The following is a 57,219-nucleotide window of genomic DNA, read 5'->3' on the forward strand; positions in this document are numbered from 1 at the left end:
TGGTCCGCAGCAATCCGAAAATTCTCCTTGGTGGCAATCATCAGCCGTCGCTGTTGCGCTATTTGGACGGTTGGCCGAAGCGCTGGGGAAAGCCGCGCGCTTTTCTCGTTCAATTCACCGGTGCCGATGAATCGCTGGCGCATTTCGCCACGAATAATTTCGATCTGGCAGTCATCCAGGCGCCGAGCGGCGAACGGCTTGAGGAGTGCGTGCGCGAGCTGACCCGTGTTGCGCGCCAGGGGCTGATCGTTCGGCGTTGATCGCTAGCCGTTTTTACCTAGCCACGCCAGCAGAGCCAGATTCAACAACAGCGAGAGCAGGGCGATGCCGCGCCAGACCTTCAACGGTTCGCGTTCGAGCAATGGCCGCGACGGCGTGCTGTTTGCCAGGCGCTCACCCTGTTCCAGTACCAATAGCCATTCTTCGGCTGTTTCGAAGCGCTGTGCGGGCTCTGCCGCGACGGCGCGCTTGAGCATGTCATCCAGCCATTGGGGCAGATCGGGTCGATAGCGACTGGCCGGCACAGCGTTGCCGAAACGGGGCCGTTGGAAGGCTTCCACCTCGCCGTAGGGGTAGTGACCGGTGAGCAGGTAGTAGAGCGTGACGCCAGCTGCGTAGATGTCCTGTTCCCGGCTTGGCGCCGCGCCGGCAAAGGCTTCAGGGGCGATATAGCTCGGCGTGCCCGGCAAGTTGTGCGGCTGGTCCTCGGACAGCCCCGGGCAATAGGCCAGGCCGAAATCCAGCAGGCGCAGCTCGCCGGCGTCATCCAGGTGCAGGTTTTCCGGTTTGATGTCGCGGTGCAGGATGTTGCGTCGGTGCAGCATACCCAGCGCGCGGATCAGGCGTGGCGCCATCTGCAACCAGTCGGGCAGCGACATCGGGCCTTGTTGAGTGAAGCGCTGTACGAGGGTCTGCCCACTGTATTCGCGCTGCACGTAATACAGGTGCTGGCGCCGGGGCAGGTCATGGAGCTCGGGGTAATGGCGGCCTGCGACCCGGCGCAGAAACCATTCCTCCTGCAGCAACGCTGGTCCGGCTTCGAGTTCGTCCGCCCGGCTCGGTGGCAAAGTCTTGAGCAGCCAGGGCTGACCCTGTTGATCGCGCACACGGTAGACCAGCGACTGGCGCGATTCGCCCAGCAACGCCTCGATGTACCAGCCTTCGAATGTCTGGCCGAGCCGCAATCGGGGTGGCAACGGCCAATCGGCCAGCTGAGCGAGCGAATCGGCAAGTACCGCTTCTGACAGTTCGTCGACCCGCAGCAGCAGGGCGCTGGCGTTGTCTTGGCTGCCGTTCTGGTGCGCGAGATCGACCAACGTTCTGGCTGCGCTGGTTAGATCAGTTTCGGAACCGAGAATGTTCCGGATATCGCGCTCGGCGATGCTGGCCCAGACGCCGTCGCTCAGCAGCACGAAGGTTTCGCCGAGGCGCAGCTCGCCGTCGAGGTAATCCATCACCAGGTGCTGATCCAGGCCCATGGCACGCTTGAGCACGTGCTGCATGTTCGGCTGGTCCCACACATGGTCTTCGCTCAACCGCTGTAGCTGGCCGTCATACCAGCGATAAGCCCGGCAGTCACCGACGTGGGCAAGGGTAAAGCGCCGCCCACGCAGCACCAGCGCGGTCAATGTGGTCAGCAGCGGCTGCCCGCCACCGTTGGCTTGCAGCCAGCGATTGTGGGCAACCAGTACTCGGTCGAGCGACTGCGCGACGGTCCAGGTTTCCGGTGTGGCGTAGTAATCAGTGGCCAGTGCCTGCAGCGTCGCCCGCGCCGCCAGGCCGCCGTCCGCGCACTGGCTGACACCGTCGGCGATAGCGAACAGCGCACCCTTGCTAGCCGCGAGGCCTAGCGTTGGCGTGACGATACGCAGCGCGTCCTGATTTTCTGCACGCGGACCGGTTGCGGTGGCTTCGCCGAAGGAAAGTTGAAGGGGCATAAGTCGATCCGATGCGATCAGGTTTAGCCTGAAGCTAGAAGCTAGAAGCTAGAAGCTAAATGCACCTCTTCCAGCTTCCAGCTTTTAGCTGCTCCCTCTATACCCTTGCCACTGTCATTGCCGCCGAACCCCAGGTGGTTCTCCAGCGACGCTTCACGCCATAGAGGCCGAACCAGGCCAACGCACCCAGGCTGGCGAACAGCCAGAGACCCAGCTGGTAGTCGCCGGTGGCCTGCTTGACGGCGCCCAAACCTGCGGTGAGCAAGAAGCCACCGATGCCGCCGGCCATGCCGACTAGCCCGGTCATCACGCCGATTTCCTTGTTGAAGCGCTGCGGCACCAACTGGAACACCGCGCCGTTGCCGGCCCCAAGGCTGAGCATGGCAACGACGAACAACGCCAGCGCAGCCGTCGAGCTTGGCAGATTGAACCCGACGATAAACAAGCAGATAGCCGTCACGGTATACATCACCAGCAGCGAGCGGATGCCGCCGATACGGTCGGCCAGCGCGCCGCCCAGCGGCCGCAACAAGCTGCCGGCGAATACGCAGGCGGCGGTGTAGTAGCCGGCCTTGACCGGGTCGAACGCGTACTGGTCGTGAAAATAGCCGGGCAGGGTGCTGGCCAGTCCGAGGAAGCCGCCGAACGTCACGCTGTAGAAGAACATGAACCACCAGCTGTCGCGGTCACCCAGTGCCTTCATGTAGTCGGCGAAGGACTTCGGCGCGGGACGGTTCGGCGCATTCTTGGCCACACTGGCGAAGATAAACAGCGTCAGCACCAGCGGGATCAGTGCCAGGCCGAATACGTTGCTCCAGCCGAACATCGTAGCCAGCACTGGCGCGAACAGCGCCGCGAGCACGGTCCCGGAGTTGCCGGCACCGGCAATGCCCATCGCCTTGCCCTGATGCTGCGGCGGATACCACTGTGACGCCAACGGCAGCGCCACGGCGAAGGAGGCACCGGCCATGCCGAGGAACAGGCCGAGCAGCAGCGCCTGCTCATAGTTGTGGATGCCGTGGAGCCAGGCTACGAACAGCGCGGCGATCACCACGATCTGGCCGAACAGCCCGGCTGCCTTCGGTGAGGTGCGGTCGGCCAGCATACCCAGCACCAGGCGCAGAACGGCGCCGGAGAGGATCGGCGTAGCCACCATAAAGGCGCGCTGCTGCGTGGTCAGCCCGAGATCGGCAGCGATCTGCACGCCCATCGGGCCGAGTACGTACCAGACCATGAAACTCAAATCGAAGTAGAGAAAGGCAGAGAACAGCGTCGGCGTATGGCCGGCTTTCCAGAAACTCGTATTCATCGAACACCTCACTAGACGCTAGACAAGTGCAGCCGACGCGCCGAAATGGGCGGCGGATATGCGATGACCGCCCAGCCGATCCGGCTGCGGCAGTGCTCGAAGCAGTTGCGAGTGGCGGGGTCGTTGCCATTCGCGCCCCGATCCCTGGGGCAAACGAAAAAGCGCCGCGAAACCGCCGTCAGTCTCAACGGGGCAACGCGACGCCTTTGTCATGTCTGTGAGTAACCGCCTTTGGCTACCTGATGTGTACTAAGCATTAGCTGTGCCAAAGAGCCGAAGCCTGACATTTCAAGGCTTCGCGCGCAGCCAGGGCTTCGCTGCCGAGCGAAATGGGCGCACCTCAGGTGCGTCGTGCTTCGAAGTGGAGCGTTTTTCAGCTGATGCGGTTGACCTTGGGGAACTTGGCGTCGAACTCGCTGGGCATCGGTACGACGCGCTTGTTCAGATAGTCGTAGAAAACGAAACCGGACTTGGCCATGGCGATCAAGGTGCCATCGGCGGGGCGGGTGATGCGGAAGGTGATGTCGCCACCATAGCGGTTGAAGTCCATCACGCCGACTTCGAACAGCAGCACATCGCGCGCATGGGCTTCGGCTTTGTAGGTAGTGGCGAGGTCGGTGACGATGATGCCGTTTCCGTCCTTTCTGGTCTCGGCGATGCCGTAGGCGAACAGAAAGCGCGCGCGGGCCTCGGAGATCATCGAGATCATCGAATCGTTGGCCAGATGATTACCGGCGTTGATGTCGGTGATGCGTACGGTCAGTTGCGTGGTGAAGCAGAATTGGTCTTCGGGAAACTGCAAAGTGAGGCGGGCCATGAAATGCTCGGCTGGTGATCGAAGGCGCGCATTCTAGCGTAGCCACTATGTCCGCCACAGCTAACGCCGGAGCACAGCGCGAGCGCCATCGGCTCGCCACAGCAGCGCTGCAAGTAACGTGCGAGAGCTCATGGTCTATTGTGCGGAGCGCCGAATCTCATACAGATGCTTTCCAGTCGCGCTTTGTTTTAGTGCGTAGCGCTTCGACTCGCTGATGATGCTGTGCGCTTGCAATCCGGTTCAGGTAATGGCCGAGCAATGCCAGCAGGCAGGCAATTACCAAGGTCGCGATCATGGCCATTCAGATATCCTTCTTTTTTGTTCGATCAGCGTTTGGAGCGAATCTCATTGAGGCTTGTGCTGTTCAGCACCCCTCTGTCAGCCGGCGTTGTGCGTGGTTAATGCTACGTGAAGGCAGGCAAGACTCTTGCCAATGAGCAGCATCAATGCCGCTTGACTCTGCGGCCAAGATAATGGGGTGCCTTTCAGCGAAGCATGGCCGCTCAGCTCGTCTTGCTGAGGCGAAACGCCCAGCGGTGGTGCAACGTTGAAGCTGCGCGCACCTTTGCCGGACAGTCGTTACCGATCGAGCAGTTCGTTCATGGCGATGATCTGCTCGGCTACCTGTATCAGCTTCTGCTGGCGGCTCATGGCCTGGCGGCGCATCAATGTATAGGCGTCTTCCTCGTTGCAGCTTTTCATTTTCATCAGCATGCCCTTGGCCAGCTCGATGCGCTTGCGCTCGACCAACTGTTGATCGCGCGCCTGCAGTTGCGCACGAATGGCCTGATCGCTTTCGAAGCGGGCCATCGCCACATCCAGGATCGGTTTGAGGCGTTGAGCCTGGATGCCTTCGACGATATAGGCGCTGACGCCGGCGCGAATCGCCTGGCGCATGGCGTCGGGGTTGTCGTCGTCGGTGAACATGACGATGGGCCGCGGCTGATCGCGGCTGACCATCACCACCTGCTCCATCACGTCTCGGCCAGGTGAGTCGGTGTCGATCAGCACTACGTCGGGGCGAATCGCTTCGACTCGTTCGGGCAGGTCGATGGTCAGGCCGGATTCCTCAATCACCTCGAAGCCGGCTTCCATCAGCGCGGCGCGCAGGCGACCAACCTTGCGAGGCGTATCGTCGATCAGCAGGACGCGAAGCATGGCTTTCTCCCTTAGCTCGGCTCGAGCAGCGCGGCGGTTTCGGTTAGGCCATCCAAGGCGAAACTGCGTGCATAGACGGCCGGATCGCTGCCGTCCCAGCGACTGCCATCCATCAGCACGGCGCTGCGCATGACCGAGTCCGGCACTGAAATGTTCAATGTCGTCGCCGCATCGCGGTAGAGGCTGGTTTGCTGCACCTTCTGCGCAATGGCGAGGTAGTCCGGATCTTCGCGCAACAGGCCCCAGCGGCGCAGTTGGGTCATGAACCAGAGGCCGTCGGAATGGTAGGGCATGTTCACCTCGCCATTGCCGAAGAAGCGTAGCGGGTGCTCGTCCTGCCAGGCGCGCCCCAGGCCGTCTTCATACTGGCCGAGAAAACGCGGCTCGATGGCGGCCACCGGTGCATCGACGTAGCCGCTGCCGGCGATCAACTGCGCGGTGCTGCGCCGATTCTCCTGGCTCTCGTCGATAAAGCGACTGGCTTCGAGGATCGCCATGACCAGTGCACGGGCAGTGTTGGGATATTGCTCGACGAAGGCGCGTGTGCAGCCCAGCACCTTTTCCGGATGGGCGGGCCAGATCGATTGGCTGGTGGCCAGAGTGAAGCCGATGTCTTCCCGTATCGCCTGTGCGCCCCAGGGCTCGCCGGCGCAGAAGCCATCGATGCGACCTGCCCGCAGGTGCGCCACCATTTGTGAAGGCGGCACCACCAGCGTACGTACGTCTTTCAGTGGATGGATGCCGTGGGCGGCCAGCCAGTAGTACAGCCAGAGGGCATGCGTGCCGGTGGGGAAGGTCTGCGCCAGGACGAGTTTTGCACCGCTCTGGCGCACGCTGCGGCTGAGCGCTTCGGGATCGGTCACGCCAGACGACTTGAGTGTGCTTGACAAGTTGATGCTCTGGCCGTTCTGAGCCAGACCCATGAGCACCGCCATGTCGACCGGCGCGCTGCCGCCGATACCCAGATGCACGGCATAGATCAGGCCGTACAAGCCATGCGCGGCGTCCAGTTCACCTTCGATCAACTTGTCGCGAATATTCGACCAGGACGTCTGCCGCTGCAGGTTGAGAGTCAAGCCGTAGGGTTGAGCAAAGCCTTGCGTGGCGGCAACGATCAGCGATGCGGCATCGGTCAGGGCCATGAAGCCGAGATTGACGACGTGCTTTTCCGGCGCATCGCTGCCTGCGACCCAGGCCAATGGGTTGGGCCGTGGCGGCGTGTTGGGATGAGTCATGCGAACGGGACCTTTGACATGCTAGACGAGCGGATCGTCGTCGGGAGGCGGCTGATGCGCTGAGAGATCATGTCCCTGACGAAGCAAGCCACATGCCAAAGGGAAGAGAAGAGCTGCCCGCTCGCGGTTGAGGCGGCGGGCCATACATCAACCGCTGCGCTTTTGAGCTTTTAGCGCGGATACAAGGGCGGCAAGGCGCCGGCTTCCGCCTCGGTGACGGCTGGTTGAGCAGTCGGCAGGTTCTGGATGGCCTGCCATAGCGCCTCGCCCTGCCAGCGCTGACCGGTCTCGCTGTAGAGCGCGCCGTTCAAGCCATCCAGAGCATCGGACAGCGGGACGAAGCGTGCGGCCATGTCCGCCAGCGTTTCGGGTTGCTGGCGTGCCCAGGCGTCGAGCGCGTGGCGGGTCGCTTGGGTGTCGTTGGCCAGACAGGCGCGCTTGAGGTCGTCGAGCAGGCTGCGCGGTGTCGGACCACTCTGCACCGTGCGGATGACCGCCGGCTGGCTGCGTGCCCGCAGCCACAGGCCGAAGCCGAGCAGGGTGGTCAGTGCAAGTACCGCGCTGCTCAGCTGCCACGGCCATAGCCGTGTTTCGGTCTGCGCCTGCGGCGTGTCTGGATGCGTAATCGGTGCTTGTTGAAACTCGGAATTTTCCGCCACCTGAAGCATTCGCTCGGGCAAGGTGCTGCGCTCCAGGCGATCTTCGACGGTGTTCCACCAGACCAGCTCCACGCTGGGCAGTACATACTCTCCGGCGCCTGTCGCAACGAGCGCCTCACGCTGCTCACGGCTGCCACTGACGCCTTTGTCGGTGACCTCGTCGTTCAGGCTTGGCTGGTCGGGATAACGCCGCAATCCAGCCACCGGCGGCGATTCGAGCGGTGGCAGCTGAGTGCTGGACAGACCTTCGGCTTTCAGCATCAGGCTGCGCGTCAGGGCCTCGCCCAGCTGGGCGTCCTGCGGTTGCGGGCTCCAGGCTTCGACCAGGGTCAGATCGGTCGCCGGAAGCCAGGGCGCATCGGCGGGATATTCGACCGGCTTGGCTTTGACCTCCAGCGGAATCTCGGGGGATTTGACCTGGGTGGATTTCCCGAAGCGAGAACCGTAAAAGGCACCGTTAGACGCCACGGTGGTCGCACTGAACAGCTGCGCGGGAATGCTCAACGTGCCGCTTTTCTGCGGGAACAGCGCATAGCGGATCTCGATGACGCCGTGACGTATTCCATTGATGTCCTTTTCGTAAGTGCGCGGTTCGCCGAGTCGCTCGACCAGCGCATCGCTCATCTGCAAGGGTGAGAGCGTGCTGTCATCGTAGAGCGACACGGAATGGTAGATGCGCAGGGTCAGCACCACCTGCGCCTGAACGTAAACGCTGTCCTGATCGAGGCTGGAGTCGATGAATATCGGCGCCAGCGTGTCGCTGCCTTCGTTCCCAGGCTCGCTGACATGCAGCGTGATGGGTTCGCTGCGCCAGTCGCCCAGCTGCAATGGCGGAATCACCACGTAGCCGGTCTGTAGCGGCTGAAGCGTGATCAACCATCGTGTGGTGGTACGCGCCTCGCCGTTCGCACCGGACAGCTGGTTGACCTGGCGGCTGTCGAACACCTTGAACAGGCCATCGAGCGGCTGCAGGTTCGGTCTGCCGAACGCCGTGATATCCCCGGTTTCGAGCGTCAACTCGACGGTTTCATCCAGGCTCAGCTGGGTGCGATCGACCCGCGCGACCAGCGCAGAGGCGCTCGCCTGGCAGCCGAGCATGAGCAGAAACACCAGTGTCATCAGCCGCGTCATCTAATCGTTTCCTGGCGCTTGCGTTGTTCGTAAAGGAATTTGCGGCGTAGCAACTCGCCGGGGTTGTCGGGAATCTTGCGCAGCCATTGATCCATCGCCTGATCCTGCTCGGGATCGAGTGAGCCCAGCTGGGAGTGGGCAAGTGATTCCTCCGTTTCGCCCTGTTCGATCGGATCTGGCGCCGCGGCGGGTGTGGCGTTTTCGCCGTTATCGCTGGCTTCATCCGCGTCGACCGGCTCGGTGGCTTCGGGTCGACTGGCCGCCGAACCGCTGGTCGAAGGCTTTTGCTCGGCATCGGGCGACGCATCCTGGGCAGTCTGGTCGTCGGGGGCTTGCTCCTGCTGTGTCTGTTGCTGGCGCTGGCGCAGGATTTCTTCGACGGTGGCCTTGTTACGTTGGGCGTGTTCCAGCGCCGGGTCGAGCGCCAATGCCTGATCGTAGGCTTCGATCGCCGCTTCCAGCTCGTCGTTGCGCGCCAGTGCGTTACCCCGGTTGTAATGGTCCGCGGCGGTATCACCCTTACCGAATTGCTCGGCGGCACCGGCAAAATCGCCGGCCTGGTAAAGAGCGTAGCCTCGCCATTGCGGGTTTTCGAAGCGCTCTGCGGCTTCGGCGGGACGTTCGGATTCGAGCAGGCGTATGCCTTGCTGATCCGGGCGCGACCACAGATCTTGCATGCCCGATGCGCTGGACGGTTGCGGCATGAAGACGATCAGCGGCAAACAGAACAACCAGCCGCGACGGCCGGCACAGGCGGCCAGCAACAGCAACGGCAGCAGCAGCCAATGCCCTTGATCCAGCCAGGCGCTGAGGCGAGTGGTGTCGTCTCGGGTCACGATCTCGCCGGTGCGTGCCAGTAATCCCAGCGCATGCAAGTCGCTTTCATCGAGCCGCGCCTGCTGATAGCGCCCGCCGATTTCGCTGGCGAAGCGGCGCAAACCACTGTCGTCGAGCCTTGGAATCAGAATGGCGCCGTTGTCATCCTTCAAAAAGCTGCCGTCTTCGCGGGCGATCGGCGCGCCTTGCTCGGTGCCGATGCCCAGTGTCAGCAGCTGCACGGAACTGTCCTCCAGCAGCGTGGCGATCGCGGAGCGCTCCCGTTCGTCCAGCTGGCTACCGATCAGCAACAACCGGCCACGTTCATGGCCACCCTGAGCGAGCAAGCCGATGCCATGGGCAACGGCCAGATCCGCCCGGTGACCCGACTCCGGCATCAGCTCGGGCTGGAGGGCGTCCAGCAGGTTCTGGGTCGTGGCGATATCGTTGGTCAGCGGCACCAGCGTGTGAGCACTGCCGGCGAACGCCACCACTGCGGTCTGTGCATCCGGGCGGGCCTGCAACAGATCGAGGATCTCGTGTTTGGCCTGTCCCAGGCGGGTGGGCCGGACGTCGGCGGCGAGCATGGCGGGCGTGGTGTCGAGCAGTACCACCAGCGGATCGGCGCGTGACAGGCTCGGCTGCTCGGCTTGTTGCCAACTCGGTCCGAGCAGCGCCAGACAGGCAAGCAGCCAGGCCGCGCCGAGCACCAGCCAGGGGCGTCGGCTGTTGCGCAACCTGCCGCGTGTCAGCAAGGCGGCGTGAAATGCTTCGGGCAACAGGCGCTGCCAGCGGCCGATCTGCCGCTGGCGATGCCAGAGCCGCCACAGCAGCCAGATTGGCAACGGCAGAATCAGTAACCAGAAGGGTCGAAGCAGCTGCGGCAAAAACTCTATCATGGCCGCTCTCCACGCCAGAACAGGCGTTGCAGCGATGAGTGCCAGAGGCTGTTTGCAACCAGCAGCAGGCTGATCAGCAAGGCGGCGGACAATGGCCAGACATAGAGCGCATCGGCGACTCGCGCCTGGGTCGGTTGTTGCGCGGCGGGTTCGAGCTGATCGAGTGCCGCGCCGACGGCGACCAATTCGCTGCTCGAACGCGCCCGGAAGTATTCGCCACCGGTTTGTTCAGCGATTGCCCGTAGCGTCGGCTCGTCCAGTTCGGCGCCGACATTGAAGCCGAAACGCTGGAGCACGCCGCCGCTTTCCGCGTCGGCGCCGATGCCGATGGTATGCACCTTGATGCCTTGCGTCGCAGCCAGGCGAGCGGCCAGTAGCGGCTCGATCTCGCCACCGTTGTTGGCGCCGTCGGTGACCAGTACCAGCACGCGGCTGTCTGCTGGGCGCTCACGCAGCCGTTTGACCGCCAGACCTATGGCATCGCCGATGGCGGTGTTACCGCCAGCGATGCCGATGGCGGCCTCGTCGAGCCAGGCGCGCACGGTTTGCCGATCGAAGGTCAGCGGAGCCTGCAAATAGGCCTGGCTACCGAACAGGATCAGGCCGACGCGGTCTCCGCGCCGCTCGATGATGAAGTCACCGAGCAAGTGCTTGACCAGTTCAAGCCGGCTGATTTCCTCGCCCTGCCATTGCATGTCGGGGTAGTCCATCGATCCGGAAACATCCACCGCTAGTAGCAGGTCGCGGCCACTGGTGGGCAGTGGTAGCGGCTCGCCGAGCCATTGCGGCCTGGCAGCGGCGAACAGCAGCAGCAACCAGACCAGCAGATACGGAAGTTGCTGGCGCCACGCCGGCAGCGTGACCATGGCGCGGCGACCGGCCAGTGTTTCCAGGTCGTCGAGAAAGCTGACCTTCAAGGCCGCATCGCCACTGTCGGCGGCCGGCAACAGCCAGCGCAGCATCCAGGGCAGCGGCAGCAGCAGAAAGACCCACGGCCATGCCAGATCAAACATGTTTGCGAATCCAGATCTGCACGGCCTGCTCCAACCCTTGGATGGCTTTGTCGTCCAGCCGGCATTCGGCGCGATAGACGCCTTCGACCAGCACCATCCAGCGCGTCAGTCCAGCCGCCGGGCAGCGATTGTCGAGAAACGCCAGCCAGGCACGCCCGCTGAGCGTATGCGGATGGGCGTCCGGATAACGGGTTCGACAGAGGCGCTTGAGCAGTGCATTAAGCTGCTGCAGCCACAGGTTGGCCGGCTGGCCGCCGTAGGGTTTGTTCAGCTGTGCGAGTTCGTCGAGGGCGATCTGTCGTTGAGGTTCGAGCGGCGACTCGGCTTCGGTCGTGTCCTCTCGCTTCCAACGCTGCCAGGGACGTAAACGTACGAGCAGAACGAGGCTGAGCAGCAACGCAGCGAGAAACCACCAGCCGGGCGCGGGTGGCCAGGCGCTTATCGGAGCAGGAGCCATAAGGGGTTCGAGTTGATCGAGCGAGCTCATCGGGGCGCCCCGGGATGCTGCACGCTGAGGTGTTCACGCAGCTGCTCGATTAGCTCGCGCTGGGTGTCGAGCGGCATCAACGGCAGTCGCAGGCGATCTGCCAGACGGCGCCACCTAGCGGTGCGGGCCTCGCCCTGGCTGCGGTAGGCCTGACGTATGGCGGCATCGTGGCTGTCCAGCTCCAGCCGTGCGCCGGACTGGGCGAAGCGCAGCAGGCCGGCAGCGGGCAGGGCGTGGTCGAGCGGATCGAACACCGGAATCAGCAACAGGTCGACGTGGCGGGCGAGTAGGGTCAGCTGCTGTTCGGCGGCATCGCTCAGGGTGCGCTCGTCGCAGACGATCACCGCCAGACTGCCGGGGCGCAGCACCTCGCGGGCGCGCCTCAATGCCATGCCGAAGGCATCGGCATCGCAGCGTTGATCTGCATGCAACTCGGCATTGGCGCGGGATAGACGATCGAGCAGCTGCAACAGGCTCTGCTTGCTGCGCCGGGGTTTGATCTCGTGTTGCTCTCCGCAGCCAAAGACCAGGCCGCCGACGCGATCGTTGTGACTCAGCGCGGCCCAGCCGACCAGGCTGGCAGCCCGAGCGGCCAGCACCGATTTGAAGGCCAGACCGCTGCCGAAGAACAAGCGGGGGCTCTGTTCCACAAGGATGTAAATGGGCCGTTCGCGCTCCTCGTGGAACAGTTTGGTATGGGGCTCCTGAGTGCGCGCTGTTACCCGCCAGTCGATGGTGCGCACGTCGTCGCCCGCCTGATAGATGCGCACCTGGTCGAAATCCACGCCGCGCCCGCGGAGCTTGGAGTGATGCAGACCGACCAGCGGACTGCGACGGTGCGGGCTGGAGAACAGCGGGACTTCCCTGACGCGGTGACGCATGTCGATCAGCTCGGCCAGGCTCAGGCGAATGCCCGCTTCAGGCGAGGGCGTCGCGTCGCTGCCAGGCGATGGCGAGGGTTGCATCAGGCCACCGCGACCACGTCGAGGATGCGTTGCAGCACTCGATCCTGATCGATGCCGGCGGCTTCCGCTTCGAACGAGAGAATCAGACGATGGCGCAGCACATCGAACAGCATGGCCTGGATGTCTTCCGGGCTGACGAAATCGCGGCCCGCCAGCCAAGCGTGGGCGCGGGCGCAGCGGTCCAGCGAGATCGAACCGCGCGGGCTGGCGCCATAAGCGATCCAGCCGGCCAGCTCGGCATCGAACTTGGCCGGCGTGCGGGTCGCCATCACCAATTGCACCAGGTATTCCTCCACCGCATCGGCCATGTACAGGCCGAGTATTTCCTTGCGCGCAGCGAAGATGGCTTGCTGCGAGACGCGGTGTTCCGGAGGAGTTTCGCCATTGATGGCCTCGCCACGGGCCTGCTGAAGGATGCGCCGCTCCACCGAGGCATCGGGAAAGCCCAACTTAACGTGCATCAGAAAGCGGTCGAGCTGCGCTTCCGGCAGTGGGTAGGTGCCCTCCTGCTCGATGGGGTTCTGCGTGGCCATTACCAGAAACAGCGGCGATAGATCGTAGGTGCTGCGACCGACGCTGACCTGTCGCTCGGCCATGGCTTCGAGCAGCGCCGACTGGACCTTTGCCGGGGCGCGATTGATTTCGTCGGCCAGTACCAGGTTGTGAAAGATCGGGCCCTGTTGGAACACGAAGCTACCGGTTTCCGGGCGGTAGATTTCCGTGCCGGTGATGTCGGCCGGAAGCAGGTCCGGGGTGAACTGAATACGATGGAATTCGGCCTCCAGGCCACCGGCCAGCTCCTTGATAGCGCGGGTCTTGGCCAAGCCCGGAGCGCCTTCGACGAGCAAATGCCCGTCGGCCAGCAAAGCGATCAGCAGCCGCTCGATCAGCCGTTCCTGGCCGAGGATCTGGGTTGAAAGGAACTGTCGCAAGGCGACTATTGCTTCACGGTGGACCATCGCTGAGCTCTTCTGCTGGGAATGTCGGGGCGGGGCGCTCGACGTCGCGACTTTAATTCATTTGCCGGGGAGCGAGCTATGCGCGGCTCGGCAACTTCGTCGCCTCAGGAGGTACCAACGCATTGGAAACAGCTTGGCAGCGCCTATGGCTCGCCGGGCCGGGCAGGCTCATATTGATGCAATCCTTGTCTGCTGAACTACCGTTGAACTTGAACGTTGCGCTGCCAGTCTGGTGCCGCGACTGCCCTAACAGAATCTCAAGCCAGAATGGAGCAAACCAATGGCGTTCTTTACCGCTGCCAGCAAAGCCGACTTTCAGCAACAACTGCAAGTGGCCCTGGCGCAGCATGTCGACGAGAGACTCCTGCCACAAGTGGGACTTTTCGCCGAGCAGTTCTTCGGAATTGTCGCCCTGCCCGAACTCACCCAGCGACGCATGACCGATCTCGTCGGTTCGACACTTGCCAGTTGGCGTCTGTTGGAGCGTTTTGATCCGGCCAGTCCGGAGGTGCATGTCTTCAATCCTGACTACGAGAAGCACGGTTGGCAGTCGACCCATAGTGTGGTCGAGGTGCTGCATCCGGATATGCCGTTCCTGGTGGACTCGGTACGGATGGAGCTGACCCGCCGCGGTTATGCGATTCATACACTACAGAACAGCGTGCTACAGGTTCGCCGGAACGCCGATGGCAGCCTGATCGAGCTGCTGCCTAAAGGGCGCTCCGCCGAGGACAGCAAGGCCGAGTCGTTGATTTTCGTCGAGATAGACCGCTGCGCCAGTGCCGCTGCCTTGCGCGAACTGGAGCAGTCGCTGCATGCCGTGCTCGCCGACGTGCGTATTGCCGTGAACGACTTCCCGCCCATGAAGGCCAAGGCCGAGGAGCATTGCGCCCGGCTGAGCGCATTGCCGCAGCAGGCCGGCGACGGGCAGCTGACGGAGATCATGGATTTCATGCGCTGGCTCGCCGATGACCACTTCACCTTCCTCGGTTATGAAGAATTCACCGTGGTGGATCAGGGTGACGGCGGGCGCATCGTGTATGACGAGTCGTCACTGCTGGGCTTGTCACGCACGCTGCGCACCGGGTTGGAGGAAAGCGATCAGCTGATCATGTCGCCGGCCCTGGCCTATCTACGCGAGCCGCTGCTGCTGTCGTTCGCCAAGGCAGCGACGCCGAGCCGGGTGCATCGCCCGGCCTATCCCGATTTCGTTTCCATCCGCGAGCTCGACGAACAGGGGCGGGTGGTCAAGGAATGTCGTTTCCTCGGGCTCTTCACCTCGTCGGTCTACACCCAGAGCGTGCGGCGGATTCCCTATATCCGCAGCAAGGTCGCGCAGGTGGTCGAGCGCTCTCACTTCGACGACTCGGCGCATCTGGCCAAGGAGCTGATCCAGGTACTCGAAGTGCTGCCGCGCGATGAGCTGTTCCAGATGACCCTGGATCAGTTGTTCGACACCGCGATCGCCATCGTGCAGATCCAGGAGCGGAACAAACTGCGGTTGTTCCTGCGCACCGACCCTTACCGCCGCTTCTTCTACTGCCTGGTCTATGTTCCGCGTGACAGTTATTCGACCGAAACGCGATTGCGCATTCAACAGGTGCTGATGGATCGGCTGGAAGCTAGCGGCTGCGAATTCTCCACTTACTTCTCCGAATCCGTGCTGATTCGCGTGCAATTCCTGCTGCGTGTGGATCCGGGCAAGCAAGTGCAGTTCGACGCGGCGCAACTGGAACGGGAAATCGTGCAGGCCTGCCGCACCTGGCAGGACGATTATTCCAGCGTAGTGATCGAGCGCTTCGGCGAGGGGCAGGGCACCGGCATCCTTGCCGATTTTGCCAAGGGTTTTCCGGCTGGCTACCGCGAACGCTTTGCGCCGCATTCGGCTGCGGTGGACATGCAGCATGTGCTGAGCCTGAGCGAAGAACGGCCGCTGGTAATGAGCTTCTACCAGCCGATCACCGCCGCCGAGAATCGCCTGCACTGCAAGCTGTACCACCTCGACACGCCTCTGCCTTTGTCGGACATGCTGCCCATCCTGGAAAATCTCGGCCTGCGGGTGCTCGGCGAGTTTCCCTTCCATCTGCGGCACAAAAATGGGCGCGAATACTGGATTCACGATTTCGCCTTTACCTACGCCGAAGGTCTGGAAATCGACCTGATGGAGATCAACGAGCCGCTACAGGATGCCTTCATTGCCATACACAACGGCCAAGCGGAAAACGATGCCTTCAACCGACTGGTGCTGACCGCCGGCCTGACCTGGCGTGAAGTGGCGCTGCTGCGCGCCTATGGACGCTATCTCAAGCAGATCCGCATGGGCTTCGATCTGGGATACATCGCCAGCGCACTGCTCAACCACACCGACATCGCCCGCGAACTGGTACGCCTATTCAAGATGCGTTTCTACCTGGCGCGCAAGCTCGGCGAAGAAGATCTGGCCGACAAGCAGGCACGCTTGGAGCAGGCCATCGTCACTGCTCTGGATGATGTCGCGGTACTGAACGAAGACCGCATCCTGCGGCGCTACCTGGCGCTGATCAAGGCGACGCTGCGGACCAACTTCTACCAGACCGATGCCAGCGGGAAATTGAAAAGCTATTTCAGCTTCAAGCTCGATCCCCGCTCGATTCCGGAGATGCCGCGACCGGCACCGAAATTCGAGATATTCGTCTATTCGCCCCGGGTCGAAGGCGTTCATCTGCGAGGTGGCAAGGTGGCGCGTGGTGGGCTGCGCTGGTCGGATCGTGAAGAGGATTACCGCACCGAGGTGTTGGGGCTGGTGAAGGCGCAGCAGGTAAAGAACGCGATCATCGTGCCGGGCGGTGCCAAGGGCGGCTTCGTTCCGCGCCGGCTGCCGACAAGCGGCTCGCGCGACGAGGTGTTGGCCGAAGGGATCGCCTGCTATCGGATTTTCATCAGTGGCTTGCTGGACATAACCGACAACCTCAAGGACGGCAACGTCGTCCCGCCGGCCAACGTGTTGCGTTATGACGAAGACGATCCCTATCTGGTAGTGGCGGCCGACAAGGGCACCGCGACCTTTTCCGATATCGCCAATGGAATTGCCGCCGAGTACGACTTCTGGCTCGGCGATGCCTTCGCCTCCGGTGGCTCGGCGGGTTACGACCACAAGAAGATGGGTATCACTGCCAGAGGGGCCTGGGTCTCGGTGCAGCGGCATTTCCGCGAACGTGGCATCGACGTTCAGCGCGATCCGGTCAGCGTGATCGGCATCGGCGATATGGCCGGTGATGTTTTCGGCAACGGCTTGCTGATGTCCGAAACCCTGCAGATGGTCGCGGCGTTCAACCACCTGCACATCTTCATCGACCCCGATCCGGATGCCGCGCGCAGCTTCATCGAGCGCAAGCGTCTGTTCGATCTGCCGCGTTCGTCCTGGGCCGATTACGATGTCTCGCTGATTTCGGCGGGCGGCGGCGTTTTTTCGCGGTCAGCCAAGCGCATCGCGATCACCCCGCAGATGAAAGCGCGTTTCGACATCGCCGCGGATCAGCTCACACCTGCCGAACTGATTCATGCATTGCTCAAGGCGCCGGTCGATCTGCTCTGGAACGGCGGTATCGGTACCTACATCAAGAGCAGCATGGAGAGCCACGCCGATGTAGGCGACAAGGCCAACGACGTGCTGCGCGTCAACGGTAACGAAGTGCGGGCCAAAGTGATCGGAGAGGGCGGCAACCTGGGCGTCACGCAACTGGGGCGGGTCGAATACGGCCTGCACGGTGGTGCCTCGAACACCGACTTCATCGATAACGCCGGTGGGGTCAACTGCTCCGACCATGAGGTCAACATCAAGATCCTGCTCAACGAGATCGTCAGCGCCGGCGACATGACTGGCAAGCAGCGTGATCAGTTGCTGTTCGAGATGACCGATGCGGTGGCCGAACTGGTGTTGCATGACAACTACAAGCAGACCCAGGCGCTGTCGCAAGCGCAGCACCGTGCCCGTGAAGGCGGCGGTGAGTACAAGCGGTTGATCAGCGGCCTTGAAGCCGATGGATTGCTGGATCGTGCGCTGGAATTCCTACCGAGCGACGAGGCGTTGGCTGAGCGCGCAAGCCAGGGCCAGGGGCTGACGCGCGCCGAGCTGTCGGTGCTCATTTCGTACAGCAAGATCGATCTGAAAGAGGCGCTGCTGCAGTCACGCGTGCCGGACGATGCCTATCTGGCGCGGGAGATGGAGAGCGCATTCCCGCAGCTGCTGAGCGAGCGTTATCGTCAGCCGATGCTGCAGCATCGCCTCAAGCGCGAGATCGTCAGCACGCAGATCGCCAACGACCTGATCAACAATATGGGCATCACCTTCGTGCAGCGCCTCAGAGAGGCCACCGGCCTGAGCGCCGCGAACGTCGCTGGCGCCTACGTGATCGTGCGGGACATCTTCCATCTGCCGCACTGGTTCCGCCAGATCGAAGCGCTGGATTACAAGGTGCCGGCCGAGCTGCAGCTCAATCTGATGAATGAGCTCATGCGACTGGGCCGCCGTGCGACTCGCTGGTTCCTGCGCAACCGTCGCAACGAACTGGACGCGGCACGTGACATCGCTCATTTCGGACCGCGTGTGGCGGCGCTAGGCCTTAAGCTCGACGCGCTGCTGCAAGGCGGTACGCGTGAGTTGTGGCAGGGCCGTTACGAGCGTTACACCGAGGCAGGCGTCCCCGAGTTGCTGGCGCGGATGGTGGCTGGCACCAACCACCTGTACACCTTGTTGCCAATCCTCGAAGCCGCCGACAAGACCGGCCAACCACCGACTGACGTCGCCGCGGCCTATTTTGCCGTCGGCGGCGCGCTGGAGTTGCCCTGGTATCTGCAGCAGATCACCGCGCTTCCGGTCGAGAACAACTGGCAGGCGCTGGCGCGGGAGAGCTTCCGCGATGATCTCGATGCTCAGCAGCGTGCGATCACGGTGTCGGTGCTGCAGATGAGTGACGCACCGGAAGATCTGGATGAGCGGGTTCAGCTCTGGCTGGCGCAGCGTGAGTATCAGGTCCAGCGCTGGCGGCGGATGCTGGTCGAGTTGCAGGGCGCCAGCAGTGTCGACTACGCAATGTACGCCGTCGCTGGTCGCGAGTTGCAGGACTTGGCGCTGAACAGCACGCAGCAGTAGGTAACGGCTGGCTGCCGGACTGCTCTGCAGTTGGTTGCGCTTACTGAAACGCCGGTGCATTTGCACCGGCGTTTTTGTGTGATCGAGCTGTGGTCACGCGTTGGGTTCGTCTCGTATCGCTGCTCCCGCGACAGGAACGGCGTCCAGTTCCCTTGTGCGGGTTAGTTGCCCAGCCGAAAACGGGTTATCTGAGGCAGCGTGTGTAGATAACGCACCATGTCCGGCGCTCCGGCCAGTTTCAGCCCTTCGCCAAGGGCATTGGCGGCCGGCTGTCGCTTGTCCAGCAGGAGCAATTCAGTGTTGTTGGCGTTTCGCAAAAGCGTCAAGCGGGCGTACGGGATCTTCGCTTCCAGCAGCAGCCCCATGAATTCACGATCGTTCCAGGCCTGCGCTGGCATGGTGATGGCGTGGTATTCATTATCCAGCGTATGCAGTCCGCCCGCGTCGAGCCGGTAGTCGGTCAGCTCGCAGGGCAGGCTCACCTCCAGACCACGCAGTCGCGCATAGGCGATGGCACAGGCGAAGGCTTCGGCATGGTATTCACCCGACCAGTAGATGCGCTCGCCCAGCCAACTGGCCTGACGAAGCTCAATCGGAGCCCGAGTTAGAAAATCGGGCAGGGCGGTGGTAATGGTCCGCACGAAATCCTTATAACTGATCACGCGGAGTTGACGGCAGGCTGGTGTGGTAGCCAGGGCTTCGAACGTTGGATAGGCCATTCCGTCGGCGCTTTGGCCACCGAGCCCGTCGATCTGTCGCAGGTCGATTGCCCGATGGCTGCTCTGCTCCTGACGCACGAGCCGCATCAGTGCCGTGCGAGCTCTCGCCTTGTCTTCCTGTACCGGGCCGGATAAAGCGCTTCTAGGGAGGTCGACGAATCGCTGCAGGCACGGTCCGTCGTTCCAGAAGATGCTCGGTGCCGGTTCGCAGAGAGGGGCGAACGGCAATCGGATCTGGCTGGCGTGCTCAAGAATCTGGCGCGGCGATTTGCCGGTCAGCCCAAGGCGCTGGGCAAATCTGGCGATTCGGGAAGTCACGAGTGGCATCGGCTCGGGCAAGCTCATCATTGTGGATGAACGCATGGGGCAACGGTCGAAGTGTGGCAGAGCGGACGAGACCGTGCACCGTGTTTGCCGAGCTTTTGCTCGAAGATGAGATATTCGGATACCGGAGATGTATCTTCCGCAGGGCGCCAGTATGGCAAAATCGCTGAGCTGATCAATGAGGAGCCTCCATGCCAAGCCTCGTGCTGGATATCGCGCTGCCTGCCGAAAAACTGTTGGCTGTCTATCAGGGCCGCGCCAATCGCATCCTAATCAAGAGCCGGGAAGGAAGAAATGTCAGCTTGCCGGCCCATCATCTGCGACCTTTTCTGACAAGTGCGGGCGTGTTTGGTTCATTCGAGATGGAATTCGCTCCGGAGGGCCAGCTGATTCGCTTGCGCCGCCTCGATTAACTCTTGCTCGAATAAGGGCGAGCGGTGCGGTCGAACTGCGTTTCGCCCAGCTGAGAAGACCTCCTGCCTGCTATACTCCCGCGCCACACTTTCCAGGATCTAGGCTGCGTATGTATAACCTGGCTCGCCAGCTGCTGTTCAAGTTCACTCCCGAGACGTCCCATGAGCTATCGCTCGATCTTATCGGTGCCGGCGGTCGTCTGGGGCTCAATGCGCTGCTGAACAAGACGCCGGCGGCGTTACCGGTGCGCGTGATGGGCCTGGATTTTCCCAATCCGGTGGGGCTGGCAGCCGGACTGGATAAAAATGGCGAAGCGATCTGCGGAATGTCCCAGCTGGGATTCGGTTTCGTCGAAGTGGGTACCGTGACGCCGAGGCCGCAGCCGGGCAACCCGAAGCCGCGTATCTTCCGCCTGCCTGAGGCCGAAGCCATCATCAATCGCATGGGGTTCAACAACCATGGGGTCGATGCGCTGCTGGACAGGGTCGATGCTGCGCGATTCAAAGGCATTTTGGGTATCAACATCGGCAAGAATTTCGATACGCCGGTCGAGCGTGCCCAGGACGACTACCTGCTGTGCCTGGACAAGGTTTATCACCAGGCAAGCTATGTCACCGTCAACGTCAGTTCCCCCAATACGCCGGGACTGCGCAGCCTGCAGTTCGGTGATTCGCTCAAGCAACTGCTCGACGCGCTTCGCCAGCGCCGTGAAGATCTGGAAATATTGCATGGCAAGCGCGTACCGCTGGCTATCAAAATCGCGCCGGACATGACCGACGAGGAAACCGTGCTAGTGGCCGAAGCGGTGTTTCAGGCCGGGATGGACGCAATCATCGCGACCAACACCACGCTGAGCCGCGAAGGCGTCGCGGGGCTTGCCCATGCCGACGAAGCCGGTGGGCTTTCCGGGGCTCCGGTGCGAGAGAAAAGCACCCATACCGTCAAGGTGTTGGCTGAAACCCTGGCTGGTCGTCTGCCAATCATTGCGGTCGGCGGGATCACGGAAGGCCGGCACGCGGCGGAAAAGATCGAAGCCGGAGCGAGCCTCGTTCAGCTGTATTCGGGCTTTATTTACAAGGGGCCGGCATTGATACGCGAGGCGGTGGATGCCATCGCTGCACTGCAATCAAGGAAGGAAGTGAATCGCTGATTGGTTGCCCGGTGGGGCTCCCTTAGGGAGCCCCGGGCTTCAAGCCCGCCGCCCGGGTGGGGCGTGCCAGTTGAGGTCGGCGATCGTGTCAGCCGACCGCGTGGAGTTCGTTCAGTCGATGAAGACCGGCGGCGCCGGTCAGACCATCCCAGTTGTCGCCGCGACCCTCCCGCCAGCCGTTAATCCAGGCTTGGCGTACTTCGGGATGGGAAAAAGGACAGAGGTCGCGAGATTTACCGTGTATGCCATGCTGATAACCGCGTAGAAATGCTCGTTCCATCGGATCACGCTTGAGTCTTCTCATTGGGTATTGCCCTCAGTGGTTGACTGGTGTTCCTGTTGACCTCATGGCGAGGTCGGCAGATAGACTGCCAGCGAAGTCCGCTGCCGGCGTGGCGGACCTCTGCCGGACATCGTTGCGATACCGGGCTGAGTCGAGTTCTAACCTAATGACTCCGAGGCGGGAATGATCGTTTTGTCATAAGCAGGTAACCAAACAGTAGCGCTGCCCATAAGGCAGGCAAGACGCAGCTTTCCGGCGCCCCATTGCGTCTGATTCACAGTAAGTCATATTGACTGCGCCACCTATCGAACGAGATCCGGAGCGGGAATCCCCAACCGGTCGCACATATTCTCTGGACCATGCCATGACCGATCGTCACGAACTCATCCTCACATGCCCGAAAGGGCTGGAAGGCCTGCTGCTTGAAGAAGCCACCGAGCTCGGACTTGAAGAGGCGCGCGAGCAGACCGCTGCGATCCGCGGGTTCGCCGGCATGGATGTGGCGTATCGGTTGTGTCTCTGGTCGCGCCTGGCCAACCGGGTGTTGTTGGTGATCGATCGTTTCGCCACAGAAAACGCCGAAACACTGTATGACGGCGTTCATCGGATCGATTGGTCGGAGCACCTCGAAGCGAGCGGCAGCCTGGCGGTCGAGTTCAGCGGTCACGGATCGGGGATCGACAACACTCACTTCGGCGCATTGAAGGTCAAGGATGCGATTGTCGACCGCCTTCGCACGGCCACTGGCGAGCGCCCGAACGTCGATAAGCTGAATCCTGACTTGCGTATCCATTTGCGCCTGGATCGTGGTCAGGCGGTTCTTTCGCTGGATCTTTCCGGGCACAGCCTTCACCAACGTGGTTATCGCCTGCAGCAGGGCGCCGCGCCGCTAAAAGAGAACTTGGCGGCTGCGGTACTGATTCGTGCTGGCTGGCCGCGCATCGCCGCAGCCGGCGGAGCCTTGACGGACCCCATGTGCGGCGTCGGCACCTTCCTTATCGAAGGCGCCATGATGGCGGCGGACATTGCGCCGAACCTACGTCGTGAGCGCTGGGGGTTCAGCGCCTGGCTCGGCCACGTTCCGGCCATCTGGAGCCGCCTGCATGCAGAAGCGCAGGCGCGGGCAGAGGCGGGTATGGCCCGGCAGCCGTTGTGGATACGCGGCTATGAAGCGGACCCGCGGCTGATACAGCCGGCCAAGAACAATATCGAGCGAGCGGGGCTAGCGAGCTGGATTCGTGTATATCAAGGGGATGTAGCCACATTCGAGCCTCGTCCAGACCAGAATCAGAAAGGCCTGGTGATCTCCAATCCGCCCTACGGCGAGCGTCTGGGTGATGAGGCGAGCCTTGTCTATCTCTACCAGAACCTCGGCGAGCGGCTGCGACAGGCCTGCCTCGGTTGGGAGGCTGCGGTCCTGACCTCGGCGCCCGATCTCGGCAAGCGCATGGGCATTCGCAGCCACAAGCAATACGCGTTCTGGAACGGTGCGTTGCCGTGCAAGCTATTGCTGATCAAGGTCGAGCTGGATCAGTTCGTCACTGGTCAGCGCAAAGCGTCCACTGAAAACAAGCCTGAGCAGGAGCCCGCCATGGAACTGGCGCGCCTCAGCGAGGGTGGCCAGATGTTCGCCAACCGCTTGCAGAAAAATCTGCGCCAGCTTGGCAAGTGGGCACGTAAGGAGGGCATCCAGTGCTATCGGCTATATGACGCCGACATGCCCGAATACGCCCTGGCCATCGATCTGTACGGTGACTGGGTGCATGTGCAGGAATATGCGCCGCCGCGCTCGATCGATCCGGAGAAAGCCCAGGCGCGCCTATACGATGCACTGAGTGCGATCCCGCAGGCACTGGGCGTTTCTCGCGAGCGCGTGGTGGTCAAGCGACGCGAGCGTCAGAGCGGGACGCGTCAGTATGAGCGTCAGGCCAGTCAGGGCGAGTTTCTGGAGGTCAGGGAAGGCGACGTCAAGCTGCTGGTGAATCTCACCGATTATCTCGATACCGGGCTGTTTCTGGATCATCGCCCGATGCGCCTGCGCATCGCTCGGGAAGCGGCCGGTAAGCGCTTCCTGAATCTTTATTGCTATACGGCGACTGCCACCGTGCACGCGGCCAAGGGCGGTGCGCGCAGCACGACCAGTGTCGATCTGTCGAAAACCTATCTGGACTGGGCACGGCGCAACCTTGCGCTGAACGGCCTGTCCGATCGGCAGCGTCTGGAGCAGGGCGATGTGATGGCCTGGCTGGAAGAGGATCGTGGCGAGTACGACCTGATCTTCATCGACCCGCCGACCTTCTCGAACTCCAAGCGTATGGAAGGCGTTTTTGACGTCCAGCGCGACCATATCGCTTTGCTCGACTTGGCCATGGCGCGGTTGGCAGCAGGCGGTACGCTGTATTTCTCCAACAACTTCCGCAAGTTCGTGCTCGACCCGGGTATCGCCGAGCGCTACGCCGTTGAAGAGATCACCAGTGCCACGCTGGACGAGGATTTCCGTCGCAACAGCAAGATTCACCGTGCCTGGAAGCTCCAGGCGCGCTGAAGCTTTCGCAGAAGATGATCGGCTCGCCGTTTCAGGCGAACCCGTGCCGGCGGCGCCAACCGCCGGCACGCCGGGTTAACGTTGCGCGGTGCTTTCGTTTCCTGGGCGGTTGTACAGACTGACCAGTAGCTGATCCAACACCGAAGACGCGCCCCAGGGCCGGGGGTGGTTGAGAATCGCGACGACTGCCCAGGTGTTGCCATCGTTGTCGCGGCTATAACCGGCGATTGCTCGTACGTTGTTCAACGTGCCGGTCTTGATATGTGCTTTGCCGGCGACGCCAGTGTTGCGCAGGCGCTTGCGCATGGTGCCGTCAATCGCGGCGAGTGGCATCGAGGAAATGAATTCTGCAGCGTAGGGGCTCTGCCATGCAGCCTGGAGCAAGCTCGCCAGTTCCCGTGCGCTAACGCGTTCGGCACGCGATAGGCCTGAGCCGTTCTCGATGACCAGATGCGGTGAAATCAGTCCCTTCTTCGCCAGCCACTGACGGATCACCCGCTGCGCAGCCATGGAATCATCCGCGTCCGTTTCGTTGCGAAATTCTGCACCCAGGCTTAGAAACAACTGCCGCGCCATAGTGTTGTTACTGTATTTGTTGATGTCGCGGATTATTTCGACCAGATCCGGCGAGTAAGCACGAGCGATCATCCGCGCGTCGTTGGGTACCGGGGCGACGCGATCCTCACCGAGGATGCTGCCACCGAGTTCCTTCCAGATCGCACGCACGGCGCCTGCGGCGTAGCGTTGATGATCGAGTAGCGCCAGATAGGTCTGGCCGCTGCAGCCGGCCGGAAGCTTGCCGGTGACGACGACCGTAACGCCTTCGGCATCTTCGATCGGGTTGTAACGAATATCAGGCCAGCCTGGACACTTGGCCTTCGGCAACGCCTGAATGCGATTGTCGATACGAACCGAGGCGATCGGTGGCTCGACGACGACGTTCACGTTGCCGGCATCGTTACGGGCGATGAAGCGAAGCGCCTTGAGGTTGACCAGCAGCGAGTCCGGTGCGACCAGGAAGGGCTTGTTCTTGTCATTGCCATCGTCATCGAAAATCGGAAGGGCTGGCTGAACGAAGTGGCTGCGATCCAATACCAAATTCCCGGTCACGGTCTGCACGCCGTTGACGCGTAGGTCTCGTAGCAAAAGCCAGAGTTTCTCCATGTTGAGCTTGGGATCGCCGCCACCCTTGAGATACAGATTGCCATTGAGCGTGCCGTTCTCAATCGGGCCGTCGGCGTAGAATTCCGTTTTCCATTGATGATTGGGCCCCAGCAGCTCCAGCGCGGCATAGGTCGTGACCAGTTTCATGGTCGAGGCGGGGTTTACCGATACGTCGGCATTCACGAACGTCGGGGTCGCGTTGGTGTTGAGCGGCAGCATGACGACGGACAGCGCGCTGCTCTCGATCTTGTTTGCCTTGAGTGCCTGCGCGACGCGTGAGGGCAGGGTCTGGTTGATGGCTTCGGCGTAAACCGAGAATGCCAGCGGTAGCGTCAGTGCGGCGGCGGCGACACGGCCTAGAAATCTTCCGATTGCGCTGCCCCGATTGGCTGGGGCAGTTCTTGCGAGAATCAATGACATGGAGGTTCCCTACTACGTTCAGGGAAAATGGCGGGCCATTATGCCCATGACCGAGAAGTGACGTACTTCTCATCCGACAAGCGTAGACGGCGATGTCGAGAGTCTGCAAAAAGACGATGAGCAGTGCGGCCTGATGCAATCGCACAAGCGCGGCGTTGCTGTTAGAGTGCGCGCCGTCATCTCGTTAGAAAAAGGACCGATTCAATGGCTACCAATCGCTCGCGTCGTTTGCGCAAGAAACTCTGTGTCGACGAATTCCAGGAACTGGGTTTTGAAGTGACTCTGACCTACGGTGAGGGTCTTGATGCCAAGGCGGTGGACGATTTCCTCGAAGCCTTTCTGACCGAGGCCATCGAAACCAACGGTCTGGGCTATATCGGTGGTGAGGATTACGGTTTCGTTTGCCTGGCCAGCCGTGGCTCGGTCAACGAAGAGCAGCGCGGTCAGGTCGAGGCGTGGCTCAAAGGGCGCAACGAGTTGTCTGAATTCAACGTAAGCCCGCTGATGGACGTCTGGTACCCGGAAAACGAGATCAACGCTAAGGCATGATCGAGTCGTTCTTGTCCTGATCGGTTGTGGCTGTTTGCCCGCGTTTGCGCAATGCAATCCGGGCAAACAGCCTACGCAGCATATACACCAGCAACGTAACGGCTAATGCTACGCCCACGCCAATCACAGCGTTGATCAGGCGCAGTTGTGGCAATTCCCAGTCTTGCGCCAGGGTTTCGGCCAGTAACAGGAAACTTAGGGTCGTCTGCAAGACGAAAAGCCCATAGTGATGTGCCTGGAACGCCCGGCTGAGCATGACCAGCGGCAGCATGATCATGACCATCATCGGCGGATCGGCCAGGCTGTGGCCCATGTAGATCAACACCGCCGCTGCACAAAGAATCCCGACCCCGGCCTGCAGAGCCCGAGTGAGGCTGCGTTGTAGATCCATCTGCAGCGTGGTGAAAACCGCCAGCGTCAGCCAATAGCCTCGTGGAAGATCGGCAATGTTGACGATCAGACCGCCTGCGGCAGCTGCGATCATGTAGGTGAGCGCATGCAGCCGCCACTGACGAATCGGTGTGCGCCGCGCTCGGCGGCGCAGCACTTTCATCAAACTGAGCAGGCGCGGCATGTACGGCCACATACGTAAGCCATGCATCCCGCGTAAGCCGAAGGCGAGCAGAGTGACCCAGAGACCACCCAGCGCGAACAGAGTGGCAATCGCCTGGGGGTTGTTGAAATCCCCGATGCCGTACTGGCCCTGGCCGAGGCAGAGACAGATGGCCAAGCCGATCCCGAGCTTGCCGGCTTCGCTGCCGTAACGTTGCAACCATGCCAACAACAGACCGTAAAAGGCGAACAGGCCAAGGCTGATCAATGGATGAGTCGCCGACCAGAACCCGAGACCGGCGCTGCCGGCGCCAAGGGCTATCAGCAACAGCATTCGCAACATTCCGAGACGGTGCAGCGGATTCGCCTTGGCTGCCTGGAAGGCCCCGACAGTGGCCCAGAGAAAACCCGGATGGCCGCTGAACAGGCCGAGCAGAAGCGGCAATGCGCAGCCCAGGCCCGCCACGGCCGCCGCACCCCAGGCGGGGCGGCCAGGCTGCCATCCGACGATCTTCCACAACGGTTTTTTCATCTGGCTCACGTCGGGCTCGAGCGTCCAGTCATTTCGCTGGCCATCTCGGTCGCGTAGCTGTCGGTCATACCGGCGATAAAGTCGATCATCCGCACGAAGGATTGATACAGCGGCCAGTCGGGGTCTGGAGCGTTGCTGCCAAGCAGATCCAAAATGCGGCGATTCTTGAATGACGGGGTGCGCCCGCCGTGTTGCTCCAGCGCCGCGCCACAGAAGGCGTTGAGCAGTATCTCGAGCGTCGTATAGGCGCCGATTTCATGCAGCGTCTTACGTTTGTCCTGAAAGATTTTCTGCCGCGCCAGGGCTTTGGCCTGCACCACGCAGCGCTTGGCGGGGCCGTGCATATGCTCGACCAGATCCCCGGTGAGTTGGCCTGCCAGTAGTGCCTGTTGCTGTTCGACAAAGGCGTGTGCCGCTGCGTTGGTAAGGTGTTCGATGGCCTTGCCTCTGAGAATCGCCAGCTTGCGTCTACGCGAGTCGCCAGGACCGAGCTGCCGGTAGGTTTCCGGCAAATCCTCGCCCACCAGATCCAGCAGCAGCGCCTCGACCTCGGGATAGTCGAGCAGGTCCATTTCGAGCCCGTCTTCTAGATCGATAAGGCCGTAGCAGATGTCATCTGCCGCTTCCATCAGATAGACCAATGGATGGCGCGCCCACCGTTGCTCGTCCAGCTTCGGTAGGCCGAGTTTCGACGCAATCTGCTCGAGCAGGGGCAGCTCGCTCTGATAGCAGCCGAATTTATGTTTCTTGTAGCCGAGCGCCTCGGCATGGCGCGATGTCCAGGGATACTTAAGGTAGGTGCCGAGCGTTGCGTAGGTCAGCCGGGTGCCACCGTCGAACTGATGGTATTCGAGTTGTGTAAGCACCCTGAAGCCTTGGGCGTTGCCCTCGAAGTTGAGAAAGTCGGCTCGCTCGGCGTCGCTCATGTCATCGAGCCAGCCACGCCCGGCGGCCTGCTGGAACCAGTGGCGAATGGCATCTTCGCCAGAATGACCGAACGGCGGGTTACCAATGTCATGCGCGAGACACGCCGACTGAATGACCATGCCGAGATCGGCCGGGCTGCACCATTCCGGCAGGTCTTCCCGCAGCACCTCACCCACGCGCATGCCGAGTGAGCGCCCAACGCAGCTAACCTCTAGCGAATGGGTTAGGCGGGTGTGGATGTGATCGTTACTTGAGACCGGATGCACCTGGGTCTTGCGACCAAGCCTGCGGAACGCGCCGGAGAAGATGATCCTGTCGTGATCCTTGTGGAATGGACTTCGACCAAGTTCTTCATTGCTGTGGACGGATTTCCCGAGCCGTTCACGATTGAGCAGGGTGTTCCAGTCCAAAGAGCAACTCCTTGTGATGCCGTCAGTGGGGACCGATAGGCCAAGCGGCGCCATTCCGTCAGCGAGAGCGCATCCTGCCGGGGAGTGTTCACGCCAGGCAGCAGCCTACCGTATTTCCTAACCGCTAGGCGCTGTCACACCACTAATGCCGCAGCTTGCGAACCACCGGATACAGAAGGAGACCCAGCCGCGCGAGTTTGCCAACTTTCCCCAAACGACGTCCGAAGAGCGTCATGGCCAAGGTTGCGGCAACCATCAGTGGTGCTTTTGTGTGCTGATCGGATCCGGTACCTCTATTCGCCACCATCCCCTTGATTCGCTGGAAGGGATGAGCCAAGGGCTGTGAGTGGTATAGGATTTGTTGCCGGTTCATTTCCATGCGCAACCGAATCAAATCCTTGCGCATGGTCAGATCGCTGGCATTACTAAGAGGCAGGCTCATGGCAGTAGACGCTCCCGATTGCGGGCTAATTCTTCGACCGTCGCCTGGAAGGGCGAAGCGCTCGCCTTGGCGAGGCGGATTGCACGGCTGACACATACCGCTAGTACAACCGCGTATGCCGCACAGAGAACAAGAATCGCCGCGATAGGGTTGCTATCCCAGAAAGCGATCACGATCGCCGCCGAAAGCCCTACCAGGATCAGCAAGCCTAGTATCAGGCTGATGCTGGCCAGCAGAAACAGTTTGAAGACCCGTACCCGTTCTTCCTGCAGCTCTATTCCGACAAGCTCTAGATGCCCCTGAATGAGGCCGGCAAGCGCGCTGCCCATCTTTTTGATGGAAGGGGCAGGGGCCTCATCGGAATATTTGGTTTCCATTGGATCGGTCCCCCACATCAGCGGCGGGTGATCAGGCCGAAGAGAAAGCCGACCCCAGCCGCGATGCCCAGCGACTGCCAGGGATGGGTGTGGACATATTCCTCGGTGCACTGAATAGCCGCCTGGCCTTGCTCACGCAGCGAGCCTTCCTGCTCCTTGAGCATCTGCCGAGCGCGCGTCAGGTTCGCGTTGATCTTGCCGCGCAACTCTTCGGTCTGGGTGCCTGCGGTGTCCTGCGTATGTTTCAGCAGACGCTCCGTATCGCCGATCAACGTATGAAACTCTTCGATGAGCGCAGCCTGAGCGGCCTGAAGGTTGCGGCGGTGTGCGGATTTGTCGAACAGGGGTGAGGACGTTCCCGTGGTTGCGTCGGGAATCGGGGTGTTGTCATTGGTGCCGAAAGTCGATTCGGTAGACATCTGCAGCTCCTCTTTAATCGCGCAGGGACGACAGGTCCCGGTGCCTAGAGTTTTCGAGCATGGGGTTGGCGCAAGGTTCCCGTTTCGGTTAGTCAATTCGCGTTGTGAACGAGTTAAGGCCGGCGTGCCAGTTTCAGATTGGCTTCGCAGTAGTGTGGAGTGTCAGAAAAAAGAAAACCCGCCGAAGCGGGTTTTCTATCTACTGCATTTGCATGCGGTAGCCGCTATTACATCAGCGGGATGGTGTAGCTGACGATCAGACGGTTCTGGTCGATATCCTTATCGCCGTTATTGCTGCTGCGATAGGTACCGTTACGCCATTTCACGCCGAGGTTCTTCAGGGTGCCTTCCTGGAAAACGTAGCCGATGTCGGTATTACGCTCCCACTCCTTGCCATTTCCGCCAACGCCAAAGTCGTCGCCAGTGACATAGCGAGTCATGAAGGTTAGGCCAGGAATACCCATGGCGGCGAAGTTGTAATCATAACGCGCTTGCCAGGACTTTTCGTCAGCGTTGGCAAAGTCCGCGCTAAGCATTACATAGTTGACCAGGAATGGATCGGTGCTGGTCCCAGCGTAGGCGAAGCCGGTATCGCCGCTCATTTTCTGATAGCCGAGTCCAAAGCTGTGGCCGCTTACAGAATACGTGACCATGGCTCCGAAAGCCTTGTTGTCAACAGTAGAGGAGCCATCATCAGTCGAACGCGCGTAGCGGAGGTCAGTCTTCAGGGACTGGTCTTCACCGAGCGGCAATACATGAACCAAGTTGAACGAATGCTGCTTATACACTTCCTCCAGGTTGCTGTAGTAATACGCACCTGTGAGGTTCTCCATCAGCGAGTAGGTCGCGCCAGCGAAAATGAAATCATCTGGCTCGCCGTCAGCACCGCCTTTGCCTGCGTAGGCGATGTCTTCGTAATTAGAGGAGTTGCGGTTGTTCTGCTCGGTCAGGTACCCCACGTCCAGGGTAAGCCCATCGACTTCCTTCGAAACCAGCTGTGCGCCCTGGAAGGTTTGCGGCAGAAGACGAGAGTCGCTACGGGCGATAGCCATGTTCTTAGGCTCTATCGCGCCGACCTTCAAAATTGTCTTGGAGACCTTCATCTTCGCGGTGGCGTGAAGAGAGGAATAGTCGTCCGGTGCTTCACTGCCAGTGGGGAAATCGCCTGGGAGAAGGCCGGTGCCTACGCGATCGCCACTCGAATCCAGCTTGACGCCCAACAAGCCTAGCGCATCAACACCAAATCCAACCGTGCCTTCAGTGAAGCCAGACTCAACGCGCAGAATGAACCCTTGCGCCCATTCTTCCGACTTCGACTGTGCAGTAGAGGCGTTGGTGCGGTTGTCGGAGTTGTAGTAGAAGTTACGTAGTTCCAGGTTAGCCTTGGTATCTTCGATAAAGGCAGCCTGAGCCATGGACGGGATTGCCAGTGTTGCTCCCAGAGTGGCGAGTGCCACGCCCCGGGCGATTGGGGTCTTGAGCATTTCTTATTTCTCCTCGTTGGATGATGCTCTGAAGTCGCTCTTTACGGCGCTGTGCAATAAAGCACTACATAGATATTTCAGCCCTTAGACCTTAGTCTTTAAGGCTCGAGTGCGAAAGTGTCGGTTCAGCTGGGCGGTAGTTGCATCGGATGATTTGATATCAGCATCAAGCGCTACCGTTAAGCACGAACACTTTCGGGCCCTACAGCTCTGTGGCCGCTTGGGTTCGCGCATCCTAGCCGTTTGCCGGCCTCGCGTCGATTACCTAAACCAAACCATCGTTTGAGTGGGGTCAAGATCACACTTTCTTGTTCGTTACGGCAAAGAATGAGGTTGGTTCGCGGCAGTCGGATCAGGGTGAGGCTGCTAGAATTGCGTACAGCCAGTTTCAATGAGCAGCGCTTTATGTATCTTCCTGAATGCCAACTGTTTGGAACGTTGGGCTGCCATCTATGTGAGCAGGCCGAGGCAGTCGTGTTGCCGTTGGTGGAGCATGGTCTGCTGGTGGAATTGATGGATATAGCGGACAGGCCTGAATGGGTCGACGACTATGGGCTGCGTATACCCGTGCTCCGGCGAGTCGATACGGGGGCTGAATTGGATTGGCCATTTGAAACCGAACAGGTCGTCTGGTTTCTGCGTCAATGAGCCGCTGCGTCTGAAGCGCTATTGAGTGAGAGAGGTACGAAAGTTAGTAGTCGCCGAGCTTCAGGGCGCTGTGTTGCCAGATCCTGGCTGCTCTAACCGAGAGAACGAAAAGCACAAAACTGAGAGACAAAAAAACCGGCCATTAGCCGGTTTTGTATATATCAGACTGTTTATCCAATATCGGGATTTTGGTCGGAGCGACTGGATTCGAACCAGCGACCTTCTCGTCCCGAACGAGACGCGCTACCAAGCTGCGCTACGCTCCGAAGATGGCGCGCATTTTACATAAAAACTTTTGCTTCACAAGAGGTTAGAACGAGCTATTTGGTGGTGCCCGGCAGGCCGCCTGGCACCAGAAGGGCGGTTTTTAAAGTTCCTTGACGGTACGAACCTGATCCTTGTTGACTCTGCCCGGCTTGCCATCGAGGCCTTCGTACTCGTAAAAGCCGGCTTCATCGTCATAATGGGGATGGTCCATTGTCTGGATTTCGCGGCCATCGTTTAGGGTGATGACGCTGGGGTTCGAGCAGCCCGCTAGCAGGGTCAGTCCGACCAACAATGCCAAGGCGGGTCCGGTTGCTGCGCGCATAGTGCTTCTCCTCTTGGTTAGTTGCGTCTGTGACGGCGTTCGAGGGCGCTAAGTTCAATCTGGAGGCGTTTGTTCCGATAGCAGTTCGGGTGAGTTCAGATTGGCAAGCCGAGGATCATGCTCATCAAGCTCGAGAGCGCGAGATCGTAGCGTCATCAGTATCTTGCGATTGCTTCGCTCGCCGGCCCGCCAGGCCTCCTCGACGGCAGAAGCAAGACTGACCGGGATGACGCAAAACAGCGGTTCCCATTGCTCACCTCGCCGAACCATTACGGGTACGTTTGATTCCGCTCGAGCCGCTGCATGCAGGGCTGCGGGCAGTGCGCCATCGATCAGCGGTGCGTCGCATGGCAGTACCAAGAGCCAGCGATGACGAGCCGCCGCGAGGCCTGCGCGTATGCCCGCAAGCGGTCCGGGAAAGTCCGGCTCGGCGTCGCTAACCACTCGATCCGCGAAGGCTGCGTATCGCTGATGGTTGCGGTTGCAGGAAATAAGCAGATCATCCGTTAATGGCCGTACGATCCGATGCGGCCAGGCTATGAGCGGCTTGCCATGCCACTCGACCAAACCTTTGTCCTGGCCTCCCATCCGCTGCCCGCGACCACCCGCCAGCAGCAGGATTGAGCAATCGGCAAGCATGCTTCGTTGCATCAAGGGCTCCATTAAAAGCTTGTGATATAACACCCGGCATTCAGACCAACAACCGGAATGCCCCTATGAGCCACCTCGCCGATCAATCATTCGTTCCGCTGAATATCGCTGTCCTGACGGTCAGTGACACTCGCTCGCTGGAAACCGATACCTCCGGGCAGTTACTCGTCGACCGTCTGCAGGCTGCCGGTCATCGACTCGCTTCGCGTGTGCTGCTCAAGGATGATATGTATCGGATCCGAGCGCAGGTCGCGAGCTGGATCGCCGAGGACATGGTGCAGGTCGTATTGATCACTGGAGGCACTGGTTTTACAGGTCGCGACAGTACGCCGGAGGCGGTTGGATGCCTATTGGACAAGCAGGTCGATGGCTTTGGCGAACTGTTTCGCCAGATATCGGTTAGCGATATCGGTAGTTCGACTGTTCAATCTCGCGCATTGGCCGGATTGTCGAACTCGACCCTTGTCTGCTGCTTGCCGGGGTCGACTAATGCGTGCAGAACCGCCTGGGATGGCATTCTCGCTGAGCAGCTCGATGCGCGTCATCGTCCGTGCAATTTCGTGCCGCATCTCAAGCAGGCCGAGCCATGCGAGAGCCGCTCATGACGTTGACCGACTCGCCAGCGCTGATGCCTGTGGAACAGGCGCTCAATGCTTTGCTCACGCAAGCAGAAAGCACTGCAATCAAAGACGTCGAGAGCGTTTCGATCGAGGATGCGGTTGGACGAATACTGGCCGAACCACTGGTTGCGCAACTGGATTTGCCACCCTGGCCGAACAGCGCAATGGATGGTTACGCCATCCGCGAAAGCGATCTTCGAGGCCAACCGCTTCGGGTCAGTCAGAAGATTTTCGCCGGTAGCCAGCCTGAGCCTTTGGAGCCCGGCAGCTGTGCGCGGATTTTCACCGGCGCGCCGATGCCGGACGGCGCCGATAGCGTGGAAATGCAGGAAAACGTCGAGGTGCTCGACGATGGCCGAGTGCGCTTCCTTGAGCCAGTGAGGCGAGGGCAACACGTTCGTCCCCAGGGTGGCGAGGCGCGAACGGGAGATGAGGTACTAGCAGCCGGCGCTCGGCTGGGGCCGATCGAGCTGGGGCTCGCTGCGTCATTAGGCGTATCGCGGCTGAGCGTGAGCCGAAAGCTCAAGGTTGCGCTGCTGTCCACGGGTGACGAGCTGGTCGAGCCGGGTGAAACGCTGCAGCCGGGACAGATCTACAACAGCAATCGCATGCTGTTGCGTCATTGGCTGCAACGCCTGGGATGCGAGGTTATAGACGCCGGGATCGTGCCGGATGATTTGGTAAGGGTTCGCCAGTGCCTGGCGGATCTGCATGAGGTCGATCTGATTCTCTCTACCGGAGGCGTTTCGGTTGGTGAGGCAGATTTTCTTGGGCAGGTGCTGCGAGAAGAGGGCGAACTGTCACTGTGGAAGCTGGCCATCAAGCCTGGCAAACCCTTGACTTGCGGAAGTTATCAAGGTGTTGCCGTCATTGGCTTGCCAGGCAATCCTGCTTCCACGCTGGTCACCTTTGGTCTGTTGGCGCGCCCTTACCTGTTGCGCCGAATGGGTGCGGTACAGGTTGAGCCGCTGAGCTTTCAGATTCCTGCGAGCTTCGATTGGCCCAGGCCTGGCAAGCGACGGGAATATCTGCGGGCGCGTCTCGAATCGGGCAAGGCAGTGCTGTATTCCAACCAGAGTTCGTCGATTCTACGTAGCGCCGCCTGGGCGGATGGGTTGGTCGAGGTGCGCGAGCACAGACAACTGAAAGATGGCGATTTGGTGCCCTTTATCTCATTCGCCGAATTGCTCGGCTGAGTTCAACGCTCGCGCTTGATCCAGGCGCCGAAGTTGTGTCGCATTCCGTCGGGAATAGCAGCGGCTCGGCGCCTATATCAAACGGATCGCTTTTTTCCTTGTCTACCCTTCCCATCTGCGCCAGGTCTGGCTGCGATGTGTCTGGTATTACCCATAACAAGGAGAATGTGATGCAGGAGAGAAATCCCTGGGTCGATTACGCCAAAGCCATTGGGATCATTCTGGTTGTCTACGGACATGTCGCGCGCGGGGTGTTCAATGCCGGGCTGCCGATGGATGAAGATAACTATCTTCTCGTCGATAGCATCATTTACAGCTTCCACATGCCGCTGTTTTTCTTTTTATCCGGTTTGTTTTTTTACGATTCGCTGATCAAGCGTGGAAGGGCGGGACTGATAGTCAACAAGGTGGACACCATCGTCTATCCCTTCATCGTATGGTCCTTACTGCAGGGCCTGCTTGAGGTAGTGCTGTCGAACTACACCAACGGAGAGGTCACGTTAGGACAGGTGTTCTCGCTGCTTTGGTCGCCTCGTGCGCAGTTCTGGTTCCTCTACGCGCTATTCCTGGTATTCGTGGTGTGTTCCTTTATCTACGCCAAGGTCGATCGCCGTTATTTCCTTCCTGTATTTCTGGCTTTCGGCGCGCTTTATGTCTTCAAGCAGGACATGGCAATGGGGAATATTGGCCGATTCATTTTCGGCAATGCGGTTTTCTTCGCGCTAGGCGTTTGGTTCAACGAAATCAAGGCGTTTTTCCTGGCCCGTTATGTTTCGCTCACCTTGTTGTTCGGCGCGTTATTCGTTGCTGGCCAATATTTGTTTCACATCACCTTCGGCTTGAATTGGGAAGTGGGCGGCCTGCCGGTACTGGTGTTGGCGACTGTTTCGATCTTCTTCATGATCGCGCTGTCGATGTGCCTGGGCCAGTTTCGTATGGACTGGCTGCTGTTCATCGGCGCTTCTTCGATGACTATTTATCTGGCGCATATTCTGGCCGGAAGTGGAGTTCGAGTCATCCTTGGCAGCTTTATGGGTATTGATTCGATCCCGGTGCATTTGGTAGTTGGCACTCTGGTCGGGCTACTTGGGCCGTTGCTGGCTCAGATCATCATCAAAAGATATGACCTTTATTTCCTGTTAACCCCGCCCAAACCTTTGTCAGCGACCGGCCTGCGGACACGCAGGGCAGTGGCTCAGTAGCGGTACGCTATCGCCAGCGCAGGTGCCATGCCGCTCAGGCACCTACGCAGCCATACACCGTGGCTATGGTCGGATCAGCCGCAGCTAACTCGCTGCACTGTCAGTGCCTCGTCTGTCGTGAGCGTTAAACGATGCGCGTTGTATTCCAGCGTGACGATGTCCCCGGGGCGAATGATGCGAGCGACCGTAGCCCCGCTTTCGCGACGGGCCCGATCGAGCAGTTCCGGACTCGCCTGTTCTCCAACAAGCTTCTCCACGACGGATGTATCGCATCGGTCGGCTGAGCCGTTGGGCGAATGTGCAGGTTCGGGGGACGATGATTGGCAACCGGCCAGAATGGTGCAGCACAGCGTCAGCGTTATCGAACAGGTAGTTTTCATGCGTTTTCCTTGTTTTGGGAACATCACGCCGTTTGACGCGATGTGTGTGAATCCGTGGCAGGTAAGTCGGACGTTTCTGTCTGCGAAACCATAACGCTCAAAGGGAACTGGCGGAACAGAGACGCCGTCTTATTGCTGACGGCCCGAGCACACTACGCTGGGCTAACGAATAAGGAGTTCCGCCATGTTCAACTCGTCCGTGATGAAGCGTGTCGCCACACTTTTGGCCGCGTTGCATTTCATGCTGTTTGCACAAATTCCGCTGGCCCAGGCAACCATGATCGGCACCCCGGAGGTTATCGCTGAGCATCAACAGCAGGTGGATCGCCAGCAATTGCTGACGATGCTCGAAGATGAAGACGTTCAGAAAAAGTTGGTGTCGATGGGCGTCGAGCGGGATCAGGTTGAGCAGCGAATCAACAGCCTGACACCGGCGGAACTCGCACAGTTCAATCAACAACTTGATCAGGCACCTGCCGGTGCCGGAGTGGTTGGGGTCATCGTTCTGTTTCTGGTGATTTTCATCATCACGGACATGCTGTGCGCCACCAACATTTTTAACTTCATCAACTGTATCAATCGTTGATCAGGCAGCTAATCCTGCTGTTAGCGATAGTCCTTCTCGGGGCGTGTGCGCGGGCGCCGATCATTCCGATCGGTTCCGTAGGGCTCCCCGAGCGGGTTGAATTGGATGAGGTTCCTTTCTTCCCGCAGGAAGACTATCAATGCGGACCTGCAGCGCTTGCCACAATGCTTACCCAACGTGGCGTTGCGACCGCGCCGGAAGATCTCGTTCCGAGGGTCTATCTTCCGCAGCGCAAGGGCAGCCTGCAGGTCGAAATGGTAGCCGCTGCCCGAGCGCATGATTTGCTGGTTTATCCGTTGGAGCCTCGGCTGGAGGCGGTGTTGGCCGAAGTGGCGGCGGGGAACCCTGTTCTGGTGCTGCAAAATCTTGCTTTCGATCGCTGGCCTCAGTGGCACTTTGCGGTCGTGGTGGGATATGACCTTGCGGCTCAGACTGTCGTACTGCGTTCCGGGACCACTCGACGCTGGACCGGCAGCTTTCATCAGTTCGAACGAAGCTGGGCCAAGGGAAAACGCTGGGCCGTAGTGACCGTGGCGCCTGATCAACTGCCTCGCACTGCCAGGGAGACGGTTTGGCTGAAGGCTGCGAACGATCTTGAGCAAACGGATCATGAGGATGCGGCAATGAGTGCTTACGAGACTGCAGCCGAGCATTGGGACAGCGGGTTGGCCTGGTTTGCGCTGGCCAATGCTCAATATGCGCAAGGTGACAAACATGCCGCCGAGCGAGCGCTGCGGACCAGTGTTCAGCGCGATGATACTTTTGCGGCTGGCTGGTTCAACCTCTCGCAGGTATTGGTGGAGCGGGGATGCCCTGCGCAGTCATCCGCCGCTCGTGCATGCGCCGCACGGCTCGTGCCAGACGACGAGCGATTCAAGGCGGAGCTGCCTCCAAGACACGGCGAAGCTATTGCGTGCCAGGAGCCTCCGCCGTGTCCGGTGTTGTGATCGGTCAGAACCCAATTCTGTCTCGCAGGCTGTAGTAGAGCGCGCCGAGCGCGCTGAGCGGTGCGCTGAAGGTTTGTCCTCCAGGGAATGGGTAATGAGGCAGGCTAGCAAAGGCATCGAAGCGTTCGGCCTGTCCCCGTAAAGCCTCGGCGATTACCTTTCCCGCCACATGGGTATAGGTGACGCCGTGGCCGCTGCACCCTTGGGAATAATAGAGGTTGTCATCTAGCCGGCCGACTTGAGGTAAGCGGGACAGCGTCAGCAGAAAGTTGCCAGTCCAGGCGTAGTCCGTCTTGATGTTTTGCAATTGAGGGAACGTCTTGAGCATCTTGGGTCGGATGACCGAATCGACATCGGCTGGATCACGCGCGCCGTAGACCACTCCGCCACCGTAGATCAGGCGTTTGTCAGCGGAGAGGCGGAAATAATCGAGCAAGTAATTGCAATCCTCGACACAGTAATCCTGTGGCAACAAGCTCGCCGCGAGCTCAGGGTCGAGGGGCTCGGTAGCGATGACTTGCGTACCGCAGGGCATGGATTTCGCCGCCAACTCGGGAACCAGCGCTCCAAGATAAGCATTTCCGGCAATCACTACGAACTTAGCCGTCACCTGCCCGTTTGGAGTATGCACACGCGGGTTGCTTCCTCGATCGATACGGATTGCCGGGCTCTGCTCATAGATAACGCCACCGAGCGATTCGATCGCCGCCGCTTCGCCCAGGGCGAGGTTGAGTGGGTGAATATGGCCGCCACCGTGATCGAGCATGCCGCCGATATAACGATCGCAGGACACGACATTTCGAATGCCGTCGTGATCGAGCATCTCCAGCTGATCGTAACCGTAGCGTTCCCAGAGCGATTTTTGAGCTTCCAGATGACGCATCTGCTTGGGATTGAACGCCGCGAACACGCCTCCGTTCTTCAGATCGCAATCAATGCCATAACGCGCGACTCGCTCGCGAATGATTCGTCCGCCTTCGAATGCCATCGCTCCGATCAGGCGTGCTTCGTCGCTCCCGGCGCTGCGTTCGACCGCGTCGATATCGCGACTGTAGCTATTGACGATCTGGCCGCCATTGCGCCCGGATGCGCCGAAGCCGACTTTCGCCGCCTCCAGAACGACGACCCGAAAGTCTTGCTCCAGCAGGAACAGTGCGCTTGACAGTCCTGTATAGCCTGCGCCGATGACGCAAACGTCAGTTTCGATACTACTGTCCAGGGCGCCGCGCGCGGGTGCTGGATTCGCCGAAGCTGCGTAATACGAAGACGGGTACGGTATGTTCGACATTCTGAGTGTCCTGTTCCAAATATTTGACGAGGATGCTAGCGCTGCCGGAACTGTGATGCCATATCAAAGAAGAAGGGCGCCCCTGATTCCAAAAATATCAGTGGTTTAGCTAAAAAGCGCTTGACTCCCTCCGGCGGATCTCTAGAATGCGCGTCCATCGGAGGCACATAGCTCAGTTGGTTAGAGCACCACCTTGACATGGTGGGGGTCGTTGGTTCGAATCCAATTGTGCCTACCAAATTCCGAGAAAGGGTCGCGCCAGCGACCCTTTTTTTATGCCTTGCTTGTCTGTGCGGCGGCTTTCTGAAAGCATCCGTGCTCCCGTACTTCCAGTGACTTCGGTCCGCCTCGATCAGCCTTAGGGCTCCTGCCACCGTGCGGCAGGTTATCCGGCAGGCCGCTTTCCTGGCTCATCCCAACCCATGTGGCCTTTGGTAGGGGTCACCACTAGGAGAGGAGGCGCCATGCCCATCGTTACTCTTCCTGACGGCAGTCAGCGTTCATTCGATCATCCGGTTTCTATTGCTGAAGTAGCGCAGTCCATCGGTGCGGGCCTGGCCAAGGCAACCGTAGCCGGCAAGATTGACGGCAGGCTCGTCGATGCTTGTGATCTGATCGAGCAGGACGCTTCTCTGCAGATCATTACGCCAAAGGACGAGGAGGGGCTGGAGATCATTCGCCACTCCTGTGCGCACTTGGTCGGGCACGCGGTCAAGCAGCTCTATCCGACCGCTAAGATGGTCATCGGGCCGGTAATTGCGGAAGGTTTCTATTACGACATCGCCTACGAGCGCCCCTTTACCCCGGACGATATGGCTGCAATCGAGCAGCGCATGAAGCAGCTGATCGATACCGAGTACGACGTGATCAAGAAGGTCACGCCCCGCGCGGAAGTCATCGAGGTGTTCCAGGCGCGCGGTGAAGATTACAAGCTGCGTCTGGTTGAAGACATGCCAGACGAGCAGGCCATGGGGCTGTACTACCACGAAGAATACGTCGACATGTGCCGCGGGCCGCACGTGCCTAACACGCGCTTCCTCAAGTCCTTCAAGCTGACCAAGCTGTCGGGTGCTTATTGGCGCGGTGATGCGAAGAACGAGCAGCTGCAGCGCGTGTATGGCACCGCCTGGGCTGACAAGAAGCAGCTGGCGGCATACATCCAGCGTATCGAGGAAGCCGAGAAGCGCGATCACCGCAAGATAGGCAAGCGTCTGGACCTGTTCCATACCCAGGAAGAAGCGCCGGGCATGGTGTTCTGGCACCCGAATGGCTGGACCCTGTATCAAGTGCTTGAGCAATACATGCGTGTCGTGCAGCGTGAAAACGGCTATCAGGAGATTCGCACGCCTCAGGTCGTTGATCGCAGTTTGTGGGAGAAGTCCGGGCACTGGGCCAACTACGCCGAGAATATGTTCACCACCGAATCGGAGAGTCGCGACTACGCGATCAAGCCGATGAACTGCCCGTGCCACGTGCAGGTGTACAACCAGGGCTTGAAGAGCTACCGCGAACTGCCGCTGCGCCTGGCTGAATTCGGGGCCTGTCACCGTAACGAGCCGTCGGGTGCGCTGCATGGCATCATGCGGGTGCGCGGCTTCACTCAGGACGATGCGCATATCTTCTGTACCGAAGAGCAGATGCAATCCGAGTCGGCGGCCTTCATCAAGCTGACTCAGTCGGTTTATTCGGACTTCGGCTTTCAGGACATCGAGCTGAAGCTCTCCACGCGTCCAGAGAAGCGTGTCGGTTCCGATGAGCTGTGGGATCGCGCCGAAGCGGCATTGGCGGCGGCGCTCGACAGTGCTGGTCTGCCGTACGATCTGCAGCCGGGCGAGGGCGCCTTTTATGGGCCGAAGATTGAGTTTTCGCTGAAGGATTGTCTGGGGCGTGTTTGGCAGTGCGGCACTCTGCAGTTGGACTTCAATTTGCCGATCCGCCTGGGCGCCGAATACGTCAGCGAGAACAACGATCGCCAGCATCCGGTCATGCTGCACCGTGCCATTCTCGGCTCGTTCGAGCGGTTTATCGGTATTCTCATCGAACACTACGAGGGCGCTTTCCCCGCTTGGCTGGCTCCGACGCAAGCTGTGGTGATGAATATCACTGACAAGCAGGCTGATTTCGCTCTGGAAGTGGAGAAAACACTCAATCAAAGCGGCTTCCGTGCCAAGTCCGACTTGAGAAACGAAAAGATCGGCTTTAAAATCCGCGAGCATACCTTGCTCAAGGTTCCCTATCTCTTGGTTATCGGAGACAGGGAAGTCGAGACACGAGCCGTTGCTGTGCGCACCCGTGAAGGCGTCGATTTGGGCTCCATGCCCCTGGATGACTTTACCCAGTTGCTGGCACAAGCGGTTTCCCGGCGTGGTCGCCAAGAATTGGAGTAATGACTATTAAGCGTGAAATGAGACAGGATAAACGAGCTGCACCCAAGGCCCCGATCAACGAGAATATCTCGGCTCGTGAGGTCCGTTTGATTGGTGCTGATGGCGAGCAGGTTGGCATCGTCTCTATTGATGAAGCGCTTCGTATAGCTGAAGAAGCCAAATTGGATCTGGTGGAAATTTCCGCCGATGCGGTTCCTCCCGTTTGCCGGATCATGGATTACGGCAAGCACCTGTTCGAGAAGAAGAAGCAGGTCGCTGCGGCGAAGAAGAACCAGAAGCAGATCCAGGTTAAAGAAGTAAAGTTTCGTCCAGGGACGGAAGAAGGCGACTACCAGGTCAAGCTACGCAACCTGGTACGTTTCCTGAGTGACGGGGACAGGGCCAAGGTTTCGTTGAGATTCCGCGGTCGTGAGATGGCCCATCAGGAGCTGGGGATGGAACTGTTGAAGCGGGTCGAAGGTGACCTGGCTGAATACGGTTCGGTCGAACAGCATCCTAAGATGGAAGGACGCCAGCTGATCATGGTCATCGCTCCCAAGAAGAAAAAGTAACCACCAGGGCACTGGCAGGCCTTGCGGTTATTTGAAATCACCCACACTGTGGAGTACCGAACATGCCAAAGATGAAGACTAAAAGTGGCGCTGCGAAGCGCTTCAAGAAGACGGCGAATGGCTACAAGCACAAACACGCTTTCAAGAGCCACATCCTGACCAAAATGTCTACCAAGCGTAAGCGTCAGCTGCGTGGTACATCTCTGATGCACCCGTCTGACAACGCAAAAGTAGAGCGCATGCTGCGCGTTCGTTAATTCGGTCAAGACTCAGAGGAATAACTCATGGCTCGTGTTAAGCGTGGCGTCGTCGCTCGTCGCCGTCACAAGAAAATTCTGAAACTCGCCAAAGGCTACTACGGCGCTCGTTCGCGTGTGTTCCGTGTTGCCAAGCAGGCGGTGATCAAGGCTGGCCAATATGCCTACCGTGACCGCCGTCAGCGGAAGCGTCAGTTCCGCGCTCTTTGGATCGCTCGTATCAACGCCGGCGCTCGTGTAAATGGTCTGTCCTACAGCCGTTTCATCGCTGGCCTGAAAAAAGCGGCTATCGAGATCGACCGTAAGGTTCTGGCCGAGTTGGCAGTGAACGAAAAAGCAGCTTTTGCTGCCATTGTCGAAAAAGCCAAAGCTTCTCTGGCCTAAGCCCATCGACAATCGAATCTTCGGATTCGTAGCGTCACCGATAGGGGAAGAGCCTTGTGCTCTTCCCCTATTTCGTATCTGAAGGGGCATTTGCAAAAATGCACCGCGCGTACAGCCTGTGTGCTGATCGTCTGGTGCGGTTCTGCAAGAACCTCTGGAGGTTGTACATGGAAAACCTGGATGCACTGGTCTCGCAAGCGCTTGAGGCGGTGCAACATAGTCAAGACATCAACGCCCTGGAGCAGATCCGGGTTCAGTATCTCGGCAAGAAAGGCGAGCTGACCCAAGTTATGCAAACGCTGGGCAAACTGTCCGCGGATGAGCGTCCCAAGGCCGGTGCGCTCATCAATGCGGCGAAGAGCCGTGTTCAGGATGAGTTGAATGCCAAGAAGGCGGATCTTGAGCAAGCTGCGCTGAGCGCCAAGCTCGCCGCCGAGCGGATCGATGTGACATTGCCAGGCCGGGGAGAGGCCTCCGGTGGACTGCATCCGGTGACGCGAACACTAGAGCGGATCGAACAGTTCTTCAGCCATATCGGCTATAGCGTTGCCGGGGGGCCTGAAGTCGAAGACGACTACCACAACTTCGAAGCGCTCAATATCCCCGGCCATCATCCTGCCCGGGCGATGCACGACACCTTCTATTTCAACGCCAACATGCTGTTGCGTACCCATACCTCGCCGGTTCAGGTGCGCACGATGGAGTCGCAGCAGCCCCCAATCCGCATCGTCTGCCCGGGGCGTGTCTATCGATGCGATTCGGATATCACCCATTCCCCGATGTTCCATCAGGTCGAAGGTTTGCTCGTTGACGAGGGCATCAGCTTTGCAGACCTGAAAGGCACCATTGAGCAGTTCCTGCGCGTGTTTTTCGAAAAGCCGCTGGGCGTCCGTTTCCGGCCCTCGTTCTTTCCGTTCACCGAGCCGTCGGCCGAAGTGGACATGCAGTGCGTCATGTGCAGCGGAAAGGGATGTCGCGTCTGCAAACAGACCGGTTGGCTCGAGGTGATGGGCTGCGGCATGGTGCATCCGAATGTGCTGCGCATGTCCGGTATCGATCCGGAGAAATATCAGGGTTTCGCTTTCGGTATGGGAGCCGAGCGGCTTGCCATGCTGCGTTATGGCGTCAACGACTTACGCCTGTTCTTCGATAACGACCTGAGGTTCCTGGCGCAATTCCGCTAGGTCCAGAGTCCAGTCAAAGAAATACTAGGAGAGCAGGATGAAATTCAGCGAGCAGTGGTTGCGTACGTGGGTCAATCCGCAAGTTTCCCGTGAGGAACTGGTAGCGCGGCTGTCAATGGTAGGCCTCGAAGTGGATGCGGTCACCCCCGTGGCTGGTGAGTTCAGTGGCGTTATCGTGGGCGAGGTGCTGAGCACCGAGCAACATCCGGATGCGGACAAGCTGCGCGTCTGCCAGGTCAGCAATGGCAGCGAAACCTTTCAGGTAGTCTGTGGTGCGCCCAATGTGCGCCAGGGGCTGAAGATTCCTTTTGCGCAGATCGGCGCGCAGCTGCCGGGCGACTTCAAGATCAAGAAAGCGAAGCTTCGCGGCGTCGAATCCAACGGCATGCTCTGCTCGGAAACCGAGTTGCAGGTTGGTACAGACGACAGTGGACTGATGGAGCTGGCTGGTGATGCCCCCGTTGGTAGCGATCTTCGAGTGTATCTCGGCCTGGATGATGCGAGCATCGAGATAGGCTTGACGCCAAACCGTGGCGACTGCCTCTCTATCGCGGGGCTTGCACGTGAGGTAGGCGCCATCTACGGCGCGAAGGTCGCTCCAGTCGATATCGTTCCGGTGGCTGCGAGCCACGATGAGGTACGTCCCGTAGAGGTGTTGGCGCCCACAGCTTGTCCGCGCTACCTCGGACGCGTGATTCGTAATGTGGACCTGTCGCGACCCACTCCGCTGTGGATGGTCGAGCGGTTGCGTCGTTCCGATATCCGCAGTATTGATGCGGTGGTAGATGTCACCAACTACGTGATGCTCGAACTTGGGCAGCCGCTGCACGCATTCGACCTAGCCGAGATTCAAGGAGGGATCAGGGTTCGGATGGCTGAGGATCAGGAGAAACTCGTCCTGCTTGATGGGCAGGAAGTGACTCTGCGCAGCGATACCTTGGTCATCGCCGACCACCAGCGTGCCCTCGCGATTGCTGGGGTCATGGGGGGTGAGCACAGCGGTGTGAGTGGCGCGACACAGGATCTGTTCCTGGAGAGTGCCTTCTTCGACACCATTGCCCTTGCCGGCAAGGCGCGCTCCTATGGTCTACATACCGACGCCTCGCATCGCTACGAGCGAGGGGTTGATTCCCAGCTGGCTCGTAGGGCCATGGAGCGGGCCACTACGCTGCTGCTGGAGATAGTCGGCGGCAGCGCCGGGCCCGTAATCGAAGTCGCTAGCGAAGCCGATCTCCCCCGCGTTGCACCGGTTCTGTTGCGCAAGGATCGAATAGAACAGATGCTGGGGTTAAGCATGGCGGGCGATCAGGTCGTCTCGCTATTGTCAGCGCTGGGTCTGGGTGTTGCTGAGCTGGGAGATGAGTCTTGGGAAGTCAGCGTGCCCAGCCACCGATTCGATATCAGCCTCGAAGTAGATCTGATCGAGGAATTGGGCCGTCTGTATGGTTACGACCGCTTACCGGTGCGTTATCCCCAGGCACGTCTGGCCCCCGAAGCCAACCCTGAATCCCGAGCCGAGTTGCCCGCTCTGCGCCGCTTGCTGGTTGCCCGTGGCTACCAGGAAGCGATCACCTACAGCTTCATCGATCCGAAAATGTTCGAGCTGTTTAGCCCTGGTGTCGAGCCGCTGCAATTGGCCAACCCGATTTCCTCGGACATGGCGGCGATGCGCGCGACGCTATGGCCAGGGTTGATCAAGGCATTGCAATACAACCTGAACCGGCAGCAGACGCGGGTGCGTCTGTTCGAGAGCGGCCTACGTTTTGTCGGTCAGCTTGGCGAGTTGAAGCAGGAGCCGATGTTGGCGGGTGTCATCACCGGCAGCCGGTTGCCGGAGGGTTGGGGCAACGATAGAGCCGCAGCTGACTTCTATGACATAAAAGCCGACGTAGAAGCCTTACTCGGGTATGCCGGTGACTCTGCCTCCTATCGTTTTTCCGCCGCCGAGCATCCTGCTTTACATCCTGGACAGACTGCTCGAATCGAGCGGGAAGGGCGTCTGGTCGGATATATCGGAAGTCTTCATCCTGAACTGGCCGCCACGCTGGGTATCGATCAGCCCGTCTATCTGTTTGAGCTGCTGGTCGCCGAAATCAGCGAGGGTCGGCTACCGCGTTTCAGTGAGCTATCCCGCTTCCCTGAAGTGCGTCGCGACCTGGCGATTCTGGTGGCACGTGAAGTTCCGGCTGATGATGTGTTGCTATGCATTCGTAAGGCCGCAGGCGAGAATCTGACAGACCTCAAGCTATTTGATGTGTATCAGGGTAAAGGTATTGATCCCCTTAGCAAAAGTGTGGCAGTCGGCTTGACCTGGCAACACCCTTCGCGCACTCTAAACGAGGACGAGGTGAGTGGTGCGATGCAGCAAATCCTCTCCTCCCTGGAAGAAAGGTTCAACGCCACGTTAAGGAAATAGCGTATGGGGGCTCTGACGAAAGCTGAAATGGCGGAACGTCTATATGAAGAGCTAGGCTTGAATAAGCGCGAGGCCAAGGAGTTGGTCGAGCTGTTTTTCGAAGAAATCCGTCAGGCGCTCGAGCATAACGAACAGGTAAAGTTGTCCGGTTTCGGCAACTTCGACTTGCGCGATAAGCGACAGCGCCCCGGGCGTAATCCGAAAACCGGCGAGGAAATCCCAATCACGGCGCGTCGTGTCGTGACATTCCGGCCAGGCCAAAAATTAAAAGCCAGAGTCGAAGCGTATGCTGGAACCAAGTCATAACGACGAATTGCCGACGATACCTGGCAAGCGCTACTTCACTATCGGTGAGGTAAGTGAGCTGTGTGCGGTAAAACCACACGTGCTGCGCTATTGGGAGCAGGAATTTCCCCAGCTGAACCCGGTGAAGCGGCGAGGCAACCGACGCTATTACCAGCGTCAGGACGTCCTCTTGATTCGGCAGATCCGGTCGCTGCTTTACGAGCAGGGATTCACTATCGGAGGGGCTCGTCAGCGAATGTCTGGTGATGAGGCCCGAGATGACACCACTCAGTACAAACAACTGATCCGGCAAGTGATTACCGAACTTGAGGATGTGCTTCAACTCCTCAAGAACTAAGCGATGCTGCATAAAAAACTTTCACATATTCAGATGCTTAATGTATAGTTCGATCCGCTTTCAGCAGTGCTGATGGCAACAGTCGGGGCGTAGCGCAGCCTGGTAGCGCACTTGCATGGGGTGCAAGGGGTCGAGTGTTCGAATCACTCCGTCCCGACCAAAACCTAAAATCCAGTCACTTAGCGGTGACTGGATTTTTTTATGGGCGCCTAGCTTAAGAAACGTCAGATTTTTACTCCGCTTCGATCACAACAGTCCAGGGCGAACGTCACGCGCAGGCGGTCACATCATCACAGCGAAATCCAAAGCCGTCCGAACACCGACGGGTGTTGCTCTCCTCCACGGCTACTCGGTCTTCATGACGACGCGCTGCCCCCAGGTTGCTTTCGCCTCCTCTCCAGTCGCAGGTTGTGGTCGCGCATGGCTCGATCAACCCGCTTCATCAGCCACCGGTTCGGCCTACCTGCGCAGAGGTGCCCAGACCCGGCGTTAGCTATAGCCTGGGCAAGTTGGAGATCGCAGATTTTATCCTCCACCAGAGCCTTATCGTCAGGGATACGCCGACGACGAGCTCTCTAGTCTTCATTGGCTTGCTTGATTCGAGCCGTCAGTTGCGAGCGCGACACACCGAGACTTTCACTAACAGCTTCAATGGTCGTCCCCCGGCAACAAGGGTGAGTGGGCGCAATTCTTTTCGCGAACGGGCGATCTCCACAGCCTCCTTGAGAGCTTTCGCTTTCATGGTCTCTTGCCTGCATGCGTTGCAGCTCGCGGATCTGCTTCATCGCATCGGCCAACTGCTAAGCAGGTACCAAAGCCTCACCGCCAATAACCGCCGACAGGCTGCCGTCCTGATAAAGCTGCGCCAGTGAATAACTGGTTGGGTTGATGCCGTTGCGCCGAGCCACGACGGAAGCGCTTTGCCCCGGCGCGAACCATAACGACCTTCTCTTCGACACTCCAGCGGCGATGCTCTGGGCCGAGCACTTCTATATGTCAGTCGTTGCTGTGGTCATAAACACGACCGTTTGCCTATCCCTTATGGTAAGGGGGAAGGCGTCGGTGTTTTAGTGGGCTCGTTCACCTGGACTTGCCCTTATCAAACCGGATACTGCGGTCCGTTAGATTGATGTTGCGCTCACTGCCTGAACTTCCGAGGTGAACGGTACTTCAGAGAACAGTGTGGATCGCAGCCTGGGAAATTGGTCCGCCCCTCCTGAATGGCAGCATCCTTTTGGATATTCCACCGAGACCGTCTGCTCTCTTCATAAAAAGGCCTAAGTGATCGTGAGCAGCGCGTCCTTCGTGCCGGCTGTCGTGGATGCTCTGGTTGCTCCCGCCTTGCGCAGCTTCCAGCCCGAGACAGTCGCAGAACGATGATAGTCGTCCGTTATCGCGTCCTTTTGGTTCGTATATCAGTGGAGCTCGAGCGCGGCGTGGTCTGATGACGGCGTGCTCGTAAGTCGGACAAAAGATCAAAGGCCCATTAGCCATCCATGCTGGGCGCCCATGTTGCCGAAACGGTCGGCTGCAGTGTCTTGCAGTCGGCTAGTGTTTTATGTCGAGATGCCTAATCCACCGTTTCGCTTCTCTCGTCTCTATCGCTGAAATGGACTGTCCTGCATATCCGCTCGTCGGGCGAATATGTAGTGTTTACTGCGCCCAGCGTTTCGGTTATTCAAAAAACCGGCGCCGATAAATTGTTTGTTGTTACGGTTCCATCGAGTTTTGTTCCGCTTGGCTTTGATATCAAAGTGCCTTTTTACTACTGGCCTTTTAGCAGCTCTGACGCAAAAACGTCGTTTGTTTGACGATCTAAAGTAGTCAAAAAAATTTTGAGAATTCATATAAACCTATTATAAAGGCGCCACGCAACGGATTGCCGGGTTTCACCACGGTGATCCGGCATCCTTTGCAATACGGTTCGTCCGGTTGCGCAAAGACAGTTAGCTGCCCCAGTAAGCGCCGCACGACTCAATTACAACTCCCGCCACTTGTTTAAAGGCTTCGGCCTTTTGAAGTATTAAGTTCCGGAGAGACTGAATGTCTATCAATGTACTTGCTGGTGCCCCCAAGGCGCTTGTTCGCTCCATCGCGCTTGCTGCGGTATTTAGTGTTGTAACTTTCACGAGTCATGTGGCTGCTGCCTCGACAGTAAGTGCATCTGTCGCGTCTGCATTTACTTCCCCGATCAATAAGTTCAATAGTAGTGAGTTCCTTAATGGTGTTTGGCGCAACTCTGCTGCGCTGTCCGTGCCAGCCACTTCAGCTTCTATTGCTGCATTCAAGCCGGGCGTTCAGATTAAGTTTGCAGATGGTCAGGTCCGCAAGATCTCTAGGGTTTACAAGGTTGGTACCAACCTCAGCATTTATGTAGATGGCGGTCTGTTGGACGGTGGCAAAGTTGGTGCGCCGCGCACTGTCAGTACGGTCGTACCGACTGCCGTAGCGCCGAGCGTTCCGGCTGTTACCGCACCTGTCGTGACTGCACCTGGCGTGCCGAGCAGCTCCTACACCGCTTCGATGAATAGCTTTACCAACTCCGATTGGGATAACGGGATTTATCGCAAGGCGGCGGGTTTTTCGATTCCCAATACTGGTGCTAATAAATCCGCCTTCGTGGTTGGGGCTTCGGTCAAACTGGCTGATGGTCAAGTGCGCAAAGTCGCGGCTGTTTACGACGTTGGTGCCCACCTCTCGGTAATGCTCAGCGGCTCGGCGCTCTCCGCTGCCAGTGTCGGCTATCCGAAAACCATCAGCGTTGTCTCCGGCACTTCGACCAGCGCTCCAGTAGCAGTGGCGCCGACTCCTGCGCCAACTCCGGCACCGAGCCCAGCTCCAGCGCCGGTTCCTACCACCCCAGTGGTCAGTGACGGCAGCGGCATCGATCTGGTTGGCGTCAACTTCGGTTCCGGCGTGTTCGATCCGGGCACCGTTCCGGGCATTTACAACAAGGGCTACACGTACGCCGACGAGTCCTACTACAAGCGTCACAGCGAGCTGGGCTTCAAGCTGGTCCGTCTGGGCTTCCTGTGGGAACGTATTCAGCCCAAGCTCGGTACCGACCTGAACGCAGCTGAGCTGGGGCGCATCAAGCTATCGCTGGATCATGCACATAAGCACGGCATCAAAGTCATCCTTGATATGCACAACTACTACCGCTACTACGGCAAGGTGATCAACTCACCGGAAGTACCGCGGGCGCAGTTTGCCGAGACCTGGCGCAAGATTGCCGTGGAGCTGTCCAGGCACCCGGCGCTGTATGGCTACGGTCTGATGAACGAGCCGTACAACACTGGCAATAACATGTGGCCGCAAACTGCCCAGGCAGCTGGTCAAGCGATCCGCAAAATCGACCCCACCAAGTGGATCATGATTGCCGGCGATCGTTATTCCAGCGCCTTCCACTGGCAGAAGTACAACACCCAGCTGATCAACGATCCGTGGATGCGCGATCCGAAGAACAACCTGGTCTATGAGGCGCACCAGTATCTGGACTTCGATTACTCGGGTACCTATACCAAACGCGCCGAAACCTTCCATCCGATGCTTGGCGTCGAGCGGGTCAAGCCTTGGGTGGAGTGGCTGAAGAAGAACAAGCTGCGTGGTTATATTGGCGAGCATGGCATTCCGGACTTCTCTCCCTCTGCCGTGGTCGCTACCGACAATCTACTGGCTTACTTGAACGAGAACTGCATTCCAAGCACTTACTGGGCGGCCGGCCCTCGCTGGGGTGAGAACATTATGTCTCTGGATGTTCGGAGTGGTAAGCACCGTCCTCAGTTGGCACCGCTGCAAAAGCATGCCAAGGCCAAGAAGTCTTGTTCCACCATCGGTCCGCTGTAATAACAGCGGAAAAAAGGGCCTTCGGGCCCTTTTCGTATTCCTGGAAAGTGCAGTTTCGCTTGGTAACGAGCATCTGCCGCAATACCTGTAGCCACCGACGCCATCATTGAGGACATTTAGTTAAAGTGCACCTCTGATGCTGCGAGCAAGCCAACAGTACTCCTGATAGGTCGTTGGCCTGTTGGCCCCATTCAGTTTCCCCAGCTCCGCCACCGAGTTACCAAGCGCCAATCGCTCTCGCAGCTGCCTGTGCTCTGGGGCTAATAACTCATCTCGGCGACCGCCTGCTCATGCAGCCGCTGTTCACCTTGTACAACTTCATTCCAGAGACCTGCTCATCCCGTGAAAGAGGACCGTGGTGCATTTTCATGTTCATGGGCACTACATTTGAGCTTTAGCCGCTTGGTGTCATCGTGTGATTTGGCGCAGATAGGTTAAGAGCGCTTATGACGTGTTCCAGTGCGATATTGATGGTCCGGGCGTGACACGTATTCGTCGCGCCGCTAAGCCGAGAGGCTCCGTGACGGGAAGTTGTCTACCGGTATTCGTTTAACGGGACAGTTCAACATCTGTCTGCAACGAGCGACACCGTGTGCTCGTCTATCCTTCTAAGCTGACTATCAGCCAGCACCCGCCAGACAGCGAGTGCTCGTTCTCATACACAAGAAGAAGGAATGGGCACCATGCATCTGCTCCACCTATCCAACCTGACCCTTTGTGTGGCGATTGTCGTCACCAGTCATGCCGCTCTCGGAGCTAGCCTCGAAGGCGGTGCGGTCGCGGCTCCTGATGAGTACAGCGCTAAGGTCGCCGCGCAAGTATTAAGGAGCGGGGGCAACGCGGTGGATGCAGCGGTGGCGACAGCCTTCACGCTCGCCGTTACCTACCCCGAGGCCGGTAATATCGGCGGTGGTGGATTCATGACGTTGTACATGAACGGCAAACCCTATTTCCTGGATTACCGTGAAGTAGCGCCCAAGGCAGCGAGCAAGACCATGTATCTCGATGACAAAGGTGAGGTGATCGAGAACCTCAGCTTGGTCGGTGCCAAGGCGGCCGGCGTTCCAGGGACGGTATTGGGCATGTGGGAGGCGCATCGACGCTTTGGCAAGCTGCCCTGGAGCGAGCTGATCACACCTGCAATCGGCTATGCGCGGGAAGGCTTCAAAGTTGCCGATCAGCAGTTTCAGTACCGTGAGGACGCTATAGGGCTATTCAATGGACAGACCAACTTCGAAGACTACTTCGGCGCCATGAGTCCAGGGGCCAGCTTCCGCCAGCCAGAACTGGCCGAGACGCTGGAACGTATCGCCGACCGAGGGCCTGATGACTTCTACAAAGGTAAGACGGCCGAACTTCTGGTCGCCCAGATGCGTCGTGACGACGGGCTTATCACCAAAGAGGACTTGGCCGACTACCGTATTAAATGGCGCGAGCCGATGCGCGTTGACTGGCGGGGCAACAGTCTTTACACCGCACCGCTGCCCAGCTCTGGTGGCATCGCGCTTGCCCAGCTAATTGGCATCAAGGAACGGCGCGCCGAAGATTTCAAGGGAGTTGAGCTGAACTCGGCACGTTACATCCATTTGTTGGCGGAAATCGAGAAAAGGGTCTTTGCCGACCGTGCCGATTACCTTGGCGACCCGGACTTTTCCGACGTGCCGGTAGCGCAGCTGATCGCCCCTGATTACCTGGAGCAGCGCGCGGCCGAGATTAACCCTTCGGCTATCTCTGCGACCGAAAAGGTGCGTCCTGGCTTGGAACCGCGGCAAACCACTCACTTCTCGATCGTCGATGCCGATGGTAATGCGGTCAGTAATACCTACACGCTGAACTGGGACTTTGGCAGCGGGGTCGTGGTCCAGGGGGCTGGGTTTCTGCTCAACGATGAGATGGATGATTTCAGCGCAAAGCCGGGCGTTGCAAATGCCTTCGGCGTGGTTGGCAGTGATGCCAACGCCATCGAGCCGGGCAAGCGCATGCTTTCTTCCATGAGCCCGAGCATCGTCACGCGCGATGGAAAGGTAAGCCTGGTGCTCGGTACGCCCGGCGGCTCGCGGATCTTCACGTCCATCTTCCAGGTGCTGAACAACGTCTTTGACTTTGGTCTTCCCTTGGAGAAAGCCGTGGCCGCACAGCGCGTACATCATCAGTTGCTGCCCAAGGACACTATTTATTACGACGCCTATGCACCGCTAACGGGCGAGGTTGCGGACGAACTGAAAGCCATGGGCTACATACTTGAAGATCAGGGCTGGTCGATGGGGGATATCCAGGCGATATGGGTGGATGAAAAAAACCTGCAGACCGCGTCGGACCCTCGTGGTCGAGGCGTTGGGATAGTCATTAAACCGTGATGGTTGAGTCGAGCCTTGTGGCTTCGTTTCGCGACTCGGCACTCGGCCCGCCTTGTGCTGAGGGGCTGCCGGCTCGATATAGTCAGAACAGTTTCACGAAGCCAAGTGCCGTATTAGTCGACGTGCGGACTGCACGAACATGGTTGTGTTATCTCAAACGTAAGAGCCATCAAACTCAACCGGAGATAGCCCTATGAGCATTGATCCACTCGACAGGCCCCATGATCAGCAGCCGGTCCCAGGGCAAAGTCAGAACCCGAGTCATTCCCCTGAGCCGGATTTCATTACTGATAATCCAGACGTGCAAAGAGGTCCTGGCAATCACGGAAATCCGGCTGAACAGCCGGCTGGTGTGCCGGATTCAGATACCTCTAGCGGTAGCGAGCCAAATATTTATGACCCGAACGAGCCTGGTCTCGGTAACCCGCTTCCCTGATTGGATCGCGAAGCGAACCCGGCCTTCCAAGCTTGCTTGTATGCCTTGGGAATACGCCGGGTGCGATGATCGGCGAGGTCGATGTGGCCGGGTTAGATCAAGGCTGGCGGAACGTATTTGCTGATTTTGGCGTAGCGACCCAATCGTTGAGGCTTCTACTTGGTTACGGTCTTGATGTGCACTTCGAACGCCGCGTGTCACTGAAAATCTCGACTACGTACATCCAGCCCTGTCAGTAACGCCGTAAGGTCGTTTAAGCGTCCGGCAATGACATGGCGTACTCCGTTAGCCGACTCCAGGTGACCATCGATGCGCAGCATCTGGGACTGGATCAATACGCGCCGTTGGCGCTCTGCCAGGTCGCGCCAGACTACGACGTTGATCATGCCGAACTCGTCCTCCAGCGTGACGAAGATGATTCCGCTGGCGGTTTGTGGGCGTTGGCGACCGATGACCAGGCCGGCAACGCTGATAGGGCGGCCATGCTCTATGGTGACCAGCTCGCGAGAGCTGCGGCAGCGCTTTGCTCTCAACTGATCACGTAGCAGCGCCAACGGGTGCGGGCCAAGCGTAGTGCCGAGCGTGGCGTAGTCGGTCAGCAGATCTTCGCCGACCGTGGGCAGCGGTAAAGGGACCGGGACTTCCTGCTGCGTGGATTGACCTGCGAATAGCGGCAGTTGTGGCTCGTACCCAGCCACCGCCCAGCGGGCTCGATGGCGATGCCCCGCGAGGCCTCTCAGGGCGCCTGAATCGGCTAGGTGCTCGCGAGCACGGATATCCAGCCTGGCACGCGTGCATAGGTCATGGATGTCAGTAAAGGGCCGAGCCTGACGGGCCTCCTCGATGCGTTGTGCATCCACTTCGCGAAAACCACGTACCAAGCGCAAGCCCAGACGAATCGCAGGTTGCTCGCTGTCGCTCGGCTCCAGGCTGCAATCCCAATCGCTGTGATGGACATCTACGGGCCGGATCTCCAGCTTATGCCGGCGGGCATCCTGAAGAATCTGGTCGGGATTGTAGAAACCCATCGGCCAGCTGTTAATCAGCGCGCAGGCATAGGCGGCTGGCTCATGACATTTCAGCCAGCAGCTGGCATAGGTGAGCAGGGCGAAACTGGCGGCATGGGATTCGGGAAAGCCGTAGCTGCCGAATCCTTTGATCTGCTCGAAGATGCGAGCGATGAATTCAGATTTGTAGCCACGGGCAAGCATGCGTTCGGTCAGCCGTACGCGATGCGGCTCCAGGCTGCCATGGCGCTTCCAGGCGGCCATTGCGCGGCGGAGTCTGTCGGCTTCATCGGGGGTGTATTCGGCGGCTACGATCGCCAGCTCCATCACCTGCTCTTGAAACAGGGGTACGCCGAGGGTGCGTTCGAAAACAGGCTTTAGTTCTTCGGAAGGATAGTCCTCGGGTTCCTCGCGATTGCGCCGACGCAGGTAGGGATGAACCATGTCGCCCTGAATCGGCCCCGGCCGCACGATGGCGACCTGGATCACCAAGTCGTAAAAGGTTCTGGGGCGCAGCCGCGGCAACATCGCCATCTGTGCCCGCGATTCGATTTGGAATACACCGACGGTATCGGCGCGGCTGATCATGTCGTAGGTTGCACTGTCTTCCTGGGGCAGGGTGGCTATGGTCCAGCGCGTGCCGCGATAGTGTTCGATCAGGTTGAAGCAGCGGCGTAGGGCACTGAGCATGCCGAGGGCGAGTACATCGACCTTAAGCAGGCCGACCAGATCGAGATCGTCCTTGTCCCACTGGATCACGGTGCGTTCGGCCATGCTGGCATTTTCGACGGGCACCAGCGTTTCCAGTGAATGCTCGGAAATAACGAAGCCGCCTGGATGTTGGGACAGGTGACGGGGGAAGCCGATCAATTCGCCAGTCAGCACCAATACCCGGCGCAGCACCGGACTGTCGGGATCGAAACCGGCTTCGCGCAGGCGCTCGTCGTCGGGAACCCGATCGCTCCAACGTCCACAGCAATCGGCCAGTGCATTGACTTGATCAGACGGCAGGCTGAGTGCCTTGGCCACGTCACGCAATGCTCCCGTGGCGTGGTAAGTGCTGGCTACGGCCGTCAGCGCGGCGCGATCACGACCGTAGCGGCGGAATACGTATTGGATGACTTCCTCGCGACGATCATGCTCGAAGTCGACGTCGATATCAGGCGGCTCCTTGCGTTCGCGTGAGAGGAAGCGTTCGAATAGCAGCTTGGTATGCGCTGGATCGAGTTCGGTGATGCCTAGCACGAAACACACCGTCGAGTTGGCTGCCGAACCTCGACCTTGGCAGAGAATGCCGCGCTCACGAGCAAAGCGAACGAGGTCGTGCACCGTGAGGAAGTAACTTTCGTACTCCAGTTCAGCGATCAGTTGCAGCTCGTGCTCGAGCTGTGCGCGGGCTTTCGCCGTTACGCCTTCTGGCCAGCGCCAGCGGATGCCGTCTTCGACCAGCTCGCGCAGCCAGGACGTGGCGTTGTGGCCTGCGGGCACCAGTTCGTGAGGATATTGATAGCGCAATTGGTCAAGAGCGAACTGGCACCGCTCGGCAATGCGCAGCGTCTCGGCGAGCAGCTCGGGTGGATAGAGCTGCGCCAGATCTTCGCGTTGGCGCAGGTGGCGTTCGCCATTAGGAAAAAGATGGCGTCCTGCTTCGGATACCGGCAGATGGTGGCGAATCGCAGTCATGCAATCCTGCAGGGCGCGACGGCCGCGCGCGTGCATGTGTACATCGCCGCAAGCTACAGCAGGTATGCTCAAGCGCGCAGCCAGCGCCTGCCATTGTTCCAGGCGCAACCTGTCGTCCGGCCCGCGGTGCAGTTCGATACCCAGCCAGAGGCGATCGCCGAAGCGCTCGTGCAACCGGCGGCCCTCAGCATCAGCGTTAGCTTGTTTGGCGAGCCAGATAGCCAGCAGCCCGTCCAATGGCTCGCTCAAATCTTCTGGCAGCAGTTGATAACAGCCTTTCTCGGCGCGGCGTCGTGCGCGGGTGATCAGACGGCATAGCGCCTGGTAGCCGGCCAGGTTTTCCGCCAGCAAGACCAGCTTTGGTCCTCCCTCGATCTGGACCTCGCTGCCGATGATCAGAGGCAGGCCAACCTCCTTCGAGGCTTGCCAGGCACGCACGATGCCAGCCAGGGTGCATTCGTCGGTAATGGCCAGTGCTCGGTAACCAAGGCGGACGGCGCGCTCGAATAATTCGCGGGCACTGGAGGCGCCCCGCTGGAAGCTGAAATTGGACAGGCAGTGCAGTTCGGCGTAATCGGCTGTCATGCGAACCAGCCGTGCAACAACAGCGGCCCTCCATCCGTTATCGAACGAAAGGCCCAGCCACGCTGGCCGGCACGGGTTTCCACTAGGTAATAGTCGCGGCGCACATCGCTGCCGTCCCACCAGCCGGACTCGATTCGCTCGGGGCCAGC

General features: G+C 59.5%; 49 protein-coding genes and 3 tRNA genes (2 of these 52 only partly in view). 24 read left to right on the forward strand and 28 right to left on the reverse strand.

All coding sequences use genetic code 11. From position 1 onward, the window contains the following. Positions 1–260, forward strand: partial view of a class I SAM-dependent methyltransferase gene (locus tag NA647_RS06620; protein WP_256056954.1) — the 3' portion only. The gene continues 52 nt to the left of window position 1, outside the view; 260 of the gene's 312 nt are visible here — the last part of the coding sequence; its start codon lies off the left edge, out of view; the stop codon is at positions 258–260. A 3-nt stretch (positions 261–263) separates the two neighbouring features. On the opposite strand, the gene NA647_RS06625 is transcribed toward NA647_RS06620, so the two are convergent. The 12 genes from NA647_RS06625 to NA647_RS06680 form a co-directional block, all read right to left on the reverse strand. Then, on the reverse strand, positions 264–1,937 hold the full coding sequence (locus NA647_RS06625) for a bifunctional protein-serine/threonine kinase/phosphatase (protein ID WP_256056955.1): 1,674 nt from the start codon (positions 1,935–1,937) through the stop codon (positions 264–266). Between the two features lie 97 nt (positions 1,938–2,034). Continuing rightward, a complete protein-coding gene (locus tag NA647_RS06630) occupies positions 2,035–3,246 on the reverse strand; it encodes an MFS transporter (RefSeq protein ID WP_256056956.1) in 1,212 nt (403 codons plus the stop codon). Positions 3,247–3,619: 373 nt separating this feature from the next. Further along, the gene (locus tag NA647_RS06635; protein WP_256048196.1) at positions 3,620–4,063 is read right to left on the reverse strand and encodes a thioesterase family protein; all 444 of its coding nucleotides are present in this window, start codon (positions 4,061–4,063) and stop codon (positions 3,620–3,622) included. 157 nt (positions 4,064–4,220) lie between these two features. Beyond that, positions 4,221–4,364 carry a hypothetical protein gene (locus NA647_RS06640; protein ID WP_256056957.1) on the reverse strand — a complete coding sequence of 48 codons (144 nt, stop codon included), beginning with the start codon at positions 4,362–4,364 and terminating at the stop codon, positions 4,221–4,223. Between the two features lie 278 nt (positions 4,365–4,642). Beyond that, positions 4,643–5,221: an ANTAR domain-containing response regulator gene (locus NA647_RS06645; RefSeq protein WP_256056958.1), complete on the reverse strand. Its 579-nt coding sequence runs from the start codon at positions 5,219–5,221 to the stop codon at positions 4,643–4,645. Positions 5,222–5,232: 11 nt separating this feature from the next. Further along, positions 5,233–6,456 carry a CmpA/NrtA family ABC transporter substrate-binding protein gene (locus NA647_RS06650; protein ID WP_256056959.1) on the reverse strand — a complete coding sequence of 408 codons (1,224 nt, stop codon included), beginning with the start codon at positions 6,454–6,456 and terminating at the stop codon, positions 5,233–5,235. Between the two features lie 170 nt (positions 6,457–6,626). Next, positions 6,627–8,246, reverse strand: coding sequence for a BatD family protein (locus NA647_RS06655; RefSeq protein ID WP_256056960.1), 1,620 nt, complete (start codon positions 8,244–8,246; stop codon positions 6,627–6,629). Further along, complete coding sequence (locus NA647_RS06660; protein ID WP_256056961.1) at positions 8,243–9,961, reverse strand: vWA domain-containing protein; 1,719 nt, start codon at positions 9,959–9,961, stop codon at positions 8,243–8,245. Before NA647_RS06660 ends, NA647_RS06655 begins: the two co-directional genes overlap by 4 nt. Continuing rightward, positions 9,958–10,974, reverse strand: coding sequence for a vWA domain-containing protein (locus NA647_RS06665; protein WP_256056962.1), 1,017 nt, complete (start codon positions 10,972–10,974; stop codon positions 9,958–9,960). Before NA647_RS06665 ends, NA647_RS06660 begins: the two co-directional genes overlap by 4 nt. Next, positions 10,967–11,461, reverse strand: coding sequence for a DUF4381 domain-containing protein (locus NA647_RS06670; protein ID WP_256056963.1), 495 nt, complete (start codon positions 11,459–11,461; stop codon positions 10,967–10,969). Before NA647_RS06670 ends, NA647_RS06665 begins: the two co-directional genes overlap by 8 nt. Next, positions 11,458–12,426 (reverse strand): DUF58 domain-containing protein, encoded by a 969-nt coding sequence (locus NA647_RS06675; RefSeq protein ID WP_256056964.1) that lies wholly within the window; start codon positions 12,424–12,426, stop codon positions 11,458–11,460. Before NA647_RS06675 ends, NA647_RS06670 begins: the two co-directional genes overlap by 4 nt. Further along, positions 12,426–13,385, reverse strand: coding sequence for an AAA family ATPase (locus NA647_RS06680; protein ID WP_131648486.1), 960 nt, complete (start codon positions 13,383–13,385; stop codon positions 12,426–12,428). The genes NA647_RS06675 and NA647_RS06680 overlap by 1 nt, the downstream gene beginning before the upstream one ends. Positions 13,386–13,665: 280 nt before the next feature. Here NA647_RS06680 and NA647_RS06685 point away from each other — a divergent pair, with 280 nt between their 5' ends. Continuing rightward, positions 13,666–18,516 (forward strand): NAD-glutamate dehydrogenase, encoded by a 4,851-nt coding sequence (locus NA647_RS06685; RefSeq protein WP_256056965.1) that lies wholly within the window; start codon positions 13,666–13,668, stop codon positions 18,514–18,516. A gap of 161 nt (positions 18,517–18,677) precedes the next feature. Here the strand turns inward: NA647_RS06685 and NA647_RS06690 are convergent, their stop codons facing one another. Beyond that, complete coding sequence (locus NA647_RS06690; RefSeq protein ID WP_256057076.1) at positions 18,678–19,583, reverse strand: DUF6685 family protein; 906 nt, start codon at positions 19,581–19,583, stop codon at positions 18,678–18,680. Between the two features lie 167 nt (positions 19,584–19,750). Between NA647_RS06690 and NA647_RS06695 the strand changes: the two genes are divergently transcribed. After that, the gene (locus tag NA647_RS06695; protein ID WP_131648488.1) at positions 19,751–19,972 is read left to right on the forward strand and encodes a DUF2835 domain-containing protein; all 222 of its coding nucleotides are present in this window, start codon (positions 19,751–19,753) and stop codon (positions 19,970–19,972) included. A 110-nt stretch (positions 19,973–20,082) separates the two neighbouring features. After that, positions 20,083–21,123, forward strand: coding sequence for a quinone-dependent dihydroorotate dehydrogenase (locus NA647_RS06700; protein ID WP_256056966.1), 1,041 nt, complete (start codon positions 20,083–20,085; stop codon positions 21,121–21,123). An 88-nt stretch (positions 21,124–21,211) separates the two neighbouring features. Here NA647_RS06700 and rmf read toward each other — a convergent pair whose 3' ends face one another. Continuing rightward, positions 21,212–21,427: a ribosome modulation factor gene (gene rmf, locus NA647_RS06705; RefSeq protein ID WP_021207445.1), complete on the reverse strand. Its 216-nt coding sequence runs from the start codon at positions 21,425–21,427 to the stop codon at positions 21,212–21,214. Between the two features lie 343 nt (positions 21,428–21,770). On the opposite strand from rmf, the gene rlmKL reads away from it, so the two are divergent. Next, entirely contained in the window at positions 21,771–23,951 is a 2,181-nt protein-coding gene (gene rlmKL, locus NA647_RS06710) for a bifunctional 23S rRNA (guanine(2069)-N(7))-methyltransferase RlmK/23S rRNA (guanine(2445)-N(2))-methyltransferase RlmL (RefSeq protein ID WP_256056967.1), read from the forward strand. Positions 23,952–24,026: 75 nt separating this feature from the next. On the opposite strand, the gene dacB is transcribed toward rlmKL, so the two are convergent. Continuing rightward, complete coding sequence (dacB, locus tag NA647_RS06715; RefSeq protein WP_256056968.1) at positions 24,027–25,535, reverse strand: D-alanyl-D-alanine carboxypeptidase/D-alanyl-D-alanine endopeptidase; 1,509 nt, start codon at positions 25,533–25,535, stop codon at positions 24,027–24,029. Positions 25,536–25,739: 204 nt separating this feature from the next. Between dacB and NA647_RS06720 the strand changes: the two genes are divergently transcribed. Beyond that, positions 25,740–26,084: a YggL family protein gene (locus NA647_RS06720; RefSeq protein WP_256056969.1), complete on the forward strand. Its 345-nt coding sequence runs from the start codon at positions 25,740–25,742 to the stop codon at positions 26,082–26,084. On the opposite strand, the gene NA647_RS06725 is transcribed toward NA647_RS06720, so the two are convergent. The 6 genes from NA647_RS06725 to NA647_RS06750 all read right to left on the reverse strand — a co-directional run bounded on the left by NA647_RS06725 (position 26,074) and on the right by NA647_RS06750 (position 31,227). Beyond that, positions 26,074–27,168 carry an FUSC family protein gene (locus tag NA647_RS06725; protein WP_256056970.1) on the reverse strand — a complete coding sequence of 365 codons (1,095 nt, stop codon included), beginning with the start codon at positions 27,166–27,168 and terminating at the stop codon, positions 26,074–26,076. The genes NA647_RS06720 and NA647_RS06725 overlap by 11 nt on opposite strands. Positions 27,169–27,173: 5 nt before the next feature. Then, the gene (locus NA647_RS06730; RefSeq protein ID WP_256056971.1) at positions 27,174–28,505 is read right to left on the reverse strand and encodes a deoxyguanosinetriphosphate triphosphohydrolase; all 1,332 of its coding nucleotides are present in this window, start codon (positions 28,503–28,505) and stop codon (positions 27,174–27,176) included. Positions 28,506–28,647: 142 nt separating this feature from the next. Next, complete coding sequence (locus NA647_RS06735; RefSeq protein ID WP_256056972.1) at positions 28,648–28,947, reverse strand: hypothetical protein; 300 nt, start codon at positions 28,945–28,947, stop codon at positions 28,648–28,650. Further along, entirely contained in the window at positions 28,944–29,324 is a 381-nt protein-coding gene (locus NA647_RS06740; protein ID WP_256056973.1) for a phage holin family protein, read from the reverse strand. The genes NA647_RS06735 and NA647_RS06740 overlap by 4 nt, the downstream gene beginning before the upstream one ends. A gap of 17 nt (positions 29,325–29,341) precedes the next feature. Continuing rightward, entirely contained in the window at positions 29,342–29,743 is a 402-nt protein-coding gene (locus tag NA647_RS06745; RefSeq protein ID WP_256056974.1) for a DUF883 family protein, read from the reverse strand. Positions 29,744–29,970: 227 nt separating this feature from the next. Then, on the reverse strand, positions 29,971–31,227 hold the full coding sequence (locus NA647_RS06750; protein WP_256056975.1) for an OprD family porin: 1,257 nt from the start codon (positions 31,225–31,227) through the stop codon (positions 29,971–29,973). 405 nt (positions 31,228–31,632) lie between these two features. Between NA647_RS06750 and NA647_RS06755 the strand changes: the two genes are divergently transcribed. Next, entirely contained in the window at positions 31,633–31,875 is a 243-nt protein-coding gene (locus NA647_RS06755) for a glutaredoxin family protein (protein WP_256048214.1), read from the forward strand. A 189-nt stretch (positions 31,876–32,064) separates the two neighbouring features. On the opposite strand, the gene NA647_RS06760 is transcribed toward NA647_RS06755, so the two are convergent. The 3 genes from NA647_RS06760 to mobA all read right to left on the reverse strand — a co-directional run bounded on the left by NA647_RS06760 (position 32,065) and on the right by mobA (position 33,115). Then, positions 32,065–32,141: transfer RNA gene (locus NA647_RS06760), tRNA-Pro, on the reverse strand. A 101-nt stretch (positions 32,142–32,242) separates the two neighbouring features. Beyond that, positions 32,243–32,464, reverse strand: a complete 222-nt coding sequence (locus NA647_RS06765) for a YgdI/YgdR family lipoprotein (RefSeq protein WP_256048215.1) — start codon at positions 32,462–32,464, stop codon at positions 32,243–32,245. A gap of 54 nt (positions 32,465–32,518) precedes the next feature. Continuing rightward, positions 32,519–33,115: a molybdenum cofactor guanylyltransferase MobA gene (mobA, locus tag NA647_RS06770; RefSeq protein WP_256056976.1), complete on the reverse strand. Its 597-nt coding sequence runs from the start codon at positions 33,113–33,115 to the stop codon at positions 32,519–32,521. Between the two features lie 65 nt (positions 33,116–33,180). Here mobA and moaB point away from each other — a divergent pair, with 65 nt between their 5' ends. The 3 genes from moaB to NA647_RS06785 all read left to right on the forward strand — a co-directional run bounded on the left by moaB (position 33,181) and on the right by NA647_RS06785 (position 36,133). Next, the gene (moaB, locus tag NA647_RS06775) at positions 33,181–33,720 is read left to right on the forward strand and encodes a molybdenum cofactor biosynthesis protein B (RefSeq protein ID WP_256056977.1); all 540 of its coding nucleotides are present in this window, start codon (positions 33,181–33,183) and stop codon (positions 33,718–33,720) included. Next, positions 33,717–34,931, forward strand: coding sequence for a gephyrin-like molybdotransferase Glp (glp, locus tag NA647_RS06780; RefSeq protein ID WP_256056978.1), 1,215 nt, complete (start codon positions 33,717–33,719; stop codon positions 34,929–34,931). The genes moaB and glp overlap by 4 nt, the downstream gene beginning before the upstream one ends. Positions 34,932–35,101: 170 nt before the next feature. Beyond that, the gene (locus tag NA647_RS06785; protein WP_256057077.1) at positions 35,102–36,133 is read left to right on the forward strand and encodes an acyltransferase family protein; all 1,032 of its coding nucleotides are present in this window, start codon (positions 35,102–35,104) and stop codon (positions 36,131–36,133) included. 74 nt (positions 36,134–36,207) lie between these two features. Here NA647_RS06785 and NA647_RS06790 read toward each other — a convergent pair whose 3' ends face one another. Continuing rightward, the gene (locus NA647_RS06790; RefSeq protein ID WP_256056979.1) at positions 36,208–36,513 is read right to left on the reverse strand and encodes an I78 family peptidase inhibitor; all 306 of its coding nucleotides are present in this window, start codon (positions 36,511–36,513) and stop codon (positions 36,208–36,210) included. Positions 36,514–36,697: 184 nt separating this feature from the next. On the opposite strand from NA647_RS06790, the gene NA647_RS06795 reads away from it, so the two are divergent. Beyond that, positions 36,698–37,099, forward strand: a complete 402-nt coding sequence (locus tag NA647_RS06795; RefSeq protein WP_256056980.1) for a PA2779 family protein — start codon at positions 36,698–36,700, stop codon at positions 37,097–37,099. Further along, positions 37,096–38,046, forward strand: a complete 951-nt coding sequence (locus tag NA647_RS06800) for a PA2778 family cysteine peptidase (RefSeq protein WP_256056981.1) — start codon at positions 37,096–37,098, stop codon at positions 38,044–38,046. The genes NA647_RS06795 and NA647_RS06800 overlap by 4 nt, the downstream gene beginning before the upstream one ends. A gap of 4 nt (positions 38,047–38,050) precedes the next feature. Here NA647_RS06800 and NA647_RS06805 read toward each other — a convergent pair whose 3' ends face one another. Next, positions 38,051–39,334, reverse strand: a complete 1,284-nt coding sequence (locus tag NA647_RS06805) for an NAD(P)/FAD-dependent oxidoreductase (RefSeq protein ID WP_256056982.1) — start codon at positions 39,332–39,334, stop codon at positions 38,051–38,053. Positions 39,335–39,495: 161 nt separating this feature from the next. On the opposite strand from NA647_RS06805, the gene NA647_RS06810 reads away from it, so the two are divergent. The 12 genes from NA647_RS06810 (at position 39,496) to ggt (ending at position 53,359) form a co-directional block, all read left to right on the forward strand. Then, positions 39,496–39,572 (forward strand) — tRNA-Val (locus NA647_RS06810). 226 nt (positions 39,573–39,798) lie between these two features. Further along, complete coding sequence (thrS, locus tag NA647_RS06815) at positions 39,799–41,721, forward strand: threonine--tRNA ligase (RefSeq protein WP_256056983.1); 1,923 nt, start codon at positions 39,799–39,801, stop codon at positions 41,719–41,721. Further along, positions 41,721–42,272, forward strand: coding sequence for a translation initiation factor IF-3 (gene infC / locus NA647_RS06820; RefSeq protein WP_019339385.1), 552 nt, complete (start codon positions 41,721–41,723; stop codon positions 42,270–42,272). The genes thrS and infC overlap by 1 nt, the downstream gene beginning before the upstream one ends. Before the next feature lie 62 nt (positions 42,273–42,334). Continuing rightward, entirely contained in the window at positions 42,335–42,529 is a 195-nt protein-coding gene (gene rpmI / locus NA647_RS06825) for a 50S ribosomal protein L35 (RefSeq protein ID WP_019339386.1), read from the forward strand. Positions 42,530–42,556: 27 nt separating this feature from the next. After that, positions 42,557–42,913 (forward strand): 50S ribosomal protein L20, encoded by a 357-nt coding sequence (rplT, locus tag NA647_RS06830; protein ID WP_019339387.1) that lies wholly within the window; start codon positions 42,557–42,559, stop codon positions 42,911–42,913. A 167-nt stretch (positions 42,914–43,080) separates the two neighbouring features. Further along, positions 43,081–44,097 carry a phenylalanine--tRNA ligase subunit alpha gene (pheS, locus tag NA647_RS06835; protein ID WP_256056984.1) on the forward strand — a complete coding sequence of 339 codons (1,017 nt, stop codon included), beginning with the start codon at positions 43,081–43,083 and terminating at the stop codon, positions 44,095–44,097. 37 nt (positions 44,098–44,134) lie between these two features. Continuing rightward, entirely contained in the window at positions 44,135–46,513 is a 2,379-nt protein-coding gene (pheT, locus tag NA647_RS06840) for a phenylalanine--tRNA ligase subunit beta (RefSeq protein ID WP_256056985.1), read from the forward strand. Positions 46,514–46,516: 3 nt separating this feature from the next. Continuing rightward, on the forward strand, positions 46,517–46,819 hold the full coding sequence (gene ihfA / locus NA647_RS06845) for an integration host factor subunit alpha (protein WP_003282572.1): 303 nt from the start codon (positions 46,517–46,519) through the stop codon (positions 46,817–46,819). After that, positions 46,800–47,156: a MerR family transcriptional regulator gene (locus tag NA647_RS06850; protein WP_131648511.1), complete on the forward strand. Its 357-nt coding sequence runs from the start codon at positions 46,800–46,802 to the stop codon at positions 47,154–47,156. Before ihfA ends, NA647_RS06850 begins: the two co-directional genes overlap by 20 nt. 83 nt (positions 47,157–47,239) lie before the next feature. Continuing rightward, positions 47,240–47,316, forward strand: a tRNA-Pro gene (locus tag NA647_RS06855). 1,883 nt (positions 47,317–49,199) lie between these two features. Continuing rightward, positions 49,200–51,002, forward strand: coding sequence for a glycoside hydrolase family 5 protein (locus NA647_RS06860; protein ID WP_256056986.1), 1,803 nt, complete (start codon positions 49,200–49,202; stop codon positions 51,000–51,002). Positions 51,003–51,685: 683 nt separating this feature from the next. Continuing rightward, positions 51,686–53,359, forward strand: coding sequence for a gamma-glutamyltransferase (gene ggt, locus NA647_RS06865; RefSeq protein ID WP_256056987.1), 1,674 nt, complete (start codon positions 51,686–51,688; stop codon positions 53,357–53,359). A 633-nt stretch (positions 53,360–53,992) separates the two neighbouring features. Here ggt and NA647_RS06870 read toward each other — a convergent pair. Together NA647_RS06870 and NA647_RS06875 are read right to left on the reverse strand one after the other, a co-directional pair. Next, entirely contained in the window at positions 53,993–57,070 is a 3,078-nt protein-coding gene (locus NA647_RS06870; protein ID WP_256056988.1) for an error-prone DNA polymerase, read from the reverse strand. Then, positions 57,067–57,219, reverse strand: the 3' portion of a protein-coding gene (locus NA647_RS06875; RefSeq protein WP_256056989.1) for a Y-family DNA polymerase. The gene runs 1,263 nt beyond the window's last position; only the last 153 of its 1,416 coding nucleotides appear in the window; the start codon falls outside the window, past its right edge; the stop codon is at positions 57,067–57,069. The genes NA647_RS06870 and NA647_RS06875 overlap by 4 nt, the downstream gene beginning before the upstream one ends.

The organism is Stutzerimonas stutzeri (genome assembly GCF_024448985.1).
In the GTDB taxonomy this organism is placed as follows: Bacteria; Pseudomonadota; Gammaproteobacteria; order Pseudomonadales; family Pseudomonadaceae; genus Stutzerimonas; species Stutzerimonas stutzeri_AP.

Excerpts from the sequence above, each read along its gene's own strand:
- NA647_RS06670 (WP_256056963.1), bottom strand. The coding sequence starts at position 11,461 with ATGAGCTCGCTCGATCAACTCGAACCCCTTATGGCTCCTGCTCCGATA.
- rplT (WP_019339387.1), top strand. The coding sequence starts at position 42,557 with ATGGCTCGTGTTAAGCGTGGCGTCGTCGCTCGTCGCCGTCACAAGAAA.
- NA647_RS06690 (WP_256057076.1), bottom strand. The coding sequence starts at position 19,583 with ATGATGAGCTTGCCCGAGCCGATGCCACTCGTGACTTCCCGAATCGCC.
- NA647_RS06790 (WP_256056979.1), bottom strand. The coding sequence starts at position 36,513 with ATGAAAACTACCTGTTCGATAACGCTGACGCTGTGCTGCACCATTCTG.
- NA647_RS06650 (WP_256056959.1), bottom strand. The coding sequence starts at position 6,456 with ATGACTCATCCCAACACGCCGCCACGGCCCAACCCATTGGCCTGGGTC.
- thrS (WP_256056983.1), top strand. The coding sequence starts at position 39,799 with ATGCCCATCGTTACTCTTCCTGACGGCAGTCAGCGTTCATTCGATCAT.
- moaB (WP_256056977.1), top strand. The coding sequence starts at position 33,181 with ATGAGCCACCTCGCCGATCAATCATTCGTTCCGCTGAATATCGCTGTC.
- NA647_RS06630 (WP_256056956.1), bottom strand. The coding sequence starts at position 3,246 with ATGAATACGAGTTTCTGGAAAGCCGGCCATACGCCGACGCTGTTCTCT.
- NA647_RS06750 (WP_256056975.1), bottom strand. The coding sequence starts at position 31,227 with ATGCTCAAGACCCCAATCGCCCGGGGCGTGGCACTCGCCACTCTGGGA.
- NA647_RS06700 (WP_256056966.1), top strand. The coding sequence starts at position 20,083 with ATGTATAACCTGGCTCGCCAGCTGCTGTTCAAGTTCACTCCCGAGACG.
- NA647_RS06725 (WP_256056970.1), bottom strand. The coding sequence starts at position 27,168 with ATGAAAAAACCGTTGTGGAAGATCGTCGGATGGCAGCCTGGCCGCCCC.
- rmf (WP_021207445.1), bottom strand. The coding sequence starts at position 21,427 with ATGAGAAGACTCAAGCGTGATCCGATGGAACGAGCATTTCTACGCGGT.
- NA647_RS06795 (WP_256056980.1), top strand. The coding sequence starts at position 36,698 with ATGTTCAACTCGTCCGTGATGAAGCGTGTCGCCACACTTTTGGCCGCG.
- NA647_RS06685 (WP_256056965.1), top strand. The coding sequence starts at position 13,666 with ATGGCGTTCTTTACCGCTGCCAGCAAAGCCGACTTTCAGCAACAACTG.
- NA647_RS06625 (WP_256056955.1), bottom strand. The coding sequence starts at position 1,937 with ATGCCCCTTCAACTTTCCTTCGGCGAAGCCACCGCAACCGGTCCGCGT.
- NA647_RS06740 (WP_256056973.1), bottom strand. The coding sequence starts at position 29,324 with ATGGAAACCAAATATTCCGATGAGGCCCCTGCCCCTTCCATCAAAAAG.
- NA647_RS06745 (WP_256056974.1), bottom strand. The coding sequence starts at position 29,743 with ATGTCTACCGAATCGACTTTCGGCACCAATGACAACACCCCGATTCCC.
- NA647_RS06755 (WP_256048214.1), top strand. The coding sequence starts at position 31,633 with ATGTATCTTCCTGAATGCCAACTGTTTGGAACGTTGGGCTGCCATCTA.
- NA647_RS06870 (WP_256056988.1), bottom strand. The coding sequence starts at position 57,070 with ATGACAGCCGATTACGCCGAACTGCACTGCCTGTCCAATTTCAGCTTC.
- NA647_RS06655 (WP_256056960.1), bottom strand. The coding sequence starts at position 8,246 with ATGACGCGGCTGATGACACTGGTGTTTCTGCTCATGCTCGGCTGCCAG.
- ggt (WP_256056987.1), top strand. The coding sequence starts at position 51,686 with ATGCATCTGCTCCACCTATCCAACCTGACCCTTTGTGTGGCGATTGTC.
- NA647_RS06695 (WP_131648488.1), top strand. The coding sequence starts at position 19,751 with ATGCCAAGCCTCGTGCTGGATATCGCGCTGCCTGCCGAAAAACTGTTG.
- NA647_RS06860 (WP_256056986.1), top strand. The coding sequence starts at position 49,200 with ATGTCTATCAATGTACTTGCTGGTGCCCCCAAGGCGCTTGTTCGCTCC.
- dacB (WP_256056968.1), bottom strand. The coding sequence starts at position 25,535 with ATGTCATTGATTCTCGCAAGAACTGCCCCAGCCAATCGGGGCAGCGCA.
- rpmI (WP_019339386.1), top strand. The coding sequence starts at position 42,335 with ATGCCAAAGATGAAGACTAAAAGTGGCGCTGCGAAGCGCTTCAAGAAG.
- NA647_RS06850 (WP_131648511.1), top strand. The coding sequence starts at position 46,800 with ATGCTGGAACCAAGTCATAACGACGAATTGCCGACGATACCTGGCAAG.
- NA647_RS06735 (WP_256056972.1), bottom strand. The coding sequence starts at position 28,947 with ATGAGCCTGCCTCTTAGTAATGCCAGCGATCTGACCATGCGCAAGGAT.
- pheT (WP_256056985.1), top strand. The coding sequence starts at position 44,135 with ATGAAATTCAGCGAGCAGTGGTTGCGTACGTGGGTCAATCCGCAAGTT.
- NA647_RS06660 (WP_256056961.1), bottom strand. The coding sequence starts at position 9,961 with ATGATAGAGTTTTTGCCGCAGCTGCTTCGACCCTTCTGGTTACTGATT.
- NA647_RS06805 (WP_256056982.1), bottom strand. The coding sequence starts at position 39,334 with ATGTCGAACATACCGTACCCGTCTTCGTATTACGCAGCTTCGGCGAAT.
- NA647_RS06665 (WP_256056962.1), bottom strand. The coding sequence starts at position 10,974 with ATGTTTGATCTGGCATGGCCGTGGGTCTTTCTGCTGCTGCCGCTGCCC.
- NA647_RS06785 (WP_256057077.1), top strand. The coding sequence starts at position 35,102 with ATGCAGGAGAGAAATCCCTGGGTCGATTACGCCAAAGCCATTGGGATC.
- NA647_RS06640 (WP_256056957.1), bottom strand. The coding sequence starts at position 4,364 with ATGGCCATGATCGCGACCTTGGTAATTGCCTGCCTGCTGGCATTGCTC.
- NA647_RS06675 (WP_256056964.1), bottom strand. The coding sequence starts at position 12,426 with ATGCAACCCTCGCCATCGCCTGGCAGCGACGCGACGCCCTCGCCTGAA.
- NA647_RS06765 (WP_256048215.1), bottom strand. The coding sequence starts at position 32,464 with ATGCGCGCAGCAACCGGACCCGCCTTGGCATTGTTGGTCGGACTGACC.
- NA647_RS06720 (WP_256056969.1), top strand. The coding sequence starts at position 25,740 with ATGGCTACCAATCGCTCGCGTCGTTTGCGCAAGAAACTCTGTGTCGAC.
- mobA (WP_256056976.1), bottom strand. The coding sequence starts at position 33,115 with ATGCAACGAAGCATGCTTGCCGATTGCTCAATCCTGCTGCTGGCGGGT.
- NA647_RS06635 (WP_256048196.1), bottom strand. The coding sequence starts at position 4,063 with ATGGCCCGCCTCACTTTGCAGTTTCCCGAAGACCAATTCTGCTTCACC.
- rlmKL (WP_256056967.1), top strand. The coding sequence starts at position 21,771 with ATGACCGATCGTCACGAACTCATCCTCACATGCCCGAAAGGGCTGGAA.
- NA647_RS06680 (WP_131648486.1), bottom strand. The coding sequence starts at position 13,385 with ATGGTCCACCGTGAAGCAATAGTCGCCTTGCGACAGTTCCTTTCAACC.
- pheS (WP_256056984.1), top strand. The coding sequence starts at position 43,081 with ATGGAAAACCTGGATGCACTGGTCTCGCAAGCGCTTGAGGCGGTGCAA.
- NA647_RS06645 (WP_256056958.1), bottom strand. The coding sequence starts at position 5,221 with ATGCTTCGCGTCCTGCTGATCGACGATACGCCTCGCAAGGTTGGTCGC.
- infC (WP_019339385.1), top strand. The coding sequence starts at position 41,721 with ATGACTATTAAGCGTGAAATGAGACAGGATAAACGAGCTGCACCCAAG.
- ihfA (WP_003282572.1), top strand. The coding sequence starts at position 46,517 with ATGGGGGCTCTGACGAAAGCTGAAATGGCGGAACGTCTATATGAAGAG.
- glp (WP_256056978.1), top strand. The coding sequence starts at position 33,717 with ATGACGTTGACCGACTCGCCAGCGCTGATGCCTGTGGAACAGGCGCTC.